Annotated in this window: 50 protein-coding genes and 5 pseudogenes (2 of these 55 cut by a window edge); 25 read left to right on the plus strand and 30 right to left on the minus strand. The window is 61.7% G+C overall.

Translation table 11 applies throughout. The features are described from left to right. The 15 genes and pseudogenes from nifK to NKJ15_RS14695 all read right to left on the minus strand — a co-directional run. Positions 1-345: the 5' portion of a nitrogenase molybdenum-iron protein subunit beta gene (nifK, locus tag NKJ15_RS14620; RefSeq protein WP_352815911.1), read on the minus strand. 1,197 nt of this gene lie to the left of the window's left edge; the window shows 345 of its 1,542 coding nt (coding positions 1-345); its start codon is at positions 343-345; its stop codon lies beyond the left edge, outside the window. 126 nt (positions 346-471) lie between these two features. Further along, the gene (gene nifD, locus NKJ15_RS14625; protein ID WP_352815913.1) at positions 472-1,974 is read right to left on the minus strand and encodes a nitrogenase molybdenum-iron protein alpha chain; all 1,503 of its coding nucleotides are present in this window, start codon (positions 1,972-1,974) and stop codon (positions 472-474) included. Positions 1,975-2,068: 94 nt separating this feature from the next. Then, positions 2,069-2,962, minus strand: a complete 894-nt coding sequence (gene nifH / locus NKJ15_RS14630) for a nitrogenase iron protein (protein ID WP_023801970.1) — start codon at positions 2,960-2,962, stop codon at positions 2,069-2,071. 480 nt (positions 2,963-3,442) lie between these two features. Then, a complete protein-coding gene (locus NKJ15_RS14635; RefSeq protein WP_352815915.1) occupies positions 3,443-4,699 on the minus strand; it encodes a type II toxin-antitoxin system HipA family toxin in 1,257 nt (418 codons plus the stop codon). Further along, positions 4,674-5,003, minus strand: a complete 330-nt coding sequence (locus NKJ15_RS14640) for a helix-turn-helix domain-containing protein (protein ID WP_352615419.1) — start codon at positions 5,001-5,003, stop codon at positions 4,674-4,676. Before NKJ15_RS14640 ends, NKJ15_RS14635 begins: the two co-directional genes overlap by 26 nt. A 488-nt stretch (positions 5,004-5,491) precedes the next feature. Continuing rightward, a pseudogene (locus tag NKJ15_RS14645) lies at positions 5,492-5,683 on the minus strand (hypothetical protein); the annotation flags it as partial. 315 nt (positions 5,684-5,998) lie between these two features. Further along, the gene (gene fni, locus NKJ15_RS14655; protein WP_352815917.1) at positions 5,999-7,045 is read right to left on the minus strand and encodes a type 2 isopentenyl-diphosphate Delta-isomerase; all 1,047 of its coding nucleotides are present in this window, start codon (positions 7,043-7,045) and stop codon (positions 5,999-6,001) included. An 85-nt stretch (positions 7,046-7,130) separates the two neighbouring features. Beyond that, positions 7,131-8,033: a terpene synthase family protein gene (locus NKJ15_RS14660; protein ID WP_352815919.1), complete on the minus strand. Its 903-nt coding sequence runs from the start codon at positions 8,031-8,033 to the stop codon at positions 7,131-7,133. Then, positions 8,030-9,580 carry a hypothetical protein gene (locus tag NKJ15_RS14665; RefSeq protein WP_352815921.1) on the minus strand — a complete coding sequence of 517 codons (1,551 nt, stop codon included), beginning with the start codon at positions 9,578-9,580 and terminating at the stop codon, positions 8,030-8,032. The genes NKJ15_RS14660 and NKJ15_RS14665 overlap by 4 nt, the downstream gene beginning before the upstream one ends. A 144-nt stretch (positions 9,581-9,724) precedes the next feature. Next, positions 9,725-10,723, minus strand: coding sequence for a polyprenyl synthetase family protein (locus NKJ15_RS14670; RefSeq protein ID WP_352816022.1), 999 nt, complete (start codon positions 10,721-10,723; stop codon positions 9,725-9,727). Positions 10,724-10,880: 157 nt separating this feature from the next. After that, positions 10,881-12,224, minus strand: a complete 1,344-nt coding sequence (locus NKJ15_RS14675) for a cytochrome P450 (protein WP_352815923.1) — start codon at positions 12,222-12,224, stop codon at positions 10,881-10,883. Further along, the gene (locus NKJ15_RS14680) at positions 12,224-13,066 is read right to left on the minus strand and encodes an SDR family oxidoreductase (RefSeq protein ID WP_352816024.1); all 843 of its coding nucleotides are present in this window, start codon (positions 13,064-13,066) and stop codon (positions 12,224-12,226) included. The genes NKJ15_RS14675 and NKJ15_RS14680 overlap by 1 nt, the downstream gene beginning before the upstream one ends. A 168-nt stretch (positions 13,067-13,234) precedes the next feature. After that, positions 13,235-13,378: pseudogene (locus NKJ15_RS14685) on the minus strand (ferredoxin); the annotation flags it as partial. After that, complete coding sequence (locus NKJ15_RS14690; protein WP_352815925.1) at positions 13,362-14,654, minus strand: cytochrome P450; 1,293 nt, start codon at positions 14,652-14,654, stop codon at positions 13,362-13,364. The pseudogene NKJ15_RS14685 and the gene NKJ15_RS14690, both read right to left, overlap by 17 nt. Before the next feature lie 91 nt (positions 14,655-14,745). Continuing rightward, positions 14,746-15,948: a cytochrome P450 gene (locus NKJ15_RS14695; RefSeq protein WP_352815927.1), complete on the minus strand. Its 1,203-nt coding sequence runs from the start codon at positions 15,946-15,948 to the stop codon at positions 14,746-14,748. A 1,644-nt stretch (positions 15,949-17,592) separates the two neighbouring features. On the opposite strand from NKJ15_RS14695, the gene NKJ15_RS14700 reads away from it, so the two are divergent. From NKJ15_RS14700 to NKJ15_RS14710, 3 genes are all read left to right on the plus strand, one after another. Continuing rightward, positions 17,593-18,126: a peroxiredoxin gene (locus NKJ15_RS14700; protein ID WP_352466644.1), complete on the plus strand. Its 534-nt coding sequence runs from the start codon at positions 17,593-17,595 to the stop codon at positions 18,124-18,126. A gap of 69 nt (positions 18,127-18,195) precedes the next feature. Further along, complete coding sequence (rpoN, locus tag NKJ15_RS14705) at positions 18,196-19,632, plus strand: RNA polymerase factor sigma-54 (RefSeq protein WP_352815929.1); 1,437 nt, start codon at positions 18,196-18,198, stop codon at positions 19,630-19,632. 57 nt (positions 19,633-19,689) lie between these two features. After that, positions 19,690-20,907 (plus strand): MFS transporter, encoded by a 1,218-nt coding sequence (locus NKJ15_RS14710; RefSeq protein WP_352815930.1) that lies wholly within the window; start codon positions 19,690-19,692, stop codon positions 20,905-20,907. A gap of 78 nt (positions 20,908-20,985) precedes the next feature. Here the strand turns inward: NKJ15_RS14710 and NKJ15_RS32970 are convergent, their stop codons facing one another. Beyond that, positions 20,986-21,132 carry a hypothetical protein gene (locus NKJ15_RS32970; RefSeq protein WP_502906907.1) on the minus strand — a complete coding sequence of 49 codons (147 nt, stop codon included), beginning with the start codon at positions 21,130-21,132 and terminating at the stop codon, positions 20,986-20,988. Between the two features lie 220 nt (positions 21,133-21,352). On the opposite strand from NKJ15_RS32970, the gene NKJ15_RS14720 reads away from it, so the two are divergent. After that, positions 21,353-21,724: a type II toxin-antitoxin system RelE/ParE family toxin gene (locus NKJ15_RS14720; RefSeq protein ID WP_352815932.1), complete on the plus strand. Its 372-nt coding sequence runs from the start codon at positions 21,353-21,355 to the stop codon at positions 21,722-21,724. Then, positions 21,724-22,119 (plus strand): XRE family transcriptional regulator, encoded by a 396-nt coding sequence (locus NKJ15_RS14725; RefSeq protein WP_352815935.1) that lies wholly within the window; start codon positions 21,724-21,726, stop codon positions 22,117-22,119. The genes NKJ15_RS14720 and NKJ15_RS14725 overlap by 1 nt, the downstream gene beginning before the upstream one ends. Before the next feature lie 16 nt (positions 22,120-22,135). On the opposite strand, the gene NKJ15_RS14730 is transcribed toward NKJ15_RS14725, so the two are convergent. The 8 genes and pseudogenes from NKJ15_RS14730 to NKJ15_RS14765 all read right to left on the minus strand — a co-directional run bounded on the left by NKJ15_RS14730 (position 22,136) and on the right by NKJ15_RS14765 (position 29,276). Next, the gene (locus NKJ15_RS14730) at positions 22,136-22,384 is read right to left on the minus strand and encodes a phage integrase N-terminal SAM-like domain-containing protein (RefSeq protein ID WP_352815937.1); all 249 of its coding nucleotides are present in this window, start codon (positions 22,382-22,384) and stop codon (positions 22,136-22,138) included. Positions 22,385-22,866: 482 nt separating this feature from the next. Then, positions 22,867-23,899, minus strand: a pseudogene (locus NKJ15_RS14735) (IS110 family RNA-guided transposase). A 442-nt stretch (positions 23,900-24,341) separates the two neighbouring features. Continuing rightward, on the minus strand, positions 24,342-25,328 hold the full coding sequence (locus NKJ15_RS14740; protein WP_352815939.1) for a GTP pyrophosphokinase: 987 nt from the start codon (positions 25,326-25,328) through the stop codon (positions 24,342-24,344). Then, positions 25,325-26,371, minus strand: coding sequence for a nucleoid-associated protein (locus tag NKJ15_RS14745; protein ID WP_352815941.1), 1,047 nt, complete (start codon positions 26,369-26,371; stop codon positions 25,325-25,327). Before NKJ15_RS14745 ends, NKJ15_RS14740 begins: the two co-directional genes overlap by 4 nt. A gap of 348 nt (positions 26,372-26,719) precedes the next feature. Continuing rightward, positions 26,720-27,175, minus strand: coding sequence for a very short patch repair endonuclease (locus tag NKJ15_RS14750; protein ID WP_352815943.1), 456 nt, complete (start codon positions 27,173-27,175; stop codon positions 26,720-26,722). Continuing rightward, a complete protein-coding gene (locus tag NKJ15_RS14755) occupies positions 27,141-27,338 on the minus strand; it encodes a hypothetical protein (protein WP_352815945.1) in 198 nt (65 codons plus the stop codon). Before NKJ15_RS14755 ends, NKJ15_RS14750 begins: the two co-directional genes overlap by 35 nt. A gap of 44 nt (positions 27,339-27,382) precedes the next feature. Then, positions 27,383-27,643 carry a hypothetical protein gene (locus tag NKJ15_RS14760; RefSeq protein ID WP_352815947.1) on the minus strand — a complete coding sequence of 87 codons (261 nt, stop codon included), beginning with the start codon at positions 27,641-27,643 and terminating at the stop codon, positions 27,383-27,385. A 43-nt stretch (positions 27,644-27,686) separates the two neighbouring features. Next, positions 27,687-29,276, minus strand: coding sequence for an anti-phage protein Upx-like protein (locus NKJ15_RS14765; protein WP_502906908.1), 1,590 nt, complete (start codon positions 29,274-29,276; stop codon positions 27,687-27,689). A 487-nt stretch (positions 29,277-29,763) separates the two neighbouring features. Here NKJ15_RS14765 and NKJ15_RS14770 point away from each other — a divergent pair, with 487 nt between their 5' ends. After that, complete coding sequence (locus NKJ15_RS14770) at positions 29,764-33,597, plus strand: ATP-binding protein (RefSeq protein WP_352815949.1); 3,834 nt, start codon at positions 29,764-29,766, stop codon at positions 33,595-33,597. A gap of 446 nt (positions 33,598-34,043) precedes the next feature. Here the strand turns inward: NKJ15_RS14770 and NKJ15_RS14775 are convergent. The 4 genes and pseudogenes from NKJ15_RS14775 to NKJ15_RS14790 form a co-directional block, all read right to left on the minus strand. Beyond that, positions 34,044-34,151, minus strand: a pseudogene (locus NKJ15_RS14775) (ABC transporter permease); the annotation flags it as partial. Positions 34,152-34,416: 265 nt separating this feature from the next. Further along, positions 34,417-35,037: a nitrogen fixation protein NifQ gene (locus NKJ15_RS14780; protein ID WP_352816026.1), complete on the minus strand. Its 621-nt coding sequence runs from the start codon at positions 35,035-35,037 to the stop codon at positions 34,417-34,419. A 359-nt stretch (positions 35,038-35,396) separates the two neighbouring features. Continuing rightward, positions 35,397-35,588, minus strand: coding sequence for a ferredoxin (locus tag NKJ15_RS14785; protein ID WP_352450761.1), 192 nt, complete (start codon positions 35,586-35,588; stop codon positions 35,397-35,399). A 40-nt stretch (positions 35,589-35,628) separates the two neighbouring features. Further along, positions 35,629-36,846 carry a cytochrome P450 gene (locus NKJ15_RS14790; protein ID WP_352450760.1) on the minus strand — a complete coding sequence of 406 codons (1,218 nt, stop codon included), beginning with the start codon at positions 36,844-36,846 and terminating at the stop codon, positions 35,629-35,631. 436 nt (positions 36,847-37,282) lie between these two features. On the opposite strand from NKJ15_RS14790, the pseudogene NKJ15_RS32975 reads away from it, so the two are divergent. Then, positions 37,283-37,624, plus strand: a pseudogene (locus tag NKJ15_RS32975) (hypothetical protein). Between the two features lie 122 nt (positions 37,625-37,746). Here the strand turns inward: NKJ15_RS32975 and NKJ15_RS14800 are convergent. Beyond that, on the minus strand, positions 37,747-38,814 hold the full coding sequence (locus NKJ15_RS14800) for a hemin-degrading factor (protein WP_352466652.1): 1,068 nt from the start codon (positions 38,812-38,814) through the stop codon (positions 37,747-37,749). Positions 38,815-39,538: 724 nt separating this feature from the next. Here NKJ15_RS14800 and NKJ15_RS14805 point away from each other — a divergent pair. The 18 genes from NKJ15_RS14805 to NKJ15_RS14890 all read left to right on the plus strand — a co-directional run bounded on the left by NKJ15_RS14805 (position 39,539) and on the right by NKJ15_RS14890 (position 56,565). Beyond that, positions 39,539-39,859 (plus strand): iron-sulfur cluster assembly accessory protein, encoded by a 321-nt coding sequence (locus NKJ15_RS14805; RefSeq protein ID WP_352815951.1) that lies wholly within the window; start codon positions 39,539-39,541, stop codon positions 39,857-39,859. A gap of 264 nt (positions 39,860-40,123) precedes the next feature. Then, the gene (locus NKJ15_RS14810; RefSeq protein WP_352815953.1) at positions 40,124-40,369 is read left to right on the plus strand and encodes a NifU family protein; all 246 of its coding nucleotides are present in this window, start codon (positions 40,124-40,126) and stop codon (positions 40,367-40,369) included. After that, positions 40,320-41,537 (plus strand): cysteine desulfurase NifS, encoded by a 1,218-nt coding sequence (gene nifS / locus NKJ15_RS14815; protein ID WP_352815955.1) that lies wholly within the window; start codon positions 40,320-40,322, stop codon positions 41,535-41,537. The genes NKJ15_RS14810 and nifS overlap by 50 nt, the downstream gene beginning before the upstream one ends. Beyond that, positions 41,534-42,742, plus strand: a complete 1,209-nt coding sequence (gene nifV, locus NKJ15_RS14820) for a homocitrate synthase (RefSeq protein WP_352815956.1) — start codon at positions 41,534-41,536, stop codon at positions 42,740-42,742. The genes nifS and nifV overlap by 4 nt, the downstream gene beginning before the upstream one ends. Beyond that, the gene (gene nifW, locus NKJ15_RS14825) at positions 42,739-43,119 is read left to right on the plus strand and encodes a nitrogenase stabilizing/protective protein NifW (protein WP_352503026.1); all 381 of its coding nucleotides are present in this window, start codon (positions 42,739-42,741) and stop codon (positions 43,117-43,119) included. Before nifV ends, nifW begins: the two co-directional genes overlap by 4 nt. 187 nt (positions 43,120-43,306) lie before the next feature. Beyond that, entirely contained in the window at positions 43,307-44,158 is an 852-nt protein-coding gene (locus NKJ15_RS14830) for an electron transfer flavoprotein subunit beta/FixA family protein (protein ID WP_352450754.1), read from the plus strand. An 18-nt stretch (positions 44,159-44,176) separates the two neighbouring features. Then, positions 44,177-45,286 (plus strand): electron transfer flavoprotein subunit alpha/FixB family protein, encoded by a 1,110-nt coding sequence (locus tag NKJ15_RS14835; RefSeq protein WP_352483770.1) that lies wholly within the window; start codon positions 44,177-44,179, stop codon positions 45,284-45,286. A 9-nt stretch (positions 45,287-45,295) separates the two neighbouring features. Then, positions 45,296-46,603 (plus strand): FAD-binding protein, encoded by a 1,308-nt coding sequence (locus NKJ15_RS14840; protein ID WP_352816028.1) that lies wholly within the window; start codon positions 45,296-45,298, stop codon positions 46,601-46,603. Between the two features lie 11 nt (positions 46,604-46,614). Continuing rightward, positions 46,615-46,914 (plus strand): ferredoxin family protein, encoded by a 300-nt coding sequence (locus NKJ15_RS14845; RefSeq protein ID WP_023678245.1) that lies wholly within the window; start codon positions 46,615-46,617, stop codon positions 46,912-46,914. Between the two features lie 176 nt (positions 46,915-47,090). Further along, on the plus strand, positions 47,091-48,854 hold the full coding sequence (gene nifA / locus NKJ15_RS14850; RefSeq protein WP_352815958.1) for a nif-specific transcriptional activator NifA: 1,764 nt from the start codon (positions 47,091-47,093) through the stop codon (positions 48,852-48,854). 234 nt (positions 48,855-49,088) lie between these two features. Further along, on the plus strand, positions 49,089-50,567 hold the full coding sequence (gene nifB / locus NKJ15_RS14855; protein WP_352815959.1) for a nitrogenase cofactor biosynthesis protein NifB: 1,479 nt from the start codon (positions 49,089-49,091) through the stop codon (positions 50,565-50,567). After that, on the plus strand, positions 50,534-50,794 hold the full coding sequence (locus NKJ15_RS14860) for a 4Fe-4S dicluster domain-containing protein (RefSeq protein ID WP_352763186.1): 261 nt from the start codon (positions 50,534-50,536) through the stop codon (positions 50,792-50,794). The genes nifB and NKJ15_RS14860 overlap by 34 nt, the downstream gene beginning before the upstream one ends. A gap of 99 nt (positions 50,795-50,893) precedes the next feature. Next, on the plus strand, positions 50,894-51,214 hold the full coding sequence (locus NKJ15_RS14865; protein ID WP_031256099.1) for a nitrogen fixation protein NifZ: 321 nt from the start codon (positions 50,894-50,896) through the stop codon (positions 51,212-51,214). Continuing rightward, entirely contained in the window at positions 51,211-51,423 is a 213-nt protein-coding gene (nifT, locus tag NKJ15_RS14870) for a putative nitrogen fixation protein NifT (protein ID WP_352542071.1), read from the plus strand. The genes NKJ15_RS14865 and nifT overlap by 4 nt, the downstream gene beginning before the upstream one ends. Positions 51,424-51,460: 37 nt before the next feature. Beyond that, on the plus strand, positions 51,461-52,366 hold the full coding sequence (locus tag NKJ15_RS14875) for an SIR2 family NAD-dependent protein deacylase (protein ID WP_352815961.1): 906 nt from the start codon (positions 51,461-51,463) through the stop codon (positions 52,364-52,366). Between the two features lie 72 nt (positions 52,367-52,438). Further along, positions 52,439-54,307 carry an ABC transporter ATP-binding protein gene (locus NKJ15_RS14880; RefSeq protein ID WP_352815963.1) on the plus strand — a complete coding sequence of 623 codons (1,869 nt, stop codon included), beginning with the start codon at positions 52,439-52,441 and terminating at the stop codon, positions 54,305-54,307. After that, on the plus strand, positions 54,307-56,202 hold the full coding sequence (locus NKJ15_RS14885; protein WP_352815965.1) for an ABC transporter ATP-binding protein: 1,896 nt from the start codon (positions 54,307-54,309) through the stop codon (positions 56,200-56,202). The genes NKJ15_RS14880 and NKJ15_RS14885 overlap by 1 nt, the downstream gene beginning before the upstream one ends. A 159-nt stretch (positions 56,203-56,361) precedes the next feature. Then, positions 56,362-56,565 (plus strand): hypothetical protein, encoded by a 204-nt coding sequence (locus NKJ15_RS14890; RefSeq protein WP_352457028.1) that lies wholly within the window; start codon positions 56,362-56,364, stop codon positions 56,563-56,565. Positions 56,566-56,812: 247 nt separating this feature from the next. Here the strand turns inward: NKJ15_RS14890 and NKJ15_RS14895 are convergent, their stop codons facing one another. Then, positions 56,813-57,671: the 3' portion of an LLM class flavin-dependent oxidoreductase gene (locus NKJ15_RS14895; RefSeq protein ID WP_352506792.1), read on the minus strand. It continues 182 nt past the right edge of the window; only the last 859 of its 1,041 coding nucleotides appear in the window; the start codon falls outside the window, past its right edge; its stop codon occupies positions 56,813-56,815.

Genomic DNA, 57,671 nt, shown 5'->3' on the forward strand with positions numbered 1-57,671 from the left:
GGAAACTGCCGAAGCAGGCTCCTTGAAATGGCGCGACAGGTGCGAGCGGTAATAGGCCACGCAGCCCTGGCTGCCGTGGACGAAGGACATGGTTCGCTCGAAGCCCGCGGCCGCGAACACCGCGCCAAGCGGCTGGCAGGCCTTGGCGGGATTCACGACAAGCGCTTCGCGAGCAAGGTTCTTTTCGCGGTATTCCCACGTCTTGGTGAATTCGCGTTGGTCGGTAACGATCTGGTCCGGGTGAGGACATTCGAAATTCAGCCTCTTCTCGGCGAGCATCTGCCTGTATTCCGGCTCGCGGAACAGGGGCGCGTGGTCGAGAACTTTTTCAGCCGACTGCGGCATGGGTGGTTACCTCTTTCCATCTGGCCCGCCATACGGCGGCACAGGGACGTCGAAACGTTTCAGGTCTCCCGCGGACAAAGGGCCACAGGCGTTCAACGGCCTCCCGGCTTCCAGGAGGCCAGGTTTTCATTCGGCTGCGATCGCCGCCGACGGCTCGGCTTTTTTCTTCCAGGGGGCGTCGTAGAGGTTCCAGACCGGGTTGTTGATGGCCAGATCCATGTCGCGGGCGAAGATGGCGAAGCCGTCGTAGCCGTGATACGGGCCGGAATAATCCCAGGAATGCATTTGACGGAACGGTATGCCCATCTTCTGGACCGGGTACTTTTCTTTAATGCCGGAGCCAACGAGATCAGGACGGATCCCCTCGATGAACTTCTCCAGCTCGTAACCAGTCACGTCGTCATAGATCAGCGTGCCCTTCTTCACGTAATGGCCGGTACGCTGATAGTCGTCGTTATGGCCAAATTCATAGCCAGTGCCGACGATCACCATGCCCAGATCCTCATATGCCGTGACGACGTGACGGGGGCGCAGCCCGCCGACATAGAGCATCACCGTCCTGCCTTCGAGGCGCGGCCGGTACTTCGCGATGACGGCATCGACCAACGGCCGGTATTTGGCGATGACCGCCTCGGCCTTGGCCTCGATTTCCGGCCCGAAATGCTTGGCTATCTTGCGCAGAGAGGCTTCGGTCTGGGAGGGGCCGAAGAAATTGTACTCCATCCAGGCGATGCCATATTTTTCCTCCATATGCCGGCAGATGTAGTTCATCGACCTGTAGCAATGGATGAGATTGAGCTTGGCCTTCGGCGCGCGCTCTATTTCGGCCAGCGTAGCGTCGCCCGACCAGTTGCCGACCACGCGCAGGCCCATCTCCTCGAGCAGAATGCGCGAAGCCCAGGCGTCGCCGCCGATATTGTAGTCGCCGATCACATTGACATCGTACGGGCCGGCCTCGAACTCGACGTCCTTCTTCTCGAACACCCAGTCGCGGATCGCGTCGTTGGCGATGTGGTGGCCGAGCGATTGCGAGACGCCGCGGAAGCCCTCGCAGCGTACCGGCACAATCGTCTTTTCGTGCTCCTTGGCCTTGTTGCGGGACACCGCTTCGGTGTCGTCGCCAATCAGGCCGATCGGGCATTCGGATTGCACACTCATGCCCTTGTTCAGCGGAAACAGTTCCTCGATCTCGTCGATGATCCGTTCCAGCTTCTTGTCGCCACCAAAAACAATGTCCTTCTCCTGGAAATCGGAGGTGAACTGCATTGTGACGAACGTGTCGATGCCGGTCGTGCCGACGTAGTAGTTGCGGCGTTGCGACCAGGAATATTGCCCGCAGCCGACCGGGCCGTGCGAGATATGAACCATATCCTTGACTGGACCCCACACCACGCCTTTCGAGCCGGCATAGGCGCAGCCGCGAATCGTCATCACCCCGGGGATGGACTTGATGTTCGATTTGACCTCGCATTCGGAAAGGACCTCGCTTTTCTCGCCAGCCTCGTCGCCGCTCTTTGCGACGCTGAGGTGCTTTCTTCGGCGCTTCGCCGCCTTGTCAGGATATTGCGACAGCACCTCCTCGATAAGCTTCGCATGGAGGGCGCCGTCATTCTCGTATTCCAGGCTCATGGGACCCCTTTCAAGGTTCAGGGTGACGCCTCACCGACGAGGCGCCGTTCTTTGAAAGGCGCGCCAGGTCAGGCCGCGCCCTCAGTAGCGATCGTTACTGTGCGGCCGCCTTCGCCGCTTCCTTGACCTGAAGCTCGGCAAGCATCTGCTCGTCGGTCTTCATGATGCCGAAGTCGAGCAGCATGTCTTCGAGCTCCTCCATGGTGATCGGGGTCGGGATGGTGCCTTGGCCCGAATTGGCATGGATCTTCTCGGCCAGCGCCCTGTATTCCCCGGCCTGCTTGGAGTCCGGCGCATACTGGATCACAGACATCTTCCTGAGCTCGGCGTGCTGGACGATATTGTCGCGCGGCACGAAGTGGATGAGCTTGGAATTGAGCCTGGAGGCCAGCGCTTCGGCGAGGTCGAGCTCGCGGTCGGTTTGGCGCTCGTTGCAGATCAGGCCGCCGAGCCGCACGCCACCCGAATGGGCGTATTTCAGGATGCCCTTGGCGATGTTGTTGGCGGCATAGAGCGCCATCATCTCGCCGGACATGACGATATAGATTTCCTGGGCCTTGTTCTCGCGGATCGGCATCGCGAAACCGCCGCACACCACATCCCCGAGCACGTCGTAGGAGACATAGTCGACATCGTCGTAGGCACCGTTCTCCTCGAGGAAGTTGATCGAGGTGATCACGCCGCGGCCGGCGCAGCCGACACCCGGCTCAGGGCCGCCCGACTCCACGCATTTGATGCCTTTGTAGCCCACCTTGAGCACGTCCGCGAGTTCCAGGTCTTCCACCGAACCTTCCTCTGCCGCGAGGTGCAGGACTGTATCCTGCGCCTTCGCGTTCAGGATCAGGCGGGTGGAGTCGGCTTTGGGGTCGCAGCCGACGATGAGGATTCTCTGCCCGAGGTCGACAAGGGCGGCGAGCGTATTTTGGGAGGTGGTGGACTTGCCGATGCCGCCCTTGCCGTAAAAGGCGATCTGACGCAAACCTGACATGTAGCTTTCCTTCCTTCGTTCCATTCATCGCGGCTGCCGCGACATGAATGCCGGTCGGGCAGCTGTCGCCGCCTCGCACCCAAGGATCTCAAGACTCGTGCCAATTTGGCTGATCGAACCGAAGAATAATTTCATGGTTGCTTTTCAGGGATTTAGCTTGAGGCCAAAGAAAGGATCGTCGGAACAAGCCGTGTAGCGGACCCGACAATGGCGACACAAAGCGTCGGATCGCGATCCTCAGTCACCGCATTCGTTCGAACCGCATCGTTGAGGTGGGCGAACAGCATCTCGACCCTCTTGCATAATTGCGGGATACTGCGAACTCTACTGTTCCGGCGAGCTGACGTGCTTGGTCTCGCGTGTCCTCATCGACACTGCGCGGAATCTTGCGCGCCACGCTGGGATACCATCGATCCACGGCCATCCATCCGGGGCCACGGGCGATAATTCCGCCATATCACCAACCCAAGGGGACTCGGCTCACTTATCGGCGCAGGAGTTCAGTATCGGCGTCATCGCCTTCACATGTTCGTCGATCCGCTCGATCACTTTCGCCGCGACAACGTCGCGCTCAGGCAGATGCCACCAGTGCTCGTTGACGAGTTCGACGGTCTCGACCACTGCCTTCAGGACTGCCGGCTCCGGAAGCCTTCCACGGTTCGCAAATGCTTTCCATCGCGGTGCTGCTAGCGCCTTGAACGAGCGCTCCCCTCCAAGCGAAAGCGCCATGGCGTCGGCGGGAATATATGGCACGGTCGACAGAACGTCGTAGATTGGTGCAAGCACCGGCTTGTCGCCGTTACCGGGATAAATCAAAGACCAGTTCTTCAGGTGCATGTCGCCATTGCCGGTGATGACCGTCAGCACCAGGCGGCGGACGAATTCGAGAGCCGCCGTAGGCGAGACGGCCACGCCAAGGGCCACGGCTATGTCGTGATAAGCGGCCCCCTCATATTTGCGCGAGGGATAGACACCGAAGACCTGAGCGAAATCCTCGATGTGTATCCTCTCGCCATCGGCGCCGCGATCGAAGCGTTTGACGAGAAGTACCTTGCCCTCCGACAGCGTGTTGAATTCTTCGGGAACGCCCTCAAAATCGGACTTCTCGACCAGTTCGCATTCAGGAACCTCCATGCCGATTGCTGCAGCCAGCGCCAGGTTGGCGAATTCGTTCTCGGAAACGCCCGGAAAGGCCGTCGAAGGGAACTTGGCGATGTACCGGCCCTGCTCGTCGTCTATCGGCAAGGTCAGGCCGACGCCTTTTCCAGTGTTCTTCATGACCGACAGCTTCATCTGCACGCCGGCAAGTGAGAACCGTGCCTTGGGCTTATCCTTTGAAGCATCCTGCGAAACCGCTATCGCGCCGTCACTGGGCAACGCCCGTACGGCTCCCGGCAGATCGGCGCCCAGCGCCGCTAAAAGATCGAAATCATTGCCTGGCCGCACATTGCCTTCGTGGTGCTTTTCCATCGCCTCGCGCAATTTCTCCTCCGGCAGGAGGTTCGCGAAGAAAGCGGGCAAGGCGCCCGCCAGAGGCTTCGGATCTTTCCGCAATCCTCCCGTCGCTGCCCGGAACGACAGGCTGAAAACCGGAAAGCCGCCCGTCGCGCGGTAGGCCTCATCGAAGTTGAATGCATTGAAATCGCCCGGCGTCCTAACGATTGTGCCGACCTTCAGTGCGTTCAAGAGCACGTCCAGCGACGGGATTGTCTTAGCTGCGCGAAAAACTGGAGCCATGATCGTCATCGTCAGGTTGAGGAACAAAGGCGGGTCGATCGTCATCATCATTCGGACGCAATAGAGCCTGGACAGCCGGCACCATGACTTGCGGAACCATCATCATTTCCAGACCGAGTGCGCGAGCGATATTCATGAGCGTCGTCGCACGCGCCGCTGCGGCTCCCTTTTCGATGTCGCGATAGCGGGGACGGGATATACCCGCCAAATCAGCGACCTGCTCCTGCGTCATGGCAGCGGCCAGCCTCGCCTGCCTGAAAAGCCGACCGATTTCGCGCAGAATTTCCGATTCAGAGTCCGTCATGATACCTATACGATCTATTCCAATGCGCGATGATACGCAAAGGTATCTCATTCCAGCGAGCAAGTCAAAATCTATGATCTGTTCGCGTATCATATATGGAGATAATGATATGCAAACAGATCAATCCTTCATTGAGGATCTCCGAGCCTTTAGCGCGGCACAGCGAATGGCGTTCCTCCAAGAACAGCTGCTACGGCCACCGCCCACCGGGGTTCTACCGAATGGGCCCGGTGCGTACGTTCGCTGCGAAAACGGCCAACTGAAAGAACATAGCGAACGGCTATTTTGGCCTCGGCGCCGATGCGCCCGACGGTGGCCCTATAAACGCGAAAGAGAGGAGCGATTTCAGCTGCCGGACGGCCTTCATTAACATGCCGATGATTTCGGAGCGCTGATAGGGCTTTAGTTTCGGACGGCGTCCATCCTTTCGCCCGCGTTCGCGGGCTGCCTGTAACCGGGGCTCCGTGGGCATTCTACAATAATACCCGCTAAGGGAATTCGAAATTGTTTGGATTGAGGCGGTTAGCGCGGATCGGCCTGAAGCGTTCGAGGGGTCGGTCAATTTCGTTCCAGAGATAGTCTCCGGTGAGTGCGATATGAGCCCAAGGAAGCGGTGCGACCTGGGAGAGCAAATCGGCGGGAATATCGATGCCCTGGCTGCGGACATAATCGACAGCGCGGCTGAGATAGACGCAAAGCCGCGTAGGCTATTGGAGGCCCGTCCAGTTCTGGCTGTCGGAAAGGCGCCCGCAGCCGGTTGCGAAGTTCGCCCTTGATCTCCGCCGCCCGGACCTGCACGAGCATATGCGCACCGTGAAGTGACCAGCGCATCTGCTGCTTCTTGACCATACGTTTCCCGACGACTGAGTTCACCGCCGACTCGGCGAGAGTGGTGGCGACGGCGAAGCCCAGCCCGGTAGCGCTTTCCATAGGTAACGCGACTTTCGGACTCAGTAAGACTAGGCGCCCGCCGCCACGTGCGGGCGACGCCGGCATCAACCGGCGGGCAGATGCGCCGAGGGCAACAAGCGCGCCTGACGCAACGCCGCCAGATCAGCCGAGCCGGTGCAGAAGCAGGCGACGGCCAACTGGCGGATAACGATCTCGAAATGCGCGACAACCGCCTCGGTGGATACCGTAGCCGCGCGCAGCACGCCGGCCGCCTGCCCGGCGATGTCCGCGCCCAGGCGGATGGCCTTGGCCACGTCGACGCCGTCGCTGATCCCGCCAGACGCGATCAGCTTCACCGCTGGCAGCGCCCGACGTACCGCCTGCACGCTGGCCGGGGTCGGAATCCCCCAATCGGCGAACGCCATCGCCACTGCGCGGTCGGCGGCATCGCGGGCGCGCTCGCCCTCCACCGCGGCCCAACTGGTGCCGCCGGCGCCGGCGACATCGATCACCGCCACGCCCGCCTCGACGAGCGCACAGGCCACCGAGGCGGACAGGCCCGAGCCCACTTCCTTGGCCACGATCGGCACGCCCACGCTGCGCGCGGCGCGAGCGATCTGCGCCAGGACGCCGCGCCAGTCGCGGTCGCCCTCCGGCTGTACCGCTTCCTGCAGCGGATTGAGATGGACGATGAGTCCATCGGCCTCTAGTGCATCCACCGCCCGGCGCGCGAGGTCCAGGCCGTCGGCCTCGCGCAGTTGCGCGGCGCCGATATTGGCCAGCAAGGGAACGTCTGGGGCCAGGCGGCGCAGCGCGCGCGTCAGCCCCTGGGAGTTGCGGGATTGCAGGCTCACGCGCTGCGAACCGACGCACATGGCGATCCCCAAGGCTTGCGCTGCCTCGCTCAGATGGCGGTTAATGGCCTCGGCGCGTGGCATACCGCCGGTCATGGAGCTGATCAGCAGCGGCGCGCGCATGATCTTGCCCAGCAGCGAGGCGCTGAGGTTGATCTGCGTCAGGTCCAACTCGGGCAATGCGCAGTGTTCGAAACGGATGTACTCCCAGCCGGCGGCCTTGGCCGGCGCCGTTCGCCGCTTGAGCACGATGTCCAGGTGGTCGTCCTTGCGCCGGCTCAAGTTGGTGTCGCCCATGCTCGCTCCTTCCGCCGCATCGGGCGACGGCGTTGCGTCGGGTCGGACCGACGGCAGCGCGCGCACGCCGCCGCCTCCCCCGCGTTCAGGCCGGCGCACGCTGGCCTCCGCCCGCAGCGTCGCTGCGGTAGCGGCTGGTTGAGGTCTGGTAGTAGTGCGCGCGGATGGCCAACATGGCCTCGATCAACGATCCCCACGGCGCGGGAAAGCGTTCTTCCGCCATCACCCGGTGCAGCATGCGCGTATGGCCGGCCAGCTCGTCGTTGAGGAACTCCAGCACAGGCATAGCCGGATAGAGCTGCAGCAGCAGGATCGCCGCGTTGTCGGCCTCGCCGGCCGATCTATCCTTTTCGCGTCCATGCAGATCGTTCTGCAAGCGCCCTATCGCGGAGATGAGCCGCAGGATCTGGCGAAACGCCGGACCCGCGCGCAAGGTCGCCATGTCCAGTCCCCACAGCAACGACAGGCAACAGAACACGTTCGTGTAGGCGATCGAATCGATGCCGTTGTGCAGGTACTCGGCGTAGGACCAGCGTTCCGCCCCTGCCGCCTGCGCGTGTCCGGCGCGCAGCGCCGCGCAGTAGCACCGGGTATCGTCGAGAAGCTGAGCATAGTCGCGACGATCGTAGGCGAGCGCGGCCAGCGAAGCGCGCAGCACAGCGCAGCCCTCGAATCCGGGGAGCGCGCACGGCCCGCCCTGCCCCAGCGCCTGCTCCACCGCGGCGAGCTGCTCCGGCGCGATCAGGCCAAGGTCGTTGCAATCGTCGAGCCAGAACAGCAGCGCCAGTTCGCGATAGAACGCCATGATGAGCGTTTCGTCCTGCGGATCGCGGCCGGTGCGGGCGCTGGTGTCGCGCAGGCTCGGGTGGATGCGCTGCAGGATGTACTGGCCGCCCCTGACTGCTTCCACGGCATGCTCGTCGGCGAACCCGGTCAGGGAACGCCCCCACTCCAGCACCTGCTGCAGCGCGCGTTCGGTCTGGATCATGGCGCCGCTCCTGCTCTCTCGGCCAGGACGCGCCGCCCCCAACGAAGCGCCAGCCACAACCCGGCGAGTTCGGCCACGCGCACCACCCGGGTGGGGCAATACAGTTCCTTGCCGATCCACAGCGGCGTCTGCGGCAATGCATGCGCCGCACGGCGGGCGAGCATCCACTCCAGCGCACGCGCCACCGCCTGCCCGATGCGCCGGCGCCCTGTCGGCTCTTCGCTCCCGTCCATCGCGTGCAACGCGAACAGCGCATAGGCGGTTTCCTCGAATGTGGACGCGCGACCGGCGCCCCAGCCGCCGTCGTCGCGCTGCGCCTGCATGAGCGCCGCCAGCGCGCGCTCGTCGCGCCACTGGGGCTTGCCTTGGGCCAGCGCAGCGACCGCATGCGCGGTGGGATACAGCCACGAAATGTGCCATTTTTCGTTGTCCCATAGACCATGCGGGTTGCGATTGGCCTCGACGTAGGCGCTGGTGCCGGCGGCCGGCTTTCCCAACATTCGCAACGCATGCAGGGCATGGATATTGGTCGAGACCGAGGCATTGCGCTCGCCGGGGAAGGTGACGAACAGCTCGCCGATTTCGAAATGGCGCAACGCATCGACCGCCGGGTCGCGGCCTGCAAGGCGCAGGACGCACATCGCAACGGCGGTATCGTCCGCATCGGCCGCGAAGTGCAAGGCCGGGCCCAGACCGCGCACGCCCAGGCGGGCGTCGAGTTGCGCGACGATCACTTGCACCGCCTCGGCGAGCGCGGGATGCGCGAACAGACCGGCCAGATGCAGGGTGTACAGCGACCAGCATGGCTCGAATACATTGATCGGCCAGACGTTGGGAAAGACACCTTCGATGCCGCTGCGCGTCGCCCGCGATGCCGCCTGTAGATACGCGTCGGCGCGCCCGACCTGCGGCGTGCTTCCCTGTGTCACGGCGTGCGCACGCCACGCGGCGGTGGCCGCCGGACTGATGCCGATGCTGCCGTCGTCATCCGGGCATGCGGTGGTCGGCGACGTCCCCCAGGCTTCCCAGGAGTGCAGCAACGGATGGCCGCTCGGCAACGGCGCCACCGCCCGCAGCTTGACCAGGCACGCTTGCCGCAACGGCAACAGCGCCGGGTGGCGCGGAAACGCCACCCCGCCCAGCAAGGATGCGGCCTCGCCGCACAACTGCGGCAGGATCAGCTCCGCGCCGATCGGCGCGTCTTCCGGCACCGCATGCGCGTAGGGATCGGGCTGGCGCTCGAGGAACCGGGTTGCAGCCTGGACTGCGTCGGCAGCGCCGGGAAGAGGATCGGCACGCTGCAATGCCAGCAACGCCGCCCACGTGGGCGCATGGCGGAACAGCGGGAAGTCCGCGCTTCCCCATCCGCCATCGGCCTGTTGCTGCGCGATCAGCCACGCGTATGCGTCCTGCCGACCGGTGACGTTGCCGTGGAACTGCAGAGCTCGCGCCGTGTCGTAGACGGACGGACCGACGCTGCCGCCGTCGCTCATCTCGCTCAGCAGGTGGCGCAATTCGGAAAGGATCTGTTCGGACAGCGCGTTCACGCGGGATGTTCCTTCTGCAGACGGTTGACGAGAACTAGGATCGGGCAGACGCCGCGCACGTAGCCGCCGGTTCGGACACAGTGCAGGTGCACCGCCCGCCGGCCGATCGCAGCAGCACAGGGGCGAGTCCATGCGGACGCGCGCTCATGCGCATGGCGCGTGCTTGAACAGATACCCGTTGGCCCGCTGCAGTATCTGCGCCAACCGTTCCGCACGCGACCCCAGCGGGGCAATGGCTTCCCCGGCGTCGCGCAACAAATCCAGCGCGAACTGGCGCGCTGCCTGCAGCCCCATGATCGACGCGCAGGTCGGCTTCTGCGCCGCCGCGTCCTTGCCGGGGGTCTTGCCCAGCGTGGCGGTATCCGCTGTCGCGTCGAGAATGTCGTCGATCACCTGCAACGCCAGGCCGAAACAGGCGGTGTACCGATCGAGCGCACAGTACAGCGCAGCGTGCGCGGCATCCTCCGCGATGGAGCATAGCGCGCCCATGCGAACGGACGCGCGCACTAGCGCTCCGCTCTTCATCCGGTGCATCGCCACGATCCTGTCCAGCTCGGCGTGCTTTCCGACCAGCGACAGATCCATGGCCTGCCCGCCTGCGGCACCCTCGGCGGACACGGCCTGCGCCAGTTCGCGCACGAGCGCGATACGGTTGTCGCCCGGCGCATCCAGGCTCGCCAGGGTCAGGAAGGCGTGCGCCTGCAGCGCATCGCCGACCAGGATCGCAGTGGCTTCGCCGAACTTGACGTGCACGGTCGGAAGGCCGCGGCGAAGCACGTCGTCGTCCATCGCGGGCAGGTCGTCGTGGACCAGGGTACAGGCGTGCATCATCTCGATGGCGGCGCCGACGTCGTCGAGCATGTGCGCCGGCGTGTCGGCCAGCGCGCCGGCAGCCAGACAGAGCAAGGCGCGGGTGCGCTTCCCGCCATGCAAGGTGGCGTAGCGCATCGCCGCCATCAGCTCGGTCTCACCGTCGTCTTCGGCGCAGAGAAGACGCGCCAGCGCCTGTTCGACCCGCTTTGCGCCGTCCTGCATCCAGATCTCCGGCAGCAGCCTGCCGGATGCGCCGCGCGCCTGCGCGCCCAATCCGCCGAGCGCGGAAACGCCAGTTCGGTCGTCGTGTAGCGTGGAACCGGTCTGCATGTTTTTCATGTCCTTGTACCTGACACGAGATGGCCACGGCGAGCGCCAAGCCGCCGCGGTGTTGCCGGCGTCGCATCGAACGCGTGCGCTGAGTGCAGCAATGCCGAGCCTCGCCGGCGCCGCCGCTGCCTCGCCACACGGGGCATGCGATGCCAGCTCATGAGAAGCCTATGCGGATTGCCATGGACGGATGTGCGGTCGGGTAATAGCGCCGGCCTTTTTCGACGCCGCTCAGCAACCGCGGCCGCACCCCGGCCTTGTGCATGATCAGCGCCAACGCGATGCAGAACTGCACCATTTCCAGCCATACCAGGTGGTAGCCGATGCAGACGTGTGGGCCGGTACCGAACTGCAGCATGTCCACCGGCCGGATCGGCTCCGTGCGTTGCAGCCACCGCGCCAAGCGGAACTGATCAGGCGCCTCGTGCAGCAGCGCCGAGGTCGAGAAATGCAGCAGCGGGATGCACAGATGGGTGCCCGCGGGGATGCGCCGTTGGCCGAGTTGCAATCCCTGCAGCGCGCGACGCGGCAGGAGCGTGGTCGCCGGATGCAGGCGCAGCGTCTCGCGGAACAGCGCCTCGGCGACCGGACACTGCGCCAGGTCCGCGTGCCGGGTCGGCACCGCGCCCACGCGTTGCGCCTCCTCGACCAGGGCGTCCCACAGCACAGGCTGCCGCGCCAGCTCGATCACCATCCAGGCCATCGTCGAGGCAGTGGTGTCGTGACCGGCAAGCAGCAGCAAGCGGATATTGGCGACCAGGACGTCATCGGAAAGCGCATCGTCGCTGCGGTCGAAGGCGCTCACCATGTCGTTGATCAACCCGGTGCGCGCGGCATGCGCGCGCGCGTCGCGGACGAACTGGCGCAACTGCGCGTCGATCCAGTCGCGGGCGGCGCGGCCTCGCCGCAAGGGCAGTCCGGGCAGGTCGACCGGGGGCGCGACGATCAACTGCAGCAGTTGCCGGTATTTGCGTTGCCATCCCGGCAGGTCCTGCGCGGGGATTCCCATGAGGCTGAAGATGAGCTTGAGCATCAGGTCGCCGGTTTCGCGCAGGATGGTTACCTCGCCGCGGGCGCGCCATGCCTGCACCCGCGCCCGGATGACGGGCGCGAACAGGTCGCCGATCCCGGCCTGGGTCAGCCCCTTGGGCAAGAACGCTGCCTTGATGGCATCGCGCGCCTGCCGGTGCGCGCCGCCGTCCAGGGCAACCAACGTTCCGCCAAGCAATTCGGGCGCGATCTCTTCGATCAGCGCCGAGGACACGTCCTTGTGCTTGAGCAGTGAGAACGCGTCCGGATCCACACAGGTCATCAGATGTCCGGCAGGGCCGAAATCCAGCCAGAAGTGGCTGCCCAGCGACCGTTCTGCGCGCTGCAGCAGGCGCGGCAGGTCGCAGACAATGGCGGGAAGATGCCCGACCAGGGGGAAAGCGCCAGGCATGACCGGGATGTCGCATCGCAGCCGGTGCCGACGGTTGAGTGGGTTGAGCAGCATGTCCATCAGCAGCGCGCCGCCGCCGCCGATTCGGTGTCGCCGGCAGGGCGCGCGGCGCGGCTGTTGCCACCGTCGGCGTATGTCGGCACATGCGCCAGCATGCCGCCGTCGATGCACACGACCTGGCCGGTGATGAACGCAGCATCGTCGGAGAGCAGGAACGCCACGAGCGCGGCCACGTCCTCGGGGCGGCCGACGCGCTGCAGGAGCTGGTGCCGGCGCAGATGCCGTTGCATGCACTCGTCCAGCTTGGCGAGGAGACGCTCGGTCATGACGAGACCCGGCGCAACGGCGTTACAGCGGATCTGCGCATGACCGTATTGGGTGGCGAGCGAAGCCGAGAGCATGTTCATCGCCGCCTTCGACGCGGCGTAGGACGTCTGCGCGGTATCACCGCTGAGCCCCTGGCACGACGACATGTTGACGATCGCGCCACCGCCGCGGGCGATCATCCGTGGAATGGCCTGCCGGCAGCAGAGCAGCGTGCCGCGCAGATTGGTCGCCATGGTCTGGTCCCAGACTGCCAGGTCCAGGTCGAGGATCGCGCGGTCGCGCGGGGTCAGATGCATGGCGCTCGCATTGTTCACCAGCAGGTCGACCCCCCCGAAGTGCCGCTCCGCCGTCTCGAACAGCGCTGCCACCGCCTGCTCATCGGCGATATCCATGGCTATGGGCAGCGCGTGGCCTGCTTCGGCCGCGATCTGCGCGGTGCAGGCGATGGCCGCCGAGCCATCAATGTCGGCCACCACCACTCTGCCGCCCCCGCGCGCGATGGCGAGAGCGCATGCCTTGCCGATGCCGGCCCCGGCGCCGGTCACCACGGCCACCTTGCCTTCAAACCGTCCCATCGTGTCTCCTGAATTGCATTGGTCTTTCGCGGCATGCCGCTCGGCCTCCGCCGGAGAAGGCGCAGGGTCGGCGCTGGCGCGCTCGTCATGGCCAGCGTCGCTTTCGATGACCCGAATGGCGGCGACCGGGCACTGGTTGGCCGCAAGCCGCACGGCGGCGTGCAGCGCCTGCGGGACCGTCGCCACGCACACTTCGGCCACGCCGTCCGGTTCGCGCTGGCGAAAGGTGCCCGGCAGCGTCAGCACGCACTGCCCGGTAGTTCCGCACAGATCCTGATCGACCAGGACGCGCATCTCAGCCCTCCTGCCCATGCAGCCGCACCGGCAGCGCGCGGAACGTCCTAAGGAACGCGGAGGGCTCCCGGGTCGGCTGCTCGGCCAATGCCAGCGTGGGGAAGCGCGCCTGGATCCGCGGCAGGCTCTCGGCCAACTGCACTCGGGCCAGTTGCGCACCCAGGCAGAAGTGGATGCCGTGGCCGAAGGTCAGCATGATCTTCCCGTCGATCGACATGCCAGGACTCGTGCCGTAGAACCGCACGGGATCAAAGCGGTCGGGATCGGCGAAGGCGTCGGGGTCGCGATTGCCGGCCGCGATCAGCACGCGCACGTCCGCGTTCTTCGGGATCACCACGCCGCCCAGTTCGATGTCGCGCTGGGCGATACGCGGAATGGAGCTGAACATGGCGGGAGCGTCGTAGCGCAGGGCTTCTTCGACGAATGCCTTCACCCCCACGGCATCTCCCTTCAGCCAGTGCCGCTGTTCGGGATACGCCAGCATCGTCAGGACCGCATGGCCGATGGCCGCGGCAGTGGTGGCGAAGCCGCCCAGCAGCATGCCCCAGAGCATGCTGATCAATTCCGCATCCGACAGCATCTCGGCATCGTCGTCGTGTGCGCCGACCAGCATTGACACGATGTCGTGGCGGGAATCGGTGCGCTTGCGCTGTATGAGGTCGCCGAAGTAGGCCTGCACCCTGGCGCTGGCCGCGTCCCCCGCAGCGAGTTGGGGATCGCTGGCGTGCGGGCTCAGGCCTTCCAGAATGGCGCTGATGCCGGTGACGAGCCCGAGAATGTCGTCCGGGGGCATGCCGAACAGTTCGCCGAAAACCAGCATGGGCAAGGCCAGCGCGAATTCCCGATGCAGGTCCACCGCCTCCCCGCGCTCCAGCGCGGGCGCCATGCCGTCCAGGCGCGCTGCGACGATGCGCGCGATGCTCGGCCGCAGGTTGTCGATCTGGCGCATGGTGAAATCGCGCGAGATCAGCCGGCGCAGACGCGTATGCGTCGGTGGATCCTTCATCGCTAGCGTGGACGCCAGCAGATTGAGTGACAGGCTGGTCGCCGCACGCGGGAAGAAATAGCGCGCCAGTTCGCCCGGCGCCGGTCCCCGAAAAGCATCGCCCGTGGCCTTGAGCGCCCAGTAGATGTCGGCGTGGCGGCTCAACAGAAAGAGGCCCGACGCCGCGCGATGTACCGGATCGTGCTCGCGCAACCACCGCATGAATGGGTACGGGTCCTGAATGCACGCTGGCGACGCCAGTTCGGCGAAGGCGTCCGGGCATGCTGCCGTGGCTTCTTGCACGTCCATCTTGGTCACCTGTTGGCTAGCTGATCTGATCGGCGCGCGGCAGGCGCGCCGGCAATTCGGAGAACATCGCGTTCCTGGTGGCGTCCGCGCATCACCAGAGCACCGGGAACTCCTCGAACCCGCCAGTGATGATCTCCTTGCGCAACTTCAGTTCTTCGGGCGCCACGGCCAGGCGCAGCGCGGGAAAGCGCTGGAAGATCGAACCGAACACCGCCTTGAGTTCCAGCCTGGCCAGCGCCAAGCCGATGCAGTTGTGCGGCCCGTAGGAGAACGCCAGGTGCGGGTTTTCGTCGCGTCCGATGTCGAAGATTTCCGGGTCGTCGAAATGGCGCGCATCGAACGACGTCGCCGGCAGGCCGACAAGCACCTTGCTCTCCGCAGGAATATCCACGCCCGCGATGGTCACGTCGGTCCTCGGATAGCGCATGATTCCGTCCCAGCCGGCGCCCGGCGGGTACATGCGCAGGATTTCCTCCACCGCCTTGTCCACCAGGGATGGATCGCCCACCAGGCGTTCGCGCTGTTGCGGATGGCGGAACATGGCCAGCAGGCCGAATTCGATCTGCGCCACGGTGCTCTCGTGCCCCGCCACCAGCATGCCCGCCGCCAGGCCGATCGCCTCTTCCTCGGTCGCCTTGCCCTGGTCGACCGCCGCGAGCAGATCCGTCAGCACGTTGTCGCCCGGATCCTGGCGCTTGTCCCGCATCTTGCCGCGAATGTAGGCGCGCAGTTCTTCCCAGGCCAAGCGCGACGCGCTTCGCGGGCCGCTTTCATGCTGGTGCGTCATCACCTCGTCGGACAGCCCGGCGAAAAAGGCGTGATCCTCGTAAAGCACGCCCATCAGCGCGCCAATGACCATGGCCGGAAGCGGAAAGGAGAGGTGGCGCCGCAGATCGGCGGGCTGGGGCTGGGCCGCCAGCGTCTCGAACAACTGCGCGGCGATCGCCTCAACCTGCTGCGCGAGCAGCTTCACCCTGCCGTTGCTGAAGGCCGGCGCCACGATAGTGCGTAACCGGGCATGCTCGCCCCCCTCGTGCGAGACCAGCCACCCCGGCGAACCGAGCATCACCGAATCCGGCGTGAATGCCGCCGGCGGCATTCCGGAGGGCCGGAACGCCGCGTCGGACAGCACCGCCTTGGCTTCGTCGTAGCCTGTCACCCACCAGCCTTCGTGCCCGGACGGGAAGCGCACGCGGTGGATCGGACCGTTGGCGCGTAGCGCCAGCATCTCGGGCGAGGGCTCGATGTGATCGACGCGCCACATCGGCAGCGTCGGCAAGGATTGTTCGGACATGGTGGCACTTCACTCTATAGCGATGGAAGGGCGGAAGGTGACCGGCGGGCGCTGCGGCAACGAAGACCTAAGACGGCATGTAGACGGCGTCGTCCGAAGGCAGACCGATTATTCAAGATCGGCTAACGCGTAATTGTCTAGGCACATCGCGCGGCGAGATGCAGAACGTTATCCTGCACCTTCGAGGTCAGGATAAAGTCGGTGTGGTGGGCCTTTGACTCGCCGCCGGCCAAGATTTCCTGCGCAAGGGTCGACAAGGGCGGCGCGCTTTTTGGTAGGGGCGGTTTCGCCGAGGGCCCCCTGCCCATAGACGCTATCCGACGCGGATTTGACATTTTGCTTTTCTTTCTTCGTTCCATTCGTGTCATCCACGAAATGAAAGTCGGTCGGCGGCTCCCGGCCCGCAACGAAGGTGCTTCAAATCTCGTGCCAATTTGGCCGCAGCAGAAAAAAATTGTGGCAGCTTCTCAGCGGCCTAGCCTGAGGCCAGAGAAGAGCTAGGCGAAATAGGCCGGTGTCGCGGGCCAACAAAGGCGACGGAACGGTGTCGGACAGAACGCCTCGGGCGACCATTAGGTCGGGCTTGCGACATTCTGGTCCAGTTTCGAACATAAGAGGGCGGCAAACAGACACGATTGGGAATTCGATCCTCACGGCGCCAGGGCGCCTGCCCAAGAGCGCGCGCTCATGTTGCTGCGACAGGCGCGTGTTCGCGATAGCCGGGCCTGCGCACCCATGAACGCTAGCGGCACACGCTACGCAATGACTGGAGTGCCCGCCAGCCTCAGGTAGTGCATCGGCTCCGCTTCCGGTTCTTCTTTGCCCAGCCGGGGCTGAAGCGCCGAATATCCGCACGATACAGCATCGTTGTTGCCTGTGTGACGAGGCGGTATAGCGCGCGCCCGATCTTCTAAGACACGGCCTCCGAGAAGAAGGGGGCGGTCCAACAGCACCTCTATTTGAAATGGCACGCCGCTTGCTGCTCCTGGTTAGAGCCCATCAAATCACGATGAAAGCGACTTGCGCCATGCCTGACAGACGAAGCTCTAGACAGTGGCCTGAGGAGACGATGCCCGTTCCCGCTGAACATCGGGACATCGTCTCCTCCGGAAGGCCGTTCTCGGTGGCCGCTTTGCGCATGGCTGGTCCGATGCCGGCACGCCAACACGGGCCGCTCGCGCAAATGCCGTTTACCGGTTCTGTTCAGCATGTGAGTGCCCAAGAGCCCCGTCAAAGGGTCACCCAAGCCAAGGCCGGCGGGTCACTGCCACATATCGACAACACGCTGAACCAGTCCAGTGACCCGAGTCTGCGTGAAGTGACATTTCAGGCCCCCACATGCTTGCGATATTGGCTACTTCCGGCCGCTATCCCTTTTCCAAACGCACGATCGCGAGTGACCGATCCCGCTTCCGGCGCCATAGCCGTGGGAACCAAGCGGCTCGACGGCCTCCAGCTCGCTCAGATCGATGGCGTTCGGGTGGCGAAGACCAGCAGCCAAGACGTTCCCATACAGCGGGATGGAAAAAGGAGGTTGCGAGCCGCGAGGTCCTCATTTCGTGCCCGGCATACGAGCCTTTGCTCGGTATTGCGCCAGCCCCAGCCGAAATCCAGCGCGCCAGTTTTTTCTTGAGGAGCAAATTGATGACCGTTCAAAAGAAGGTTCCCTTCGTCACCTTTCTCACGCGAGTTCGCGATGAGTCAGTCCAGGGGCCAAATCCATATCGCTGGGAAGAAAAGACATCTGACGACTACTTTGCCGGCAAGCGCGTGATCCTGTTCTCGCTGCCTGGCGCTTTCACTCCGACCTGCTCGACCTACCAACTGCCCAATTTCGAAGAGCTCTATGATGAGTTTGAGAAGGAGGGAATTGACGCGATTTACTGCGTCTCCGTCAACGATGCCTTCGTCATGAATGCGTGGGGGAAGTCCTTGGGCCTGCAGAAGGTCGAGCTCATCCCCGATGGCTCAGGCGAGTTCACACGCAAAATGGGCATGCTGGTCGCCAAGGACAATCTCGGCTTCGGGATGCGCTCCTGGCGCTACGCCGCCCTGATCAACAATGGCGTGGTGGAGCAGTGGTTCGAGGAGGAAGGTTTCTCCGACAACTGCGAGGCCGACCCCTATGGCGTCTCATCCCCGCAAAACGTTCTCGAAACGCTGAAGGCCGCCGCATGACCTAGAAAACGTCTCACTCGTGCCATTACCCACCCCAAGAGGCTCATCGATAGGATTATCGCGCTCACCATGCAATCCTCAGCAAGCCTGCTTCAGCGCCAGAAGCAATCCATGGTCGCATCGCCTCAACTCATTGAGTCGATTCGCTTGCTGCAACTGGCGCATACTGAACTGCATCAGTTCGTGGAGCGGGAAATCGAGAAGAACCCGCTCTTGGAATCTGCGTCAAACGATGGCGGGCCTTTTGGCGATGTTTCGAGTTCGGGAGCGGATCAGCCTATCGGCCCACGCGCAAACGCCGTTGACGGACCGACCGGGGGCGGGTCGCCTGAACGGCTCGGGCAATGGAAATCACTTCGCAACACGACCAACAACGCGCCGGGTAATGGCCCTTCCCTCGACGAGTTTGCCACCCTCGCCGAAACATTGCACGACCATGTCGCGCGTCAGATCGCCCTCACTGCGTTCACACCACAGGAGCGGCTGATCGCTGGCCAGCTTGCCGCCGATCTGGAAGACACTGGCTATCTTCGGGCAAACCTTTTGGAGTTGGCCGAGAGCCTGAATGTCCGTGAGGCTGTTGTGGAACGGGTTCTCGGAACCTTGCAGCACTTTGATCCACCGGGAATTTTTGCGCGAACTCTCAGAGAATGCCTCGAGATCCAGTTGCGCCAGCGAGACCGGTTCGACCCGGCAATGGCAGCTTTGGTCGCCCATCTTGAAATGCTTGCGCGGCGCGATTTTGAGGCACTGAAGCAGCATTGCGGCGTAGATGAAGAAGACCTTCTCGACATGATGCATGAGATTCGGGCGCTCGATCCCAAGCCTGGGAACCGATTCCAATCCGGTGCGTCTGAATCAATCATACCCGACGTCTGGGTCACGCCCTCACCGCAAGGCGGGTGGCAGATCGAACTCGATCCCGCCACGCTGCCAAAGCTGCTGATCAACCAAAGCTACTATGCCGAAGTCTCGCGTCAAACTGCCCAAAGTGCGAGGGATAAAGCATTTCTCGACGAATGCTTGCAAAACGCGAACTGGCTAATCCGCAGCCTCGATCAGCGCGCCAAGACCATCGTTAAGGTTGCGGCTGAAATCGTGCGTCAGCAGGATGCCTTTTTGGAACATGGCGTCGCCCACCTGCGGCCTCTCAATCTCAGAACCGTCGCTGACGCGATCGGCGTGCACGAGTCGACGGTAAGCCGGGTGACCTCGAACAAGTACATGCTTACCCCGCGCGGCGTCTTTGAACTGAAGTATTTTTTCACCGTTGCGATCGCGTCTTGCCAAGGCGGCGATGCGCACTCCGCCGAAGCTGTCCGCCATCGGATCAAAGCGATGATTGCCGCAGAATCTCACGGCGACGTGCTTTCCGATGAGGACATCGCTGCCCGGCTGAAGGAAACCGGCATCGATGTTGCGCGCCGCACCGTCACAAAATATCGCGAAGCAATGAACATCCCCTCCTCCGTGCAACGCCGCCGGGAAATGCGCTTGTGTTTTTAAATTTGGGTCAAGGCAGCCAACATCAGGTTGCATTGCATCAAAGTGGAGACTTCGTTCATGACCCAATCCGCGGCAGGCGTCGTGGACGCTGTTCTGCACGACTCAGAAAAGCCCGTCCCACCGTCTGGTCCCGCATGGGGTGCGGTCATTTCGCTTTCCTTGGGCACCTTCGGGCTGGTGACCGCAGAGTTTCTGCCTGTTAGCCTGCTCACGCCGCTCGCACATGATCTCGGTATCACCGAGGGAGCGGCTGGACAGGCGATGACGGCGACCGCTATCGTCGGGGCGATCTCGGCGCCGACGGTGGCTATCATCACAAAGCGCCTGGACCGCAGGCTCGTCATGTGGGCGATGACGCTGCTGCTGATCCTGTCGGACGTTCTGGCGGCCGGCGCGTGGTCGCTGGCGGTTCTCCTGACTGCACGCGTCGTGCTCGGCATAGCGCTCGGAGGCTTCTGGTCGATGTCGGCAGCACTGGCGATGCGGCTCGTTCCAAGCCACCTCCTCCCGCGCGCTATGTCAATCATCCTCACCGGCGTTTCCGTGGCTACCGTTTGCGCAGCTCCAATCGGCGCTTATGTCGGCGATATCTGGGGATGGCGAAGCGCCTTCATGCTCGCCGCAATCGGCGGCGCGGCTACACTGCTGGTGCAACTCATAACCATTCCGAGACTGCCTCCGATTGGAGTGGCTAGCTTCCGCAGCCTGCTGGATGTGGCTCAGATTCCGATGATCAAGGTCGCGCTTGTGGTCGTCCTGCTGGTCGCTTCCGGCCACTTCGCCGGAATCACTTATATCCGCGCCTTCCTCGAGAAGATTCCCGCGCTTGACGTCGAGACGATCTCGCTTGTGTTGCTTGCTTTTGGCATCGGCGGATTCTTCGGCAATTTGGCCGGCGGGCTTCTGGCCGAGTACAGTCTCAAGGCAGTCGCGGCCCTTGCACCGCTGCTCATAGCGATAGCCGCTGTTTCGCTGCTGACGACGGGAGCATCGGCCTTCGCCTCGGCGATTGCGGTTGCCGGGTGGGGCTTTGCCTTCGGCGCCGTGCCGGTGGGATTACAGACGTGGATGGTGCGGCGGGCCGTTCCCGAGCAGGCCGAAAGCGCCGGTGTGCTGATGGTCGTAGCATTCCAAGTGGCAATCGCAGCCGGCGCGATTTTCGGCGGAGTATTGGTGGACAATGCCGGGATTACCAGTGCCATTGCGTACAGTGCTGTTGCCACGTTCGCCGCCGCCCTGACAGTGTTCCTGCTCGGCCCGAAGCGCGAAACCTAGACCGCCTGACAGAAGAGGCCTCAGCAGCGCAGCGGGACGTGAGATGCGATGCACGGCGCGGCGCGGTCCTCCGCACGATTACGCCTGGACCAGCGCAAGCGCCTCGCCGGCTTCACCTCCGGGCCACGCGACCTTCGCCGCCAGACACGCGAACCTCGCCGGCACCGGTTTCCATTTGGCGACGGTGAGCGCTGCCGGCGCGATGGAACCCTTGCTGGCGGTCATATCCTTCACGACAAGCCGGCATTCTGGGCAAGCGACAGCTACGCGCCGGCCATGCCCGTCAGAACGCCGGTGACGATGCCGCTCGATAGCGCAGACAGGTCGCGAATTGCCAGTCGTGTCAACGGCGGCCGGATTATCGTCGACCGCGCGTACCTTGTTTCGGCCGCAGAGTATCGTTCGGCAGCTTGATGAAGTTGACCACATAGCCTAGGAGCTATATATGGCTTGGGAAGTCGTTTTTGGCGATGAGTTCGATGGGGAGTTCGAGGCGTTGCCCCAGACAGTCCAAGATGAGCTATTGGCCTCGGCTAAGCTGCTCGGTGTGTTCGGGCCCCAGCTGGGGCGACCGCATGCGGATACCTTGAATGACTCGTCGTTCGCGAACATGAAAGAACTTCGCTTCGAGGCTGAAGATGGTGTCTGGCGGGTTGCGTTCGCATTCGACCGGAAGCGGAAAGCGATCCTGCTCGTCGCCGGCGATAAGTTGGGCGTGAGTGAGAAGCGCTTCTATAAAAGTCTGATCGCCAAGGCGGACAAGCGCTATCAAGGGCATCTCGACCGTTTGGCGGCGGCGAAGAAGGAGAAGAAGTGATGGGACGCAAGCTTGACGACCTAATCGCTGCGCTCCCCGAGGATCGTCGGGAGCGGGTCGACGTGCGTTTCGAAGAGTTAAGGGGAGAAGTCGAGAGTCTCGGCGATTTGCGGCGTGCCGCTGGAAAGGCCCAGGCCGAAATCGCTTCGGTCCTCAAGATCAAGCAGCCTTCGGTCTCGAAGATCGAGAAACAAGCCGACATGTACTTGTCTACTCTTAAAAGCTATGTCGAGGCGATCGGGGGGCAACTCGAACTCGTCGTTCGCCTTCCCTCGCGCGCGCCCCTCCGTATAGAGCGGCTCGGCGACGTCGTGGCTCCCAAAGCCGTCTCCGTGCGTAGCGTTAAAAGAGCGGCAGGTGGACGTAATCGCACAAAGGCCGCACGCGCCGGCTGACCTCACTCTCTTTCGGCTAAAGACTACCCCTCATGATCACCAGCGCACGCGCCAGATCCCGACGCTTCAGCGTCACGAGGAACAGGAACCGCAGTGCCGAGACCGCGCCATTGATCGTCGCAGGGCCGACGCCGCTCTCATGCTGATGCAGCTGGAATCGACGGATGTCCTCAGCCGTGGCCGTGTGGGGCGAGCGGCCAAGGAACACAGCGAAGCGCCCGGACGTGACGAACGTAGTCCTGCTGGGTATGGGAGCCCAGGCCACGCATGAGCATGTCGTGCTGCATGCGCTGGCGAAGCGGAGAGATTGGTGCATCGGTCGACAGGGTAGCCATGGCGAGTTCCTCTCATTGAAGGGACCTCCATGGTCAGATCGACGCCTCTACCCGCTCAAGTCAAATGGCAGTCGCGCCATCTCACACCGAGGCGCCCCTCCCGCGAAGCGGGTCGTCTAATCGCTCGAGCGTCAAGGGGGTGAGTGCAAGGCTGTCGTCCTTTCTGTCGATTCTCGTTCGTCCGCATGCCGGGTACAGGGTCGTCTACGCGGTCGACGCGATGATCGCCGCAGGATGAGTTTCGCAGGTGAGATCTTCCTGTGTTCGTTGCGCAATCTGCTTACCGAGGCAGTTGCTTCCCGCTTCGCGGAATGATCTCAGCCACGTCCCGGCAGGGACAGCTTGATGCGTCTGTAAGAACGCTGATGGTGGAATGGTATGGCGGAAACGTCGCAGGCGAGCGACTGAAGTATCAGGCCGCGGCTTGCGTTCCTCCGTGCGGATCAAACAGCTCGCCCGTCCGAAGCATCGCATGCATGATCACCGCCAGCTTGCGCGCCAACGCTACGGCCGCTCGCTTGAAGCCGAGCCGATCTTTCAGCTCCAACGCCCAGGTTCGCAGGCTGCTGGTATCCGTCGACCGGTTCAGGATAACCGCGGCCGCCTCATATAGCAGTCCGCGCAACTGATTATCGCCACGGCGCGAGATATGACCATCATTATCGACCTCGCCGGACTGGTAGCGCCTCGGGGTCAGGCCCACCCATGCGCCCACGGCGCGCGAGTTCCTGAAGTTGGCCGGATCCTCCACCGCTGCGGCAAAGGCGGGGGGCTGTGACGGTGCCTACACCGGGCACTGACATGAGCAGACGGCAGTGCTGGTCGTTACGCGCCATCGCTGCCAGCTGCTTGCTCAGCTCTGCGATTTGGTATCGGATACCACTCCATGCCTGCAGCATTGGCACAACAATGCGCGCCAGCTTTTCTTCACTCCGCAGAAGGTCGCGAACGTTGCGTTCGGTCACGCTTCCGGCGCCCTTGGGCACGACAAGGCCGAACGTCTTCATCAACCCACGGATTTGATTGGATATCTGCAAACGCATCTTAAGAAGTTGGCGCCGTGCGGTGATCAGCGTGCGGATCAGCATGCTGTCGAAACCTTTGACGCGGACCTCTCGGTAGAAGCCGACCTCGGCCAGATGTGCCAGGCCATCGGCATCGTTCGCATCGGTCTTGTTCGCGGCCATGTCGAGCGCGGCTTTGGCATGCCGCGCGTCGATGCAGATCACCGGCAGGCCCTCTGCCGTCAACGCATGGTAGAACCACACCGACAGCGGCCCCGTTTCGAACACAACCCGCCGGACATGCGGTGCGCGCTTGCGGATCACCGCCGCAAGCAGTTGCGGATCGGATGCGCACTTGCCCCGCCAAATCCTCTTACCGTTCTGCCGGATCGATATTGCCGTCTCTTTCATGGATACGCCGAGACCGATATAGTGTTCCATGGCTGTCCTCCGTTCGGTGGCTGGGCCCGGTGTCGAATCGAGAGCCCGTTCTTCATCCTATCGGCGGACAGCCAGCCGGCCAGATGTTCGAACGTCGCCGCCACATCTCAGGTGGCCACCGCTTCCGCGATTACTTCATGTTCGTGGCATGAGGCGCATTGCAGCCCGGCGGCTGTAGGGCCGTTGCCGGCCTGCGGGCTTCGGCTAGGATTTGCGATAAGCTGCCGTTCTGGAGGCGAACTCATTGCGGTTACTCGCCGTCAATTTCGAGAACCAAGATAGCGGCCCCTGTCGGCACAACTACTTCGGTCGAGCGTCTCTCAGGGGGAAATGGGCGACTGATAAGCCGCTGCTTCAGCGCAGGTCCCCTTCTGAGCGACCATTCTTTTCGCAAGTCCAACCTCCCATTGACTTGAGCGTCGACGTCTTGGGGCTTTGTGGCCTACTGCGGAAGGGCCAAGCCAAGGTCGGAGTATATCGGCCCGAGTTCCTCGTCCGTCAGCAAACCTGGTGAGGTGGCGATGCTAGGAAAATTGCCCACCACGAAGTAGAGCAACAAGATCGAGGGCAAGGCGAACAGGGCCTGGTCCTCTCGCCGGCCCTTGATGCGTTCCCATATGAAATCCTTGGTGTTCAGCCAAAGGAGGATGTCTTCGATTGAGCTCTCGCCGGCCAGTGGGAGGTAGGCGTCCATCAGCTCGCCGTCGAGAGTGGTGACAGTCGCGTCCAAGCCGATCTTATCTCGGTAGTACACCGAAAAGGCGCCGATCAATGCCTTGACGCTCTTGACCGATGCGTCGATGAGGTTGCCAACTTGGCGGAAGTAGTCGTCAGTCGCTTCGATCAACGCCATGGCCTTTGCCGCAGCCCGCATCATCTCAGGCGTCGATTTGACGCTCGGCTTGTAGATTGTGTCGTGGGTGACTTCGCTGAAGGCATGCTGAAGCAGCGTGCGGACCTGGATCTCGCACGGAATGTCCAGCGGTATAGGGACCCCTTCGAAGACGACCCCCGCCTTTGCCCGAACCACGTAGTGGACCGACTGGTACCCGAACTCCCAAGGCTTCCGGGCTCGCTCCTCGGCGAAGTCCCGGGCCTTTTCCCAGAACCAGTATTTGTCGCCGAATTCGGCGATCGCCTTCTCGACGATGGGTATTTCGTCGGAGGTGAGCACGACGAAGCGGATGCCCACCTTGTCCTCGATGTCGTCATACGGGCTTGGGTAGCCCTTGCCGCGATAGAGTGCCTTCTGGATGAGCGACTTGCTTTGCTTCAGCCTGTGCTTAACCGGAAGGCGCAAGAACAGGTCCGGCGCCTCCACTTGGGTCGAGAGCCCGTCGATGACCGCGTGGATGACGAACCTGCCCCAGGCATCGTAGTACTGCTGCTCCGCCTCCCAGCGTCGCAGGATCTCGAGCTCGGTGGTCATAGCTGTTCGGTGACTGGCCTGCGGACCGTGATCCTGGTCCAGCTTGCAGCCTCGCCTTCGGCATCATCACCCGGCGGCACATCCTCGATTGTCACGGTGCGATTCCGTATCGCGTCCGGGGACGCCGATAATTCGATGTCTGGACCGAACTTGTACTTCCGGCGCCGCAGCCTGCCACCCATCTCGCTGATGTCCCGAACCACGGCCCTATTGGTGGGGAATTTCCTGGCTTCGAGGAACTTGTTGAACGGGTCACGCAATTCGGGTGGCAGATACGTGTCGCCGAACTGCTGCGAGGTGAACGTGGGTGCCTGATCTACCTTAACGAAGGCGAATAGCGCGTCCCCCAGGTCCTTTCGGAGATCTCGGTCATTTACCGATGTGCGAACGAATTCCTTTGTGAGATCGAAGAACTTCGCGGTTTCATATTTCCCGCTCTCAGGAAAGGCGCAGCCAAGAAAGCCGTCGTAGAAATATACGGCCGCGTTCTCTCGGCGGGCCGCGGTAATGTTGCTGTCAAACACGAAGCATCGCCAACTTGTGCTCGCCGTGACAGCGACGTCTTCAGGGATGAACAGGGCAAGCTTGTAGAGCCTCGTGGCTGGCGTCAGGAAGATGTTCTCGAGGAATTCGGTCACAACTTTTGCCGCACCCAGTCGGCGTTGAAAGCCGGACTGCATCTCCGCTTTGATCACCCCGACGAAGGGCTTTCCGTCGCCACCGACTTTCCCATCGAAGACTAGAAGCATTCCCCCGGGAATGCCTCGTGATTTCTGTGCGTCAGCGAGGGCATCGGCCATGTGATTGGAGATGTTGGGAAAATCGGTGTCGGTTGCCAGAACAAGACGTCGAGCGGTTCCAACCACGCTCGCGTCCTCGGTCTTCACTATCCGCATCTCTATGCTTTTGGACTGTGCAGAGAGCGCGTCGGTGATACGCATCCCAAAATGACTGACAGCCTTGGCATCCAGTATTTCGAGCTCCTTGCCGTAGAATGGCGGCACTATATTTGGCCCGTCTTTCCTCTGGAATACCTCATGCATAACAACTCGGCCGATAGAAAGATTCTCTACAAACAAAACTGAAACCCCTGCGAAAATATCGAGGTAAATTATTCTAAGTAGGTTAAGAAATGATATCAGAACAAATCAAGAACGCAAGGCCGCCTACGTAAGAACAGTGCGGGAGGGATATGCCCTGCCCTTCGAAGCCATGCTGCCAACGCAGCGCGACGCGTTCGAGAGCAGTACTGCCGACGGTGAATTAGCCGAGTGGTCCAGGGTCGGCAGCCGGTTGCTGACCCGCATGACCGAAAGTCAGGACTTTGCCGACGGATGGGTTAATCGTCCAGCCGGGGCGGTATCGATATTCGCTGCAACAGGATGGCGGCATCACGGTTCGATCGGTGTGGTTCGAGTATCTTGCGACCCAGGTGATCTGCGACAACTAATACCGAGCGCGGCCAAGCCCGCGAGCAGAGCGGCAGTTAGGTCTTCGGGCTTTTTGGTCTGGCACTCCCAGACGATCAGGACTTTCCAACCCGCGGCCACGATTTCACCTTCGACCCGTTCGTCTCTCGCCGCGTTGGCCTCGAACTTCGCGCGCCAGAAGTCGACGCGCGTCTTAGGGGTCGTTGCCCTGCGACAGTCGGGGTGGCGGTGCCAAAAGCACCGATGAACGAAAATGGCCACGCGGCGCCCCGGAAGCACCATGTCAGCGCGGCCGGGCAGGTCGCATCGCTGCAGTCTGAACCGGAAGCCCAGGCGATGCAGTACGCGTCTAACCGCCATTTCGGGCTTCGTGTCCTTCCCCTTAGGCGACGCGCCGTGCCCGCGCGCCGCGCTCATCGTCGACCCGATGCCTGTGCGCCGCTTCGATCAATCCGAGCACAAGGTGCAATGTCTCGCGTCGATCGAGGCTCGAAAGGCGGTCGCGGCACGCCTCCCAGTGCACGTCCACAGCAGCGTTGAGAATGGCATTGACCTGCCCAGCATCGCTGATGGGCGTCATGGGTGGCGCGACGGTGAGGCGGTGGCGGCCAATAAGACGCTCGTCTATCCAGCGGCCTGCAACCGCGGGTCGGGTGCTTGGAGCGGGCGGTAGCGGGTCTTGTCTGTCGTAAGGTCGATGGCGAAGGCCTGATCGATGTCGTGGGTGATGTGGATCATCTTGAGATCCGGATTGGCAAGTATCTCGCGCGCCCAATTTAGCGCGTCGACGTTCTTTGCTTCGCTGCGAAGCCTCAAGATGCCCTCCAAGATCCAAGCCAAGACCTGAACCTCAGCCGCGTTGTCCACTCGGACCATGCGCTCCATGAGATTAGCCGGCAGAGCGATCCTCACCTCCGAGCCGTCTGGGCTATAGAAGAACTGCGCAGTGTCCGGACCGTCGGTGATCGTGATCGGTATCGGAAGCAGCGTCACGAGAAGTGGCTTCGCGATTGATGAGAGCCGCCCCTCCCATCTCTATGGCGGCGCGCGCCAACCATTCCAGCACGGCCTGCCAGAGAAGAAGAAGAAACTGCCGGTCTTCCACGTCGGCAGGTGGGCGGCCAACGGAAACCCACCAGGGGCCGTGTTCGTTTTCAACCACGCCGACCAGCGTGCCGGCCGCGATGGCCATGTGATCGTTGTAGATGGGCGACTGCGGATCCGGCGCGGTATCATCGTCGTCAGGATATTGTTCGACAACGCTCAGCTCGCCCCAAGGGGTGGGAACGCCATGGGTGCACCATGCGTCCCGCACTCGGCGGACCAAAGGCGCCACCAGCGCTGTATCGCCGATCAGCGCCATGTCGCGCATATCGGCCAAGGCCGGCGTGAACGTAAATCCGAAGTCTTCCCAGACGCTCCAGTAGACGATCGGGTCGGGCCAAAGCTTGACAATCATGCCGCGATGCCTGAGCTCGCGAAGCTCGGCCAACATCTTCCAGAATTTGAGCAATTCGAATCCAGGTGCCCGAAGCATCGTCGAAAACGAGTAAGCGCTCATCGAGACTACAAACCACCTCGGCCCGAGGTCACGCAGATCGTCGATCTGAAGACCCCACCCTGGCGAGTTATGCACGACCAGGGTCAGACCGGCGTCAGCACCGTCCCCCTCCTCAATTTCGTCGTGCAACTTGCGGACCAGCCGGCTGAGCGCAGACGCTAGCCGACTGCCGCCACCCAGCGGTGGTGGCACGGCATTGTCGCGCGATTTTGGCCACTTTGCCTCCAGGACGAGTAAATGCGCATGCTTGTCGTGGTCGAATTCCAACGCCAGTGCGCGCTCCTCGATGGACTTGCTCCAACCCGGATCGCCGATGGCAACGTCGCGCCCCGGAAGGGATTTGGCGTGCGCCCGCGGCAGATCTACCCCAAGCCAGCGCGCCATATCGCGCAGGTATAGGCTTTTCGCGAGCGATGGGCCCAGCGCCAGCACCATGTGTGCAATGGCTGCGGCCACAAGGCCGGGCGGGCTCAAGACCTGGACGCCACCCTCCCATTCTATAAGCGGAGAATTTTCCAGATCCGTCGCGCCGAACGGCTGCTCGAGCAGATCAGGCGTTGGCTGAAGGACGAATCTCTTGAGCTGCGCGGCCTCGATGGCAAGTGCATTCAATTCTTCGGCGCGAAAAGAGGTGAACGCGCCAAGCTTGAACGCGTGCCGCGAATTTGGCCGGAGTGACGCTCTCGGCTGGCTCTCTTCGAACGCGCCGGCCGGCAGGCCACACCGAGACGCAACGGCCTCACTGAGGCAAAGTAGTGCCATGACATCGCGTACACCCGTGGCGTCTGCGACGTTGTCCTCTTCCTGTTGGGCAGTGTCGAGCAGGCGTTGCAAATGAAAGCCCGCTCCAGTGTAAATGCCGGGAAATATCCGGAAACCCGACTGCGTCGTCCAGACAATGTCCACGAATGCGTCTTCCGGTGGATCTTCGCTCAAAGCAGCGGGATGATCCGACATCGCTGCAAAGAGGCCCGTTAGGTCGTTTTGACCGGCGTTCGTCGACCATTCACCAGCACGAGTGCCCAGTGCAGCAGCGTTAGGATTCGAGCATGGTTAGCGAGATAGGCCGGCTCGAGCAGGATACCCGTCAGCATAAAGCGAAGCGTCGTGCCATCGAGCGGAGCTAGGTGTCGGGCAATGTCGACTGGAGGTTGAAGAGAAAACAAGAGACTCTCCCGAGCGTCTTCAAATTATCGCTAGCCAGCAGCCATAAAAATCGCCCGGCGTAGTTTCGGCATTCCGCATTGGTAGATGTTCGCTGCGGCGTAACACTATGAGACCTGCACCAATTTCGCCATCCGATTTGGTCTGTGTGCTTGTTGCAAAGAGGACGCCACAATAGATCAATGGTTGGCCTCGGCTTCGCCCCATCACGCACGTGGTGCTTAGCCCGAAGCGGTAAGGTGCGGTCCCAAGATCAGATGCCCACAACATGGACGCTAAAATGAACGGCGAAGGCACACCCAGATTCAGCTTTGACATCGACGGTATCGCGAACTTCTTCCAAAACTCCCCGTTTAGTTTTGGCGGAGGCGACATTTTCAGCTGCGGACCCTTCGGCCTTTTGGAGCACGTCGCGAACATGATCTTCATCCTGTCCATGGTTGAAGACGGGAATGGCCGTAACCCGATCTCGGAGTTCGTGGTGGTGCTTCCACCGGATTCCGAACACACGGTGGAGGACGTAAGGGCCGCATTCGCCAACGCCGTTGCCGTGCATCGCGGCAGGCCGCTCGACGAGCAGGAACTGCAGGTCTTGCCAAGGCGTCTAGGGATTGTTCACGCCGCCAACCTGCAGGTCGATGCCGTCATGGAGATTGTCGAGAGGGCAAGGCGAAACTCGGTCCTGATACTTTGTGCCGGGGCAAAGTATCGCGATGAAGCGCTCGAACTTCCCGATGCCGAGCCAGGTCAGCTGGGGCTGGAGGAGGATTTGTGGGTCCCCCACTTTCACAGCCTCGCGGCAAAGGCCGTAGCTGTCGCAGGTCGGAACGAGCTTTATGTGGCGCTTCATACAGGTAAGTGGCGTCCGCATCGCAAAGGCAACACAGACCTCCTTCTGTCGGTCGAAAACTGTGGTCTGCTGACCGCTGAAAATGACAACGATATCGATGGGGTTGTGGCAGAGAACGCAGAGCTGTGGTTTGCCGCCATCGAGGCCGGCCGCATTGGTTCCGTGCTTGCGGCCATCGACGCGTTGCCCGACGGGTTCAGGCGCCATAAGACCGGATTGAAAATCCAGATGCTTCACAGGGCAGGACTTGCGCAGCAGGCAGCCGGGCTGATCCGGGAGGATTTGCGCTCGGGATCAGATCCCAGCCCCGAGGGCCGCGTAAAGCTCGCGATAATCGCCGTTGAAGCTGGCGCGCATGACCTTGCTGCGGAGCTGTTGAACCCGGCTATCAGCGAGCTGGCTACGGAGGAAATGCTGGAAGCCGCTGTGAACCTCGCTTACGATCTCGGCGAGAAAGAACTTGAATCAAGAAGTGTTGCGCAGCTCGAACGCATGTTTCCGGGTTCGCACCATCTTCAGAGGCATCGCCTGAGGTTACTGTTGAAGGCGCGCGACTATGCGGGCGTCACCGCAATGCTGGCAGCGCCGCCGCCCGGCATCGATCAAGAGGTTGCTGCTTACTATGAGCGGCTCGCTGTCGCTTTGTCTGGTGCCGACAAGTCCGGCTACGAAGCTGTTCTGCACGAGGTCGCGGATCGTTGGCCGGGCCGGCTCGTCCAGGCGCGGCTCGCCTGCATCCGGGATGCGGATGCGCGTGGCCTGTTCTCCCAAGCACTCGCTCTCGCCATGACGCTCGAGCTGACGGGAGGAAACGCCCAGCGATCCGCATGGGCGCTTCTGCATGCCATCGAACAGCTGCTGATCCGTCGTGACGAACATGGCGGGCTCGGTATTGATCCGGCGGACCTTGATCGACCGGTTAATGCCCTTCTGGGCTACCTTGCACATAATCCCGCCGACGGCGAGACGCGGCAGGCACTCGCAAAGCTTCTGTCGGTAAAGGTCACTGGGACCTACGGCCTGCCGGTGATCGCGACCGCAACCTTGAAGCTGGTGGAAGCCGCTCCCGCGCCTACGGGCAACGCGCCAAGGCTGCGGGCAAGGGGGCAGGCGGATTACGAAGAAAGCCTCATGCCCTTCCTGAAATCGGCGCTGCAATGGCTAGCTGACCAGCGGGTCGTTGTTTTGGGCCGCACGACGCTGCCCGCAGCCCTTCTCAATGGGCAGGCGGATATGCTCATGAACGGGCTTTCAGGATTGATCGAGCATGTAAGCCAAGGCCTGCGCGATGATTCGGATATCGACTATATCCAAAAGCTTCTGGCGATCGCCGTGGCAACCGCGCCGCACACAAGCGCCCCGAACATCGATCTCATGCTGATAAGGCTGGTTGGCGGCGCGTATGTGACTGCCGGACGAGTCCAGCATGCTCGCAACCTTGCAGAACATGGCCTTCAGGTCGCAGGAGATGATCCGCTGCGGTCGCGTATCGCATGGTACGGCTTTGCCGACATTTATCATCGCCTCCACAACCTGACCGAATCGCTTGTCGGAATGGCGTGCGCACTTTCATGCGAAGCGCCAGTCGGCCCCGAAGAAGCATGGTATGAAACTCATGGCCTGATCCGGCTGATGCGTGACCTGAACATGACCGCCTTCGCGCGCTCGCTTCTGCCCGTTGCAAAGCAACTCTTCCGGACCATGGGGGTCGAGCAATCTCAGGGGCATCGCCTCGAAACGATCGAACTTGGCCTTCGCTTCCGCGAATTGCTGATGACCATCCCCGCTCGGGAAAACATGGCTGAGTTCCTTGCCGATCTTGCCGATAACTGCCAGACCGTAATCGACCTTCATGACGAACTCGCCCCCGTCTCGATTTTACTGGCACAGGCGATCCGGATGGCGGAGGTCAATGGAATTGCCGTACCGGAGAGGACGCGGGAACTGCTGGAGGCGGCCCTGGCAGCACTCGGCGAGCCGAACGCTTCGATGGTCCGGACTCTTTCTGTAGGGGGACCGGCGGCAAAAGATGTATTGTCTTTCGCGAAGCGCCTCGAGCCCGCACGGCATTCGGAAGATACGGCATACGATGTTCGTCCCGTGGCAATGGCGGCACGGAGGCTGCTGGACTCTAAGGAGGCGGGGGACAATGCAAAAGTTGCGGCGTTCGCAATCGAGCTTCTCGCCGACCAGGCAATCAAACGCCAATCCGCCGACAGCGGTTCTGCCCTTCCATGCTCGATCGAGGAGCCTGCAGAAATCGCGAAAGAAATCTCGCGCGCCGGTATCAGCGTCACTTTGCTCGGTTTGGCGGATACAACCCGTGTGGTGCGCGTTACCGCAGAAGCTGGCGAGTTGTCGGCTACGATAGTTGAACCGGCGGAGGTTTTTTCCAAGGCAGCGTTCGACAAGTGGGGGGAACAGTACCCGTACCAATACGCCTTCGATTCAGACGATCCGAACGTGTTCTACAACAGCATGCGCGAACTTGGGATCAGCGCCGCCCCGACGACGCCCGCTCTTCTTGTTGCCGACGTTGCGCTGCAGCAACTCCCTGCGAACCTGCTCATGGCATCCGGCGAATTGCTCGGCCTACAGGTCCCCGTGGCGGCCGCACCGTCCCTTTCTTGGCTCAAGGAGGCAAGAAACCGCCCGGCAAGGACTGGTGCACCGTTCGCATGGATTCCCATCTCAGACGACCCGGGAGCTGTTCAGACTCTCGGAATGCTGGCCGACCGGCTCAGCGGCACGCTTCGCGACCACTCGATCGACCTCGACACAGGGCTTGCGGTTCCGGACCGCTTGAAGGGTGCCGAGTTGGCAATAGTCACGGCGCACGGAAGCGTCATTCCGGAAGTCCGGTTCTTTCAGGTTGTCGCAGATGATGCCGGTATGAGGTTTACCCCCGACGCAATATCGAGCGCTGTGTGCAACGCGGGCGTTGTCGTTCTTTTTGTCTGCAGCGCCGGCAGGTTTGATAAACACCCCATGGCCGACACAACGACTGGGCTTGCAAAGGAACTGCTCGATCAGGGCTGTTCGGCGGTAGTCGCATCACCGTGGCCGCTCAACGCGAGCGTCCCCGCCTACTGGCTGCCTGCGTTTATGGACGCGTGGTCCGCCGGAGCGACTGTGATCGAGGCGAACTTCGAAGGCAACAAGGCCGTCGAACGCGCCCTCGGAAAGTCCCCCGCAAACCGCCTTGCGCTGACCGTCTTCGGCGATCCCCTGGTGACAAAACGGCGGGAAACAGAACCTGCATGACGTCGAGCACGATTGGGGATGAGTGATCAGCTTGCGAATGGGCTAAACGTTCAAGCGGCTCTTGATGAGTGCTCGTAAGGATAGTCGTCGTGCCAACCGATCTGCAGGTTGGGGGACGACAAGACTATTCAACGACCGATAGAGGGCGCATTCCCACCGCTCGCTGGTATCAGCCGTAATGTCCGCTTCTGGGCGAAGACAAGGTTGCCTGAACGTCCTACTTGAGGCGCATAGCTGCCCCAATACGACACGTAGAGTTAAACGCCTTCGTGCTGACGTGAACGACCCGCGAGGTGCGAGCGTTAGAAATTCGAAGCCTCCTGAATCGATCCTAAATCCAAATCTAGTGACCTAATTTGTCCAACAAGCACACGCAATTCGGGTTGAGGCGGGATCCAGAAAGTTCGAAAAGCTTCCAGGAACCCCAGCGCGCGCCCTGCCGGAACCTGGCCGAGAATGATGGCGGAGCCGGCAGCAACGAAATTGATGGCCACGCCGGAGACAATCTGGCCGCCCCAATGGGTGAGCGAGGCGAAACTGTGCACCAGCGCGAACAATGACGGCGCTGAACCGCGGCCGCCCAGGCGCCGCAACCGCGAGGCAGGCGAGCAGCAACGGCCCGGAGAACACCAGTTGCTCGGCGGCGATGGTGCGGGTCGCATCCTGCACCGCCATCATGACGGCGCCCGCCGAAGCGAGCATGGCGAGTAATCGGACAGCAGGCACAGCATTCAATCCCCGAAGGTGTCCGTCGACATTCGACAAGAGACACATGGCGCGGCGCGAGCGCTGTGCGCTGTACAATCTACGAAGCGGCTCTCAATCCGAGGCGATGCCGTCCTTGATCCGTGTGAGGCGGCTTTCGCCTTCCTCCGGGCCGAAACAGCTTTCGAAATCATTGCATTCCCGGCAACTGGGCGCGCTGCACAGCGAAAAACCTTCGGCCTCGCAGAGCTTGCGGTAAAAGTATCTCTTCCATTTCATGTTTTGGGTGTTGCCGGCCGCCAGCGTCGGAAAATGCGAGGCGAGCAGGCAGCCGAGGTCGCTTCGATTAAAAAGGCCAAGGTCCTGCCAGAGATGGTCATTGCGCATGGCACGCCGGGCGATGATCTTGGCGAAGCGGGCGCTCGCCGGGTCGCCCGGCCGGGCATGCGCCAGCAGCAGTCCGCGCAGAAGTTCTTCCTCCAGGTCCGGCTCGGGCTCGCTCACCTCTTCCAAGGCAAACGCGGTGATAGGAATAGCAGGGAAACAGCGGGCCAGGACATCGCGCAGCTCGGCGCGCGAAAGGCCGGTTGCCTGCGTCGCCGTCGCCTCGCCGGCCTCGATCTCCTCGAGCGCACGTGAAAGCACACAGGCAAGCACATGCTGGTCGAACCTCCTCTCCAGCTCGATCTGCGGCCATCGGCCGGTGCTGAGCCGGGCATAGTGTTGGGCAAATATGGTGCCGTTCTCCTGGTTTGTCCTATCAAGTCATGCAGCGACCCGGCCGGCCGCAACATGGGTCGGGCAGTTCTTCGGGTAGAGGCAGTCGCGGATCGTCTCGCGGTCGAGTAGTGCGGTAATTTTCGTCTGGTCCATCGGCTCTGTCGCAAATTCTGTGATTGGAAGAGGTGTTTCGCGAATCCCCGCCCTGCCGTTTGCGCCTCATGGGGAACACCTCGGCGCCGGAAATGCCCCCGCGGAGTTGGACGTGGACCATGCGGGACAGAGGTCGCGTGCTGTCCTTTCCAGTGCGGCCACATGGTCGACCCCATTCAAGCCCGCCAGACCCACGGTTGAATGACGTCTGATTCAAAGCGTCAGGGGGTGAGTTCCAGCGCACGTTCAGGACAGCATCGCGCGCCTCGCGATGCCGGCAGCTCCTCCCCTTCCGCAACTTCAATGTCACCAGGCAGGATGTAACCCTCGTCATCAAGCTTGAAGATGTCCGGCGCTTGCGCCGCGCATCGCGCGTGACCCTGGCATTTGGCATTTTGGACGATGATGCGCATGGCGGTGCCTCCATTGTCTGTGCCCCGGCTCGGGGCGGGCCTATGACCAGTCCAGGATCAAATTTTCGATCCCGAACACATGGCCGCCAGAGGTTATGGGTGCCGTACCCTGCTTGATCCTGAAAGCCGGGATGCGCGCCAGCCACTCCTCCAGGCCAATGACAATCTCCCGCCGGGCAAGGTGTGAGCCAAGGCAACGGTGGGGACCATAGCCAAAGGCGGCGTGGCGGTTGTCCTCCCGCTCCAAATCGATCGTGTTGGGGCATTCGAATTCCGCCGGGTCACGATTGGCAATCATCGTGGCGCAGGAAACATAGTCCCCCTTCCGGATCGGCGCGCCTTCGAAGTCGATATCTTTCGTAGCCACGCGGATCAACTGAATGGGCGGATAGGCCCGCAGCAATTCTTCGGTTGCGAGCGGGATGCGGTCCGGTTCGCTCCGCAGCAATTGCTGATCTTTGAGGTTGCGCGCGAGGTACGCCAAGTCAAAGCCTATAGCTGCTGCGACCGTGTCGAGCCCAGCGACGAAGACAAGCACGCCGATGCCGCGGACTTGGGTGTCCGTCAGCCGGCGGCCCTCGACCTGTGCCTGCACGATAAAGGTCATGAAATCGTCAACCGCCTCCTGGCGGCGCATGGCTGCAAGTTCGTCGATGAATGCCACGATCGTCCGGGCAGCCACAGGTCGTTCCTTATCATCGCCGTGGAGCAGATCTTTCCCCCAGCCGACGAATGTATCGAGTCGGTCATCGGGCAACCCCAGAAAGCGAAGAAAGGTGCTCACCGCGAAAGGAAAGGCAAAATCCTTCATCACGTCGCAGCTTGTGCCCGACGCGGCGATCCTTTCGATCAGCTCGACCGCCCGTTCGCGGACAGCCGGTTCCAAAGCCAACACCCGCTTTGGCGAAAGCAGCGGATTGAGCAGTGAGCGAAAGACGCCATGGGCCGGTGGATCGAGCTCAAGCGGGATCGTCGGCCAGTTTTCACCCAGTATGGAGGAGAAGATGCTGCGATGGCTGGAAAAAGTCTCTGCGTCCTGCAGCACCTTCCGCTGGTCCGCGGCACGGGTGATGACCCAGGTACCCCGGCCATCTTGCGTGTTGTAGCGGGAGTAAAAGATCGGAGGCCCGTCATGTACGCAAGCGACAGCTGCGTGTGGATCCCCGTTGGGTGTTGGTGGCATCCCTGGCGATGTAAATAGGCTGAAGTCCCTCACCATTTCGGGCGGGACATGATCTGGAACGGGCTTGGTCGCCATTTTGCTTTCTCTACATTGACGTTCATGGCTCGATTGAGATTGCACCTCTGTTCATAAAGTCGATTTGCAGCATGGGTACGTCTCGGGTCGGGCGCCTTCTAGATTCTGTCGCCCGATACAGCCCACCTGCACCAGCGCGGATGAGATCGGTTGCGAAGTCAATCAGAAGGGCATCTCCGCTGCGCAGCGGTCATGAAGCAAAGCCGCCGCTTGTTCCCGTCAGGGTCGAGAGGCTGGTCAATCACCGCTGAGCTCCGTGACGCACTGCTGATGCCCTGCTGATCAAATAGTCGAAGCAAGTCGCGTGCCGGATAGGCGTACCCATGGCGCTGCAGCAAGCGATGCCAGCCTGCACTGGGCCCGTCGCCGCTAAGTTGATGATCACCTGTCCATCATTCTTAGGACAACGTCCGACAACCGACATCCACGGTCGGTTTTGTCGAGTCCGCGACATAGGGCAGTTCGGCCTGGCGGCTGCTGCACAGCCTTCCGGTCGACGAGCGAGGAGATCGCTCGCAGGGCCAGGATTGAGCAACGACGCGATCCACCGAAAGGATCGGGTGTGGTCCGACAAGACCCGCGGCGCTTGCCCGCGATGATCGAAATTATCAACAAGGTCGAGCCGCGCTTCGGTTCGGCGCTGATGGCGTATGCGTTGTATCACTCGCAGCCGCTGCAAGGATTTCCGGTCAGACGAGCGATGCACTCGTGCGCAGCGATCCGGCCGGCGACGAGCCTGACTGTATCGATGCGGTCCAATTCCGGCGTGCACACCTGACCGTCCGTATGCGCTACGACGGCAAGCTCTATCGCACATGGACCTATATTTCCTCGCGAGCCGCTGTCGGAACGTGGTGCCGAGTCCTATGGCGGCCGGTTCATTCCGAGGGCCTGTCGGCTCTACACATCCCTGTCGGTCGGACCGGGAACGCGTGGCAGACTCTCGGCCAGAAACCGCCAGTCGCTGCGCTCGCGTTCGCCTTCCTTGCGCGCGCCGAAGAACTGGATGATCATCTTGCCGTCGGCGTCATAGGCTTCAACGGACGTGACGTGACCGTCCCTCGTCGGCTTGCGCACGGCCCAGACCTCGCGGATGTGATGAGTCCTAAGATGGAGATGGAAGTTCTCGTCGAGCACATTGATCCGCGGCCCGATCTGCTTGACCGACTTGATCGGGCCGGAATGGATCTGGATGCAACCACGATTGCCGACAAAGCACATGATCGGCATCTCGTCTTCGGCCGCCTGTTGGAACAGGGCGCCAACGGCGTCATTGTCGAGCAGCCAGGCGTAATCCTCGTCGGCCATACGCATCGCCTGGCAGCGGCTGAGCTTCAGTGTCTTCAACATATGGTAGAACTGATGCACGTCGCTCAGCCGGCTCCAGTGCTCGCGTAGGTCGTCGACCGTGGCGGCTTGGTCTTGACTCACTGCGTTATCGCGCGCCCCGCTCGCCTCGACCGATATGATCGGCTCCTGGTCGGAGGATACGAGCTCTGCCGCCAGATTCTGATAGGCGTGCAGGTTCGAGGCGGGCCTGAGATGTATTTTGTGCATCGCCTCGCCGGTGGCATCAAAGAATTGCAGGCTGCGGCGGATCTCGGCTTCCTCGCGCTTCTCGACGGCGAAGCCATACGCCCACGCTTTCGGGAAGATGCGCAGGTCGATCTCGTCGCCGAGCACCATGGCATGCGGGTTGCCGGTGACCACTTTGTCGTAAACGCCGATCTTTTGGTGCACGGCACTTTGGTTGCGGGTGACCGCCATCACCTCGCCGACCGCTTCGAGGCCGGTCAGCAGATCATCGACGCGCGGCTCGATGCGCACCGCGCCGTGACCACAATGCGCCGCGACCAATTCGGCTTCCGAAATGCCCAACCGAGCGGCGAGATCATGCTCCCGGATTTTCGGATTGTCTTCGCACGCCCGCCGGATTTCGTCCGGCGACGGTTTCTCGCGCTGGTCCATGTCTTACCCCTGCTTCCACCTACGTGTGAGGATCAGCTGCCCTGCCGGTGAATCTTCAGCCGATCGGGCGCGCCGTAATGCTCGACCCTGATCTGCTGCTGGCCCGTGAACAAAGTGTCGCTGGACAGCGTGCGCACGTCGTCGCACCCGCGCGAAAACCGGGGGTGCTATCGGAGCGGCGAGACCCGAGTGACACGAGCAGGCACATGCCGATGGAATCACATCGAGCCGGTCGGTGGCCACCGGGCGGTGGTGAGCGATTGTGGGTGTTGTCGCAATCGGCCAATCGGTCATTCGGATGCCACGGGCGGCGCTGCTTCGCCAAACAAAGCGTGTCTGACCCAGTCCTGACATGTTGCTCCCTTGCTTCGCCCCATCGATCGGAGGGCACCCACGACACGATTGTGGATCGGCAGTCTCTTGCCGCCTCGCCAGTGGAGCTTCAAAAACCGTGCCAATTGGGCCGAAGCAAGCTCAGAAGAAGTCTTCTGTAATGGTCATTGGTTTAATGTGAGTTCAGCCAACAACTCAGGCCCAACATCCCGCGTGGCGGACCCGACAAACCCGACAGTACGTGTCGGTTGGCCGACACCTTCGCAGCAATGGACTCACAAGAACCACAGCAGTGTCAGAGATGCCGCGCTGTGTTGAAACGTTTTTTCGCTTTGGCACGGTGCATGCAACGTGATGCGCAAGCAGGTCCCGGACTGAGGAGAATGGAGCCATGATTACGCTCACCGACAACGCTGTTGCCGCCATCAAGACTGCTCTTTCCCGCGCCAGCGAGCCGGCGGAAGGCTTTCGCATCATGGTCCAGGCCGGCGGCTGCGCCGGCTTCAAATACTTAATGGGCCTGGAGAGCGTGTCGCGCGAGGGCGACGCGATCACCGAGACAGATGGGATCAAGCTGTTCGTGGACGCGGGCTCCCAACCGCATGTCGCCGGCATGACCGTCGACTTCCTCACCGGGCTCGAATCTTGCGGCTTTGTCTTCGATAACCCCAACGCGCGCGAGAAGTGCGGCTGCGGCAAGTCCTTCAGTTGATCGCCCGAAGCGCCTGTGCGGGTCCATGAAGCGATTGCCGCCGACGGACTCATTTGCGGCAGAGGAGGCTTATATGGCCGGCACAACAGATGTCCCTGTCCTCAAGAACAAGGCAAGGTCGAAGCCGATCTTGGGACCGGCAATCGCTTCAGGTAGGACGCAAAGAACGTCGCCTCCCGAAACAGTTCGGTTCCTGGTGGCACCCAAGCTGCTGGCCGCCAAATCGCGCCGCTGCGCCAAATTCGGCTTATCGATAACGTTGTCGTGTTCGGGCGTCCTTACCTGCGGGCTGACGGCGGCGACTGCGGACTTGTCCGTGTCGACGCCGATCCGGTCTACGTCAAACTCTCGGGCGTCTGCGCCGGCTGCCAGTTCGGGCCCATCATCATCAACGGCATACGCCAGAGGCTCAATGAGGCGGTCGCGCGCTCGCGTCATTCCGCTCAACTGAGGATCGCACATGAAACCTGTCTACCTCGACAACAACGCAACCACACGGGTCGATCCTGAGGTCGTGCAAGCGATGTTGCCGTTCTTTAGGGATCAATTCGGCAACCCTTCGTCGGCGCACGCTCTTGGCGCCTCAGTCAGTGCGGCGGTGAGAAAGGCGCGGAGGCAGTTGCAAGCTCTGATCGGCGCGGAGTTCGACGATGAGATCACCTTCACCTCGGGTGGGACAGAAAGCGACAATGCAGCGCTTCTTTCGGCGCTCGAGGCGGCGCCCAACCGAACCGAGATCGTGACGTCCGCGGTCGAGCATCCCGCCGTGCTGACGCTCTGCGCGCATCTTGAGAAGACCCGCCGCGTCAAGGTGCACAAGATCCCGGTGGATTGCCGTGGCCGGCTCGACCTCGACGCCTATATGGCCGCCCTCACCCCACAGGTCGCAATCGTCTCGATAATGTGGGCGAACAATGAGACTGGTGTGATCTTCCCCGTGGCCAGGCTTGCCGAGTTGGCCAAGGAAGTGGGCGCCCTTTTCCATACTGATGCTGTGCAGGCGGTCGGCAAGCTTCCGATGGACCTGAAGTCGACCGCAATCGACATGCTGTCGCTCTCCGGCCACAAGCTGCACGGGCCGAAAGGGATCGGCGCGCTTTTCGTAAAACGTGGCGTCAATTTCCACTCGCTGATCAAGGGGGGCCACCAAGAACACAACCGGCGTGCTGGCACCGAGAATACGCCCGGCATAGTCGGGCTCGGCATGGCGGCCGAACTCGCCTTGAAATTCATGGACGACGAGACCACACGGGTAAAGTCGCTCCGCGACCGTTTAGAGGACGGGATTCTCCAGCGCATCCCAAGCACCTGTGTCACTGGTGATCCCCTGGAACGGTTGCCCAACACCGCAAACATCTCCTTCGAACATGTCGAAAGTGATGGAATTCCACTTCTCCTCAGCCGCGTGGGCATCGCGTGTTCCTCCGGCTCCGCCTGCACCTCCGGCTCGCTGGAACCGAGCCATGTCCTGAGCGCGATGAAAACGCCACACGCGGCAGTCCGCTTCTCCTTGGCGCGGGACAACGGCGAAGCGGACGTCGACCGGGTGCTCGAGGTCATGCCGGCAATCGTGGAGAAGCTGCGTGGCTTTCCCAGTTCTGGGCCGGGTAACCGAACCTCCGAAGACGGTCAATCCGGTCTATGCCTGAGCGGCAGCAGAACCGGCTACCGTTCATGACCCGTCATGTCTTTCTCAACGATACGACCTTGCGCGATGGCGAGCAGGCGCCCGGCGTCGCCTTTACCACGACGGAAAAGCTGGAGATCGCCGAGTCTCTTGCGGCGGCCGGCGTCACAGAGATCGAGATCGGCACGCCGGTCATGGGCGCCGACGAGATCGAAACAATTCGCGCCGTGGTCGCGCGGTGTCTCCCGGTTCGGCTCATGGCCTGGTGCCGGATGACGTCGCTGGATCTCGATGCAGCGATCGAGAGCGGCGTCCACGCCATCAATCTATCGCTGCCTGCGTCGGACATCCAACTTGCCGCCAAGCTCGGCCTCGATAAGGCGGGAGCGCTCCAGGTCATCGAACGTATGGTCAGGCGCGCAGCCGCCGCCGGCTTCTTCGTCGCGGTGGGCTGCGAGGACGCCTCGCGGGCCAATCGGGATCATCTCGCCCGCGTCATCGAGACGGCTGCACGCGCCGGCGCAAGCCGCGTCAGGCTAGCCGACACAGTCGGCGTTCTCGACCCGTTTTCGACCTTCGAACTTGTCGCCCAGCTCGTGGCGCAGTCTCCAATCGAGCTTGAATTTCATGCGCACAACGATCTCGGACTTGCTGCCGCCAACACGCTGGCCGCGATCCGCGCAGGCGCGCGCCATGCGTCCGTCACCGTCCTGGGGCTCGGCGAGCGTGCGGGCAATGCCGCGCTGGAAGAGGTGGCCGCCGCGATGGCGGTCCTCGACGGCGCGAATACCGGCATCGAGCTGACCGCATTGCCCGACCTCGCCGCCCAGGTGGCTTGGGCCTCCCGCCGGCAGACCGCGGCCATTAAGCCGGTCGTGGGCCCCGATGTTTTCACCCACGAATCCGGCATTCACGTCGCAGGGCTGCTGAAGGACTCGCGTACTTATCAGGGGCTCGATCCGGCTCTCGTGGGCCGCTGCCGGCGTATCGTCATTGGCAAGCATTCCGGCGCCACTGCGATTGCCCATGTGCTGAGCGAAAGCGGTCGCGATCTCGACCCGGATTTGGCAGCCGCGATGGTGGCCCGCGTCCGGCGCGAGGCGGCCGAGACCAAATCGACCGTCACTGCAACTCAACTGGTCGAGCTCTACGATGAAATGTGCAGCGAGGCATCCCTCGCGGAGCTGTGCGGGTCCAGGTCAGCCGTGCGCGAGCCCACCGACACCACAGTTTTCCGACCAGGGAGAATGCAATGAATTGTTCCGCTGACAGCCGCCCCATCGATGTCACCGACATCCTCGCACGACTGAAGCGCCTGTCGGCTGCGGAGGAGTTCTTCGCAGTCCTTGGCGTCTCCTATGATCCGAAGGTGCTGAATGTCTCGCGGCTCCATATCATGAAGCGCGTGGGCCAATACCTTGCCGAAGAAGATTTCTCCGGTCTGCCCGACCAGGTGATTGCCGCGCGGGTGCGCGCGACGCTCGAACGCGCTTACGAGGACTTCGCGGTTTCCTCGCCGCTCACCCATCGGGTCTTCAAGGTGCTCAAAGACCATGATCCGAACAAACCTGCCACGCCGGGCCGCACCTTTGTCCCGTTCGACTCCGTACTGAAGCGGTTCGGACAGGAATGACCGCGACACGGGTTGCGACGCGACAATGTCGAGAAGCCGACAAATCCGGTCATCACCACGGCGCCCTCAGAAGCAACCAACGAAGTTCTAGGAATAGGGGGCAGCGCAAAACAGTTGGCACGAATGATGCACACCAAGGAGATAACCGCCAAGCCCGCATCCGGACAGGAGCCTAGAGAAACCGCCAATGCACATCGTAATCTGTATCAAGCAGGTGCCGGACTCGGCACAGATACGGGTCCATCCGGTGACGAACACGATCATGCGCCAGGGTGTTCCGACCATCATCAACCCTTACGACCTGTTCGCCCTCGAAGAGGCCCTCAGACTGCGCGACGCCTATGGTGGCGAAGTCACCGTGCTCACTATGGGTCCGCCCATGGCAGAGGACGCGTTGCGCAAGGCGCTCGGATACGGCGCCGACCGAGCGGTGCTCTTGACCGACCGCTATTTTGCCGGCTCCGACACGCTGGCGACCTCCTTCGCCCTTTCCCAGGCAATCGCGAAGGTTGGCGAGACGTTCGGCACGCCAGACCTCGTCTTCACCGGCAAGCAGACGATCGATGGCGACACCGCCCAAGTCGGGCCCGGCATCGCCAAGCGCCTCGAACTCCTGCAGCTTACCTATGTCGCGAAGATCGCCTCCATTGATATTGCTGCGCGCGAGATCAAGGTCGAGCGCCGCTCCGAAGGCGGCACACAGATGCTGAAGAGCAGTCTCCCTTGCCTGATCACCATGCTGGAAGGCACAAACGAGATCCGCCGGGGCTCGATCCAGGACGCCCTGTGCGCCGCGCGCAGCCAGGTCTTAAAATGGAGTGCCGCCGACGCCGGCATTGAGGATCTCACCAAATGCGGCCTGCGCGGTTCACCGACGGTCGTCAAGCGCGTTTTCGCCCCTCCTGCGCGGGCGGAAAAGGCGGCAAAAATCGACACCGCCGAGATGGCCTTGCGCGATGTCGCTGACGAACTCATCACGGCAATCTTCACCCGCCAGCCGGCATTGGAACATGAGCTCGCCTTCAACGGCGGCGCGTGAGAGGGCAAGGAGCAGACGATGTCGACCGCGAACCGAGAAACCCCTCGCCCTGCCGCCGGCCGTGCCGGCATAAAGAAGGAGCTGCCCGCGCATTTCAAGGACTACCGGCACGTCTGGGTTTTCATCGAGCTCGAACGCGGCCAGGTCCATCCCGTATCATTCGAACTGCTCGGCGAAGGCCGCAAGTTAGCAGACAAGCTTCAGGTCCAGCTTGCGGGCGTCGTGCTTGGACCGCCGGGAGAGGCCATCGGGAACGCCGTTGCCGAAGCCTTCGCTTATGGTGCCGACCTTGTCTACATCGTCGAGGCGCCGCTGCTCGCCGACTATCGGAACGAACCATTCACCAAGGCGATGACGGATCTGGTCGATACCCACAAACCCGAGATCCTTCTTCTCGGTGCCACCACACTCGGCAGGGATCTTGCCGGCTCCGTGGCGACGACCTTGCAGACAGGGCTCACGGCCGACTGCACCGAACTCGATGTGGATACCGACGGTTCGCTCGCCGCCACCCGTCCGACTTTCGGCGGTTCCTTGTTGTGCACGATCTATACGCTCAATTTCCGCCCCCAGATGGCGACAGTGCGACCGAGGGTCATGCCCATGCCGCAGCGGGCGGATAAACCGGTCGGGCGTGTCATCCGGCACAAGCTCTCGGTAGCCGAGGACGAGATCGTTACCAAAGTCCTCGGCTTCCTGCCGGATAGTCAGTCGGCAAAGGCAAATCTTGCCTATGCCGACGTCGTGGTTGCGGGAGGCCTCGGTCTAGGCGCGGCGGAGAACCTGCAGCTTGTGAAGAATCTCGCGCGAGCAATCGGCGCCGAGCACGGCTGTTCGCGCCCGTTGGTCCAGAAGAGCTGGATGCCAGCTGATCGGCAGATCGGCCAAACTGGCAAGACCATCCGGCCGAAGCTTTACATAGCGGCCGGGATTTCCGGCGCCGTCCAGCATCGGGTTGGCGTCGAGGGGGCGGATCTCATCGTGGCCATCAACACCGACCCGAACGCGCCGATTTTCGATTTCGCTCACCTCGGGATCGTCACCGACGCGATCCGCTTCCTGCCCGCACTGACGGAAGCCTTCACCCGGCGGCTGTCGCCCCACAGTCGCGACAAGCTTGCGAGCTAAGGGATGGACATGATTGAGGAACAATTCGACGCCATTGTTATTGGGGCCGGCATGTCCGGAAACGCAGCTGCTTACACCATGGCCAGCCACGGCCTGAAGGTGCTGCAGTTGGAGCGGGGTGAATATCCGGGGTCCAAGAATGTCCAGGGTGCCATCATGTACGCGAACATGCTGGAGAAGATCATCCCGGATTTCCGGGACGATGCGCCTCTCGAGCGGCATTTGGTTGAACAGCGGCTTTGGGTGATGGACGACACGTCCCACACCGGGATTCACTATCGGTCGGACGACTTCAATGAGGCGAAGCCCAACCGCTACACGATCATTCGTGCCCAGTTCGATAAATGGTTTTCGCGTAAGGTGCGCGAGGCCGGCGCGACGGTTCTGTGCGAGACGACCGTGACGGAACTCATCCGTGACGCCAAGGACAGGGTGATCGGCGTCCGCACAGACCGGGCCGGCGGAGCCATCTACGCGGACGTGGTCGTCCTCGCAGAAGGTGTCTGCGGACTGCTTGGCACGCGGGCCGGCCTGCGCGAGATGCCGAAGCCGCAAACCGTGGCGCTCGCCGTCAAGGAAATGCATTTCCTCCCCGAAGAGGTCATTGAGCAGCGGTTCGGCCTCAAAGGCGATGAAGGCTGCGTGATCGAGGCGGTGGGCACGACCTCCCGCAGCATGGCCGGGCTCGGCTTCCTCTACACCAACAAGGAGTCGATCTCACTGGGCATTGGCTGCCTCGTCTCCGACTTCGCCGCGATGGTCGAGAGCCCTTACGTCCTCCTCGACGCCTTAAAAACCCATCCTTCGATCCGGCCGCTGATTGCCGGCTCGGAAGTGAAAGAATATTCCGCGCATCTCATTCCCGAAGGCGGCTACAAGGCTATTCCGCAGCTCTTTGGCGACGGTTGGGTCGTGGTCGGCGATGCCGCGCAACTGAACAACGCCATTCACCGCGAGGGTTCGAACCTCGCCATGACCTCCGGCCGCATCGCGGCTGAGGCAATCATCGAGGTCAAGAGCCGCAACGGTCCTATGACCAAACGGAATCTCGCCCTTTACAAAGCCATGCTGGACAAGTCCTTCGTGGTCAAGGACCTAAGGAAATACAAAGACATGCCGGCCTTGCTCCACACCAATTCCTGCAATTACTTCACGACTTATCCGCGGTTGATGTCGCAAGCCGCGCAGAACTTCTTGCGTGTCGACGGCACGCCGAAGATCGAGAAGGAAAAGGCGACCGCGGCGGCCTTCATCAAGGCGCGCTCGCGCTGGGGGCTGGTCAGCGACGCGGTCCGCCTTGCATTGGCGTGGCGCTGAGGGGAGACGAAATGACGATCGCAGTGACGAAGTCACGTGTCGAGGACAAGCTTTACCAGAACCGCTACTTGGTGGATTCCGGCCGTCCGCATATCAAAGTGCGACCGCACGAGAGGCCAAGCGCGAACTTGCTCGCGCTGACCCACGTCTGCCCGGCGAAATGTTATGAGTTGAACGACAAAGGTCAAGTGGAGATCACTGCCGACGGCTGCATGGAGTGCGGCACCTGCCGGATTTTGTGTGAGACCAGTGGCGAGATCGAGTGGAACTATCCACGCGGCGGCTTCGGAGTCCTCTTCAAATTCGGATGACCGACGCACGCACCGTATCAAGAGCGTCAATCTTGGTACACCTGAGGTCGCGACCAACGCCTAGTCTATCTTTGCTGGAATCGCCTCGCAACGAAGAGAAGCTCGTGAATACTGTGCTTTCAGACTTCAGATACAAAAGGAGGAGCACTCTGGACGACAACCCCTGAGGTGTTTCCATGGCTCACGTACCCCAAGATCGGGTCGATGAGGTAGCACCTCGGGATACCCGGCCTGAACCGCCCATCAAAAGCATGCCCCAAGCAGATATCGCGCTCAGGGGACTCTACGAGATATCGAAGGTGCTGACCGCCCCCAGCGAGCTGGAGATTACGCTCGCCAATGTCGTGAACATCCTGCCTTCGTTTCTGCAGATGCGTCACGGAGCAATCGTCGTCCTGGACGCTGAAGGAGAGCCGGAGATTGCCGCAACTGCCGGCAATACCCACGCACCTCAATCAGGCACTCGCCGCGTCATACCACAGGCCGTAACAGATCAAATCGTCGCTACGGGGACGCCGCTGTTCATACCGGACGTCCGCAAGTCCCCACTATTTCAGGCTGACCTTCAAACGTCTTCGAGCAGCGGCACCATCCCGATTGCCTTTATCGGTATCCCGCTAAAGGCTGATCATAAGATCCTTGGGACATTGTCGATCGACCGCGCCGGAGACGGCGCCACCGACTTTCGCGACGACGAGGACACATACTTCCTGACGATGGTCGCCAACCTTGTCGGCCGGACCATCCGTCTCCATCGCACCCTGAGTACAGATCGTCAGCGGTGTGTCCATGAGCAATGGAGACCGGAGAAATCGCCCAACGAGGGGAGGACCTACGACCCTGCCCGGCATGCGGATGCCAAAATCGACGGGATCATCGGGGAAAGCCCCGCACTCAAGCAGGTGCTCGAAACCCTCTCGGTCGTAGCAGGGACCAATTCCACCGTGCTTCTGAGGGGTGAAAGCGGCACCGGCAAGGAATTCTTTGCGCAAGCCATTCATAAGCTCTCACGTCGGAGGAAGAAGTCTTTCGTCAAATTGAACTGCGCCGCACTGTCTGAAAGCGTTCTGGAGTCAGAACTGTTTGGGCATGAAAAGGGCGCTTTCACGGGTGCTATCTCCCAGCGCGCCGGTCGTTTTGAATTGGCAAATGAGGGAACGCTGCTACTTGATGAAATCGGCGAGATTTCGCCGGCCTTTCAAGCCAAGCTGTTGCGTGTCTTGCAGGAAGGCGAGTTGGAGCGAGTCGGCGGCACCAAAACGCTACAGGTCGACGTGCGCCTCATATGCGCCACCAACAAGGACCTCGAGACGGCCGTGATAAAAGGGGAGTTCAGGGCCGATCTTTATTACCGCATCAATGTGGTGCCAATTATCCTGCCTCCGCTCAGAGAGCGACCCGGCGATATTCCACGCCTTGCGAACGCCTTTCTGAACCGATTCAACAAGGAGAACGATCGCGCACTCGCCTTCGCGCCGTCGGCGCTTGATCTGATTTCGCAATGCTACTTCCCCGGTAACGTCCGCGAGCTGGAGAATTGCGTCCAAAGGACGGCCACACTTGCGCGTTCAAGGACGATCACTCCATCCGATTTCGCCTGTAAGAAGAGCCAGTGCCTTTCCTGGCTCCTCTGGAAACGAGCCGATCGCTCGAATGGCGGCAATGCCATCGACGATCTCGCACCGGTCAACGCAGTGCCGGTCGGATTGCGGCTGCCGGCCAGTCGCATCGGTGCCTCCGCAGGCAAGGTATCTCCCCTTACGGCCGGCGATCCGAACGATCCCGCTTGTCCCCCGGGTCTGACGGAACGCGACCGGCTGATCGACGCGATGGACAAGGCCGGTTGGGTTCAGGCCAGGGCGGCTCGTATCCTCGGCCTCACGCCGCGGCAAATCGGCTACGCCCTGCGCCGACATGGTATCGAGGTGAAGAAATTCTAGACGTCGTAATGACGTCAAACGTAAGCCCGGAGTAGTCTCCCTCACACTCTGCGCGCCCAAGGTAGCCTTCGCGACCCGATTTGCTTGTCCACTGTCGGAAGCCCGACAAAGGTGTGTCGGAGCAATCCGACGGAATCCGACACGAAAGCCAATTCGTGAACCAAAACCGCTCTTTGAGCTGGCATAGCTCTTGCGGTTTGAACTGCGACATTCACCCAGCAACGGAGCCGTTCGATGTCCGCACCGGCAATTTCGCTTGAGAGCCTCAGCACGACATTCGGTGACCAGTTGCTTGCCACCGTGAAAGCCGCTGGCTGCGCGTCTTCGTCCTGCGGCTCGTCGATAAAGCCGGACGGCACGGATCCGGCTATCTGGGAGAAGATCAAGGATCACCCCTGCTTTTCAGAAGAGGCGCATCACTATTTCGCGCGCATGCACGTCGCGGTCGCGCCCGGCTGCAATATCCAGTGCAACTACTGCAATCGCAAATATGACTGCGCCAACGAAAGCCGGCCTGGGGTGGTCTCCGAAAAGCTGACGCCCGACCAGGCGCTACGCAAGGTGGTCGCGGTCGCCAACGAGGTGCCGCAGCTTTCCGTGCTCGGCATCGCCGGACCGGGCGATGCCTGTTACGACTGGAAGAAGACGAAGGCAACGTTCGAACGAGTCGCCAGGGAAATCCCAGACATCAAGTTTTGCATCTCCACGAATGGGCTCGCGCTGCCGGACCATGTCGATGAGCTTGCCAACATGAATGTCGATCACGTGACGATCACCATCAACATGGTCGACCCTGAGGTCGGTGCAAAGATCTATCCTTGGATCTTTTACGACCATCGCCGCTACGTCGGCATCGAAGCCGCCCGGATCCTGCACGAGCGGCAGATGTTGGGTCTGGAGATGCTGACCGCGCGCGGCATCCTCACCAAAATCAATTCGGTGATGATCCCCGGCGTGAACGATGAACATCTGATCGAGGTGAATAGATGGGTCAAGGAGCGAGGCGCGTTCCTGCACAACCTCATGCCGCTGATTTCGGACCCGGCGCACGGCACGCACTACGGACTGAGCGGGCAACGCGGCCCAAACGCAATGGAGATGAGGGCTCTTCAGGATCGTGTCGAAGGCGGCGCCCAGTTGATGCGCCACTGCCGGCAGTGCCGGGCAGATGCCGTCGGCCTGCTCGGAGAGGATCGTGGCCAGGAATTCACACTCGACCGGATTCCCGGCGAGGTCACCTACGATGCCAGCAATCGCAAGGCCTATCGGGAGCTGGTCGCGGAGGAGCGCCGTGATCACGTGGCGGCTAGGAGAGAAGCGATCGGATTGGTCAAGGCAGCGAGCCCCGGCAAGTCCCTTCTCTTCGCGGTGGCGACCAAGGGCGGCGGCCGCGTCAATGAACATTTCGGCCATGCGAAGGAATTCCAGGTTTATCAAGCCTCGCCGAGAGGGATCAGTTTTGTCGGGCATCGCAAGGTGGAGCAGTATTGTCTCGGCGGCTGGGGCGGAGAAGCCGCCCTCGATGGCGTCATCGCAGCGCTTGAAGGCATAGATATCGTGCTGTGCGCCAAGATCGGAAATTGCCCGCAGGATCAGCTCGCGGACGCTGGAATCCGAGCCATCGACGCATATGCCCACGACTATATCGAGACCGCAATCAGCGCGATTTACGCCGCCGCGTGTGGGACCCCCGCACTCGCGGCGACGGCCTGAGCGCGTCTCATCCATTCGGACCAGGAGTTAAAATGGCTTTCAAGATCATCGCATCCCAATGCACCCAATGCGGCGCCTGCGAATTCGAGTGTCCCTCCGGCGCGATCAAGTTCAAAGGCGAGAGCTATGTGATCGAGCCGCAAAAGTGCACCGAGTGCGAGGGGATCTTCGATGCGCAGCAATGTGCCTCGGTATGCCCGGTGCCGAAGACCTGCGTTCCTGCGTGACGAACATTGGGCTGCCGACATGGTCGGGGATGCCTTCGCAGGACGCCTGGAACGCCTTTGTTCACAATCTGCAGCCTCAAGAGAAATCAGGGAACGGACATGTCGCTCGGACGCGAAGAGGAGGTCGAAATCCGCAGGCCTCCACGATTCATGCCGGGAGAGCGGGTACGTGCCACTCGCCACATAAAAAATGACGGCACCTATCCTGGCAGGGAGATCGGCGAAAATCTCGTGCGGAAGGGCGACGAGGGATATGTGCGCGACATTGGCACCTTTCTCCAGCAGTTCTTCATCTATGCGGTCGAATGGATCGACCGTGGCACCGTCGTCGGCATGCGAGCGCGTGAACTGATGAGCCTCGACAAAGCCGAGGCGCCCTGCAGTGCTGAAAGCAATACCAATGAAGGGACGGCCAGATGAAAGTCATGATCCGCAGGACCGAGGCTGGCTTGTCGGCGTATGTCCCGAAGAAGGACCTCGAAGAGCCGATCATCAAGCTCGAGAAGGAAGAGTTGTGGGGCGGAACTGTGACGCTCAGGAACGGGTGGCGGCTCCTCCTACCCGATCTTCCACGGGATACGCGTCTGCCGATCACCGTCGAGGCAAGGAAGGTTTCCGAACAGGACTGATGCTGCCCCTCGATAGGTGCGTCGCGAGGAAACGAGCATGAACACGATCCTGACATCGGGCCACCTCGTCATCGTGCGGGACAGTTTTGCCGAAAAGCTGCTTGACCTGGCGAAGGAAGCGCTTGCCGCCGATCAGGTGATCCCCTATCTCGGTCCGGGTCTTCTTGGGTTCAACTGTGCGGAACCGCCTGTGCCACATACGCCGGAGGTCGTTGCCGCGGCACTCAATGCACGGGCGCCAGCCCCTTCCAGGATCCGCACCAATATGTGGTCGGTTGCGCAGTTCATCGAACAGCGCCGGCATCGCCGAACGCTTCAAGCTTGGATGACCGACATATTCGCAGCGCCGGTGGCGCCGACCCTCCTCCACGCCTGGCTGGCAAGGCTGCCGCTCTCCCTCATCGTCGACAGCTGGTACGACGGCGCGATGCGCACGGCTCTCGTAGAGACCGGCCGAACGGACGTCGTTGAGATACAAGGCGTCACGCGGGCGAACGAAATCGGTAACATTTGGACGAAAACCTACGATTTGTCCGGGAGGGAACTCGACCCCCGATCGGGGGCAAAGACGGTTCTCTATACACCTCACGGGAGTATTAGGCCGGCGCAAAACTTTCTCGTCGCAGATTCCGACTATGTCGAAGTCCTGACCGAAATCGATATCCAGACACCGATCCCAGACGTGGTGAAGGAACGGCGCATCACCCGTGGATTTTTCTTCGTTGGCTGCCGCTTCAACGATCAGATGCTGCGCACCTACGCCAGGCAGATCATGAAGCGCTCCCGAGGTCCACATTGCGCGGTAATGGACGCGGAAACGCTGACCAGAAACGAAGCGCGTTTCCTTGCGGCAAGCGGAATCACGGTGATCGACATGCCAGTAAGTGAAACCGCGGCTCGGCTTATAGGAACGCGCCCTGCTGCAGGTGGTGGACAGGATTAACAATGGCGGGCCCTTTGATGATTGGTCCTTCGGCTTGCCTCGAAGACGCAAAATGCAGTCGGGAATACACCCGTGAGCAGTGATGCTATCGGCAGCGCAACGAACGCTCTGAATTCGTTGACCCATGTGGAAGCGGCGCGCTGGGGCCGGGATTTGAGTACGCTGTTGCGCATCACGCGGATGAATTTGCGGCATCCCTGGCAGGTCGCCTTCGCTATGGGCTCGACGATCATGGCGGCAATCCTCCAGTTGCTCATTCCCCAGCTGCTCGGCCGGGCTGTCGACCAGACCCAGACAGCCATCGGGGGCGGTGTCGCGGGGACCGCGGCAGGACAAGCGCTCTGGACCCCGGCTCTCCTGCTGCTCGCCGTCAGCGCGCTACGCGGCCTTTTCACGATGGCGCAGAACTATTTTGCCGAAGCCGTCGGGCATCATGTCGCGTACGAACTGCGGCTCGCCTACTACGACAAGATCCAGCGTCTCAGCTTTTCCTTTCACGACCGGGTCCATTCAGGCGATCTGATCACCATCGGAATGCTCGATCTCCAAGGCGTGCGGATGTATTTTTCCACCGCGCTCGTTCGCGTGGTCCTGCTCACCATGCTGATCGGGATCGGCGCCTACATGATGATCTCGACCGATCCCATGCTCGGCCTGGTCGCGCTGAGCTTCGTGCCTTTTGTCGCCTGGCGCTCATCGGCCACACAGCTTAGGCTGCGCGCCACCTGGCTCGACCTGCATGAGCGGCTTTCGGTACTAAGCCGCGTGATGGAGGAAAACCTCGCAGGCATCCGCGTGGTCCGCGCTTTTGCGGCTCAAGCCTATGAGATGCAGAAGTTCGACGGCGCTTCCAAGAACGCGCTCGACCTCGCCAACGACCGCGTTGACATCTACGTGCCCAGCACGTCGGCGATGACCCTGTCCTTCTTTTTCGCAATGGGATTGGTGCTCTGGATCGGTGGCAGCAAGCTCGTCGCTGGCGAGATCAGCGTCGGAACGGTGGCGACCTTCCTGACCTTCATGACAATCCTGCAAATGCCAGTCCGCCAGATCGGCCTCATGGTCAATGCATTTGCCCGCGCTTCTAGCTGCGGTTCGCGGCTTTTCGGTCTCCTCGACCAGGAGATCACAATCAGGGATGCTCTCGAGGCCAGACCGCTCGAGATAAGCGACGGCACTCTGCGCTTCCACAATGTCTCGTTTGCGTACCCCAGCGCCGAAAACCGCGCCATTCTGAAGAACCTCAGCTTTGAGGCCCGTAGAGGCGAGACGATCGCGATCGTCGGTCCGCCGGGTTCGGGCAAATCGACGATGGCTCATCTGGTCCCCCGCTTTTACGACGTGACCGGTGGCGCCATCACTTTGGACGGCCAGGACATTCGTAATGTCACCCTCGCGACGCTTCGCAAGGCGGTCGCCGTCGTACAGCAGGATGCATTCCTATTCACCACCACGATCGAGAACAACATCGCTTATGGCGATCCCTGGGCGAAGAGACAGCGAATCGAACGCGCTGGCGAATTTGCCCAGCTCCACAACTACATCCTCGGGCTCCCAGCAGGCTACGAGACGGTCGTGGGCGAACGCGGCGTCTCTCTCTCTGGCGGCCAGCGCCAGCGTCTCACGATTGCTCGCACCATGATGCTGCGCCCCTCCGTCGTCGTTTTCGACGACTCAACGGCCGCGATCGATGCCGGCACCGAGCAGCGCATCCGCGCGGCGATGCGGCGCTTCGCCAAGGATCGGGTGACGATCATCATCGCGCACCGGCTGAGTGCGCTTATGCATGCCGATCAGATCCTTTTTGTCGATAACGGCGAAATCGTAGAACGCGGCACGCATCAAGAGCTTTTGGCGAAGCGGGGACGCTACAGGGCCCTTTACGATCTCCAGACGCGCCCGGGTGATGACATTATGACCCAGTATGGGGGCGCCCGCTGATGGCGCAGGGCCGCGCCGGCGAACTCGAAGCCGAACGTGACGACCGCAGACGCCCTCCGCGCGCGGTTGTCGGCTCGCACCGCATCGAGGAGGAGATGTTCGGCCGGGCTTTCGACAAGAGCATCCTCCGGCGCATCTGGGCCTTCGTCCGTCCCTATCGTGCCAGGGTAGTCATCACGATTGCAGCAATGCTGATCTTCACCGGGACGCAGCTTCTCATCCCGTTGATCATCCGCTACGCGATCGACCAGGGCATGAACCCGGCAAGGACCGATCGCTCAGCCCAGCTTGCGGCCGTCGGCGCGTTCGTTTTGGCGATTTTGGTCAATTTCGCTGCCGGCTACATGCAGGAAACCGTGGTTGGGAAAGTGGCCGAAACTGTCCTGTTCGACATCCGCCGCGCCATGTTTGGCCATCTGCAGAAGGTTTCGCTCTCCTTCATGGACAAGACCGAGGTCGGACGCCTCATGTCGCGCCTGCAAGGCGACGTCAACTCCATACAGGAATTCCTCGAAACCTCGGTATATTCCGTAGGCGATGTTGCGCTTCTCTTCGGCATCGTTTTCGTAATGCTGTGGCTCGACTTCCGCCTCGGCCTCTTGACGCTCTCGGTTCTGCCGGTCCTGGTGATCGTCCGCATTGTCTGGCTGCCGCGTGCCCGCGACGCCTTCATGGCCGCACACGAGACTAATTCCGTCGTCAACGGCGCGCTGGCCGAAGCCATTCACGGCGTGCGCACCGTCCAGTCAATGGACCGCCAGCAGGTGAATTTCATCCTTTTTGACGACAAGGCCCATGCCAACCTCAGGACCCACCTGATCGCTGCCAAATATGCACTGGTCATGGTGCCTATCGTCGATGGCCTCACCGGCCTCGCCATGGCCGCCGTTATTGTGGTCGGCGGCTCGATGGTCATGAATGGCCGCATAGATGTGGGCGTATTGGTTGCCTACCTATTTTACATCCAGCGCTTCTTTGACCCGATCCGCTCACTCACCCTGCAATATTCGGTCATGCAGCGCGCCATGGCCTCAGGCAAGCGCCTGACCGATGTGCTCGACGTCAAGATCGATGTTCAGGACAAACCCAATGCCGAGGTGCTTTCGCCCGAAATGGACGGCTCGGTCGAGTTCAGGGACGTCACCTTCGGCTACAATCCGAACCGTTCGGTGCTGAAAAATGTCTCCTTCCGGGTCAATCCCGGCGAGACGGTCGCACTGGTCGGGCCGAGCGGTTCTGGCAAATCGAGCGCGATGGCCCTGGTCCACCGCTTCTATGATGTTCAGCAGGGCCAAGTGCTGGTCGGCGGACATGATGTGCGCGATCTCACCCAGGAATCGCTCGGCCGCCAGGTCGCCATGGTGCTGCAGGAGCCGTTCCTGTTCACCGGGACGGTCTTCGAGAACATTCGATACCACAAGACGGAAGCCACGCGCGACAAGGTGATCGAGGCCGCCAAGGCGGTCGGCGCCCACGACTTCATAATGAGCCTCGCCGACGGGTATGAGACCCAACTTGGCGAACGCGGCGACAACTTATCTCTCGGCCAGCGCCAGCTTATCAGTTTCGCCCGCGCCCTCGTCGCCGACGCCAAGATCCTCGTGCTCGACGAAGCTACCGCCAACATCGACAGCTACACGGAAATGCAGATTCAGAAGGCTCTGATAAAGCTGCTTGAAGGGCGCACTGGCCTCGTCATCGCCCACCGTCTTGCCACGATCCGGGGTGCCGACCGCATCATCGTGCTTCAGAATGGCCAAGTTATTGCGACTGGCAACCACGATCAGCTAATAGCCATGGGGGGCCTGTATTCCAAACTCTACAATCTCAACTACGCCTCCTTTGACGATATTCCAGAACACGATACGACCGTACAAGCCGGCTCCCAGACCTGACGTCTTGGCGGCCTTGTGGTACTGACATTGAGTTCGGGCGTGCCGGCGGACACTCAGGCCGCCGCAGACGAGGAAGCAGGCAGCATTCATGCAAAGCACTCGCGCGGATCGTGAAGACCGGCTGCGAACGATTTCCTCCAGCGTCGTTATCCGACCGCGGTGCACGCCGCGACATCGGGCGAACTCGCTCCAGGTGGTGTCGCTCGGCGTAGCAAAGCCGCTCGCGAGCGCGCCCTCAACAGCGCCGTAGCGAGTGACGGCTTTGCTACCGCCGAGCCGCTGATGAAGCTGGATGCGGGAGCCGCCACCGGCGCCGCCCCGGTCGAGAAGAACCTCTTGCGGCGGGCTATGGGCAACGACTAGCGCGAGCGCGACGAGCAGATGCGTGCCGGCATCGTGACGCGCTCGGCCATCATCTCCTTAGGATCGTGCAGTCTCACACCGTGCCCAGATGCCGGCCAACGTACAAACCTGGTAATCTGTGCCGCCGGCTCGTCGTCAGTTTGGCCTCCCTCACGATTTCCCCAATCCCCACCACGTGCACGCTCGAGCAATGTGAGGGAGCGCTGTTACAACGATTTACCTTCGGATCAGACCGCGAATTTCATGGTCAGCCAAGTCGAGCCATGATTTCGGATTGAATGGTCGTCGCGGTGTATAGGGAAGCATCTAGCGGCAGATTCCCAAATGCCAGTTGACAAAGAAGGTAGTTAGCACCTGCCTCTTCCAACTGACTGAGCAGAGCTTCTCGCACAGACGCTGCTGATCCTACCACGCACAATTCACTCTCGACTGCCGCATCGAAGGTCAGCGGCAGGTTGGGTGGAGTGGGGATAGCGTTAAGCTCGTAAAGGAATTGGAAGCTCTTGAGCCATCGTTCGTAAGCAGGTGCCGCGAGCGAATAGGCATGTGTGTCACAACGCCCAACCACGACCATGCGGAGCAATCCAATAAATGGCGCTCGATTGCCCGCGCCAGTGTTGTCCTCTTGATAGGCGCGGAACGCATCAGTAGTTTTGCGAACAGAAGAGGAAGGTCCTACACACGCGATATTTGCTCCATTCGCAGCGGCCCAGGCTGCGGACTCGGGTCGATTGGCGGCGACCCATGTCGGCGGATGTGGACGCTGATGAGGTCTTAGCGTCAAAGGAACGTCATTGAGCTCAAAATGGCGGCCCTGATAGCACAGCGTGCCAACCTTCATGGCATTAACAAGTATTTCAACAAGAATTTCGCTGGCTTCCGCATAGCGGCCCGGCACCGCGTCCGCACCAATCCCGAAGTAACCCAATTCGATCGGGAGAGCACCGCGCCCTATGCCCAGTTCGAGCCTGCCACCGCTCAACTGGTCCAGCATACAGATCTCTTCGAACGCACGCAGCGGATGATAAAGCGCAAGCAGCATCACCAAGGGTCCGAGACGCAGGCGCCGGGTGCGCTGGGCGACGCTCGATAAGAACAGATTCGGC

The organism is Mesorhizobium sp. M0207 (assembly GCF_040321995.1).
Classification (GTDB): Bacteria; Pseudomonadota; Alphaproteobacteria; order Rhizobiales; family Rhizobiaceae; genus Mesorhizobium.

Excerpts from the sequence above, each read along its gene's own strand:
- NKJ15_RS14835 (WP_352483770.1), top strand. The coding sequence starts at position 44,177 with ATGTCGACCGCGAACCGAGAAACCCCTCGCCCTGCCGCCGGCCGTGCC.
- nifB (WP_352815959.1), top strand. The coding sequence starts at position 49,089 with ATGTCCGCACCGGCAATTTCGCTTGAGAGCCTCAGCACGACATTCGGT.
- NKJ15_RS14745 (WP_352815941.1), bottom strand. The coding sequence starts at position 26,371 with ATGCATGAGGTATTCCAGAGGAAAGACGGGCCAAATATAGTGCCGCCA.
- NKJ15_RS14885 (WP_352815965.1), top strand. The coding sequence starts at position 54,307 with ATGGCGCAGGGCCGCGCCGGCGAACTCGAAGCCGAACGTGACGACCGC.
- NKJ15_RS14695 (WP_352815927.1), bottom strand. The coding sequence starts at position 15,948 with ATGTCCGAACAATCCTTGCCGACGCTGCCGATGTGGCGCGTCGATCAC.
- NKJ15_RS14670 (WP_352816022.1), bottom strand. The coding sequence starts at position 10,723 with ATGCAGACCGGTTCCACGCTACACGACGACCGAACTGGCGTTTCCGCG.
- nifV (WP_352815956.1), top strand. The coding sequence starts at position 41,534 with ATGACCCGTCATGTCTTTCTCAACGATACGACCTTGCGCGATGGCGAG.
- nifS (WP_352815955.1), top strand. The coding sequence starts at position 40,320 with ATGAAACCTGTCTACCTCGACAACAACGCAACCACACGGGTCGATCCT.
- nifA (WP_352815958.1), top strand. The coding sequence starts at position 47,091 with ATGGCTCACGTACCCCAAGATCGGGTCGATGAGGTAGCACCTCGGGAT.
- NKJ15_RS14840 (WP_352816028.1), top strand. The coding sequence starts at position 45,296 with ATGATTGAGGAACAATTCGACGCCATTGTTATTGGGGCCGGCATGTCC.
- NKJ15_RS14845 (WP_023678245.1), top strand. The coding sequence starts at position 46,615 with ATGACGATCGCAGTGACGAAGTCACGTGTCGAGGACAAGCTTTACCAG.
- rpoN (WP_352815929.1), top strand. The coding sequence starts at position 18,196 with ATGCAATCCTCAGCAAGCCTGCTTCAGCGCCAGAAGCAATCCATGGTC.
- NKJ15_RS14660 (WP_352815919.1), bottom strand. The coding sequence starts at position 8,033 with ATGATCCAGACCGAACGCGCGCTGCAGCAGGTGCTGGAGTGGGGGCGT.
- NKJ15_RS14720 (WP_352815932.1), top strand. The coding sequence starts at position 21,353 with ATGGCTTGGGAAGTCGTTTTTGGCGATGAGTTCGATGGGGAGTTCGAG.
- NKJ15_RS14790 (WP_352450760.1), bottom strand. The coding sequence starts at position 36,846 with ATGGCGACCAAGCCCGTTCCAGATCATGTCCCGCCCGAAATGGTGAGG.
- NKJ15_RS14680 (WP_352816024.1), bottom strand. The coding sequence starts at position 13,066 with ATGGGACGGTTTGAAGGCAAGGTGGCCGTGGTGACCGGCGCCGGGGCC.
- NKJ15_RS14765 (WP_502906908.1), bottom strand. The coding sequence starts at position 29,276 with ATGTCGGATCATCCCGCTGCTTTGAGCGAAGATCCACCGGAAGACGCA.
- fni (WP_352815917.1), bottom strand. The coding sequence starts at position 7,045 with ATGGGCGACACCAACTTGAGCCGGCGCAAGGACGACCACCTGGACATC.
- NKJ15_RS14830 (WP_352450754.1), top strand. The coding sequence starts at position 43,307 with ATGCACATCGTAATCTGTATCAAGCAGGTGCCGGACTCGGCACAGATA.
- NKJ15_RS14755 (WP_352815945.1), bottom strand. The coding sequence starts at position 27,338 with ATGACGCCCATCAGCGATGCTGGGCAGGTCAATGCCATTCTCAACGCT.
- NKJ15_RS14635 (WP_352815915.1), bottom strand. The coding sequence starts at position 4,699 with ATGGCTCCAGTTTTTCGCGCAGCTAAGACAATCCCGTCGCTGGACGTG.
- NKJ15_RS14875 (WP_352815961.1), top strand. The coding sequence starts at position 51,461 with ATGAACACGATCCTGACATCGGGCCACCTCGTCATCGTGCGGGACAGT.
- nifW (WP_352503026.1), top strand. The coding sequence starts at position 42,739 with ATGAATTGTTCCGCTGACAGCCGCCCCATCGATGTCACCGACATCCTC.
- NKJ15_RS32970 (WP_502906907.1), bottom strand. The coding sequence starts at position 21,132 with ATGACCGCCAGCAAGGGTTCCATCGCGCCGGCAGCGCTCACCGTCGCC.
- NKJ15_RS14805 (WP_352815951.1), top strand. The coding sequence starts at position 39,539 with ATGATTACGCTCACCGACAACGCTGTTGCCGCCATCAAGACTGCTCTT.
- nifT (WP_352542071.1), top strand. The coding sequence starts at position 51,211 with ATGAAAGTCATGATCCGCAGGACCGAGGCTGGCTTGTCGGCGTATGTC.
- NKJ15_RS14760 (WP_352815947.1), bottom strand. The coding sequence starts at position 27,643 with ATGGAGCGCATGGTCCGAGTGGACAACGCGGCTGAGGTTCAGGTCTTG.
- NKJ15_RS14740 (WP_352815939.1), bottom strand. The coding sequence starts at position 25,328 with ATGACCACCGAGCTCGAGATCCTGCGACGCTGGGAGGCGGAGCAGCAG.
- NKJ15_RS14865 (WP_031256099.1), top strand. The coding sequence starts at position 50,894 with ATGTCGCTCGGACGCGAAGAGGAGGTCGAAATCCGCAGGCCTCCACGA.
- NKJ15_RS14640 (WP_352615419.1), bottom strand. The coding sequence starts at position 5,003 with ATGACGGACTCTGAATCGGAAATTCTGCGCGAAATCGGTCGGCTTTTC.
- NKJ15_RS14750 (WP_352815943.1), bottom strand. The coding sequence starts at position 27,175 with ATGAGCGCGGCGCGCGGGCACGGCGCGTCGCCTAAGGGGAAGGACACG.
- NKJ15_RS14800 (WP_352466652.1), bottom strand. The coding sequence starts at position 38,814 with ATGGACCAGCGCGAGAAACCGTCGCCGGACGAAATCCGGCGGGCGTGC.
- nifD (WP_352815913.1), bottom strand. The coding sequence starts at position 1,974 with ATGAGCCTGGAATACGAGAATGACGGCGCCCTCCATGCGAAGCTTATC.
- NKJ15_RS14785 (WP_352450761.1), bottom strand. The coding sequence starts at position 35,588 with ATGCGCATCATCGTCCAAAATGCCAAATGCCAGGGTCACGCGCGATGC.
- NKJ15_RS14675 (WP_352815923.1), bottom strand. The coding sequence starts at position 12,224 with ATGGACATGCTGCTCAACCCACTCAACCGTCGGCACCGGCTGCGATGC.
- NKJ15_RS14770 (WP_352815949.1), top strand. The coding sequence starts at position 29,764 with ATGAACGGCGAAGGCACACCCAGATTCAGCTTTGACATCGACGGTATC.
- NKJ15_RS14710 (WP_352815930.1), top strand. The coding sequence starts at position 19,690 with ATGACCCAATCCGCGGCAGGCGTCGTGGACGCTGTTCTGCACGACTCA.
- NKJ15_RS14725 (WP_352815935.1), top strand. The coding sequence starts at position 21,724 with ATGGGACGCAAGCTTGACGACCTAATCGCTGCGCTCCCCGAGGATCGT.
- nifH (WP_023801970.1), bottom strand. The coding sequence starts at position 2,962 with ATGTCAGGTTTGCGTCAGATCGCCTTTTACGGCAAGGGCGGCATCGGC.
- NKJ15_RS14700 (WP_352466644.1), top strand. The coding sequence starts at position 17,593 with ATGACCGTTCAAAAGAAGGTTCCCTTCGTCACCTTTCTCACGCGAGTT.
- NKJ15_RS14690 (WP_352815925.1), bottom strand. The coding sequence starts at position 14,654 with ATGGACGTGCAAGAAGCCACGGCAGCATGCCCGGACGCCTTCGCCGAA.